This is a genomic window from Micromonospora xinjiangensis (genome assembly GCF_056150165.1).
In genome coordinates this window covers 1-55,576 of sequence record NZ_JAXCFO010000013.1, presented here as the reverse complement: position 1 = coordinate 55,576, position 55,576 = coordinate 1, and the positions used below count along the sequence as shown (strand labels likewise).

Annotated in this window: 61 protein-coding genes and 1 riboswitch (1 of these 62 cut by a window edge); of the genes, 37 read left to right on the top strand and 24 right to left on the bottom strand. The window is 73.3% G+C overall.

Annotated elements, in window-relative coordinates; all coding sequences use genetic code 11:
* The 3 genes from SM573_RS29445 to SM573_RS29435 all read left to right on the top strand — a co-directional run.
* Window positions 1–1,160 carry the 3' portion of a ComEC/Rec2 family competence protein gene (locus SM573_RS29445; RefSeq protein WP_474617552.1) on the top strand. Its footprint begins 1,192 nt before the window's first position, so only the last 1,160 of its 2,352 coding nucleotides appear in the window; its start codon lies off the left edge, out of view; the stop codon is at window positions 1,158–1,160.
* Between the two features lie 157 nt (window positions 1,161–1,317).
* A complete protein-coding gene (gene holA, locus SM573_RS29440; protein ID WP_474614565.1) occupies window positions 1,318–2,298 on the top strand; it encodes a DNA polymerase III subunit delta in 981 nt (326 codons plus the stop codon).
* Window positions 2,295–2,741 (top strand): hypothetical protein, encoded by a 447-nt coding sequence (locus SM573_RS29435; protein ID WP_474614564.1) that lies wholly within the window; start codon window positions 2,295–2,297, stop codon window positions 2,739–2,741. The genes holA and SM573_RS29435 overlap by 4 nt, the downstream gene beginning before the upstream one ends.
* A gap of 361 nt (window positions 2,742–3,102) precedes the next feature.
* Here SM573_RS29435 and rpsT read toward each other — a convergent pair whose 3' ends face one another.
* Both rpsT and SM573_RS29425 read right to left on the bottom strand, forming a co-directional pair.
* Window positions 3,103–3,369 carry a 30S ribosomal protein S20 gene (rpsT, locus tag SM573_RS29430; protein ID WP_474614563.1) on the bottom strand — a complete coding sequence of 89 codons (267 nt, stop codon included), beginning with the start codon at window positions 3,367–3,369 and terminating at the stop codon, window positions 3,103–3,105.
* Between the two features lie 225 nt (window positions 3,370–3,594).
* A complete protein-coding gene (locus SM573_RS29425; RefSeq protein ID WP_474614562.1) occupies window positions 3,595–4,590 on the bottom strand; it encodes a phosphotransferase family protein in 996 nt (331 codons plus the stop codon).
* A gap of 65 nt (window positions 4,591–4,655) precedes the next feature.
* Between SM573_RS29425 and SM573_RS29420 the strand changes: the two genes are divergently transcribed.
* The 8 genes from SM573_RS29420 (at window position 4,656) to SM573_RS29385 (ending at window position 12,318) form a co-directional block, all read left to right on the top strand.
* Window positions 4,656–5,198: a DUF4240 domain-containing protein gene (locus tag SM573_RS29420; protein ID WP_474614561.1), complete on the top strand. Its 543-nt coding sequence runs from the start codon at window positions 4,656–4,658 to the stop codon at window positions 5,196–5,198.
* A gap of 149 nt (window positions 5,199–5,347) precedes the next feature.
* Window positions 5,348–7,225 carry a translation elongation factor 4 gene (gene lepA, locus SM573_RS29415; RefSeq protein ID WP_474614560.1) on the top strand — a complete coding sequence of 626 codons (1,878 nt, stop codon included), beginning with the start codon at window positions 5,348–5,350 and terminating at the stop codon, window positions 7,223–7,225.
* A gap of 281 nt (window positions 7,226–7,506) precedes the next feature.
* Window positions 7,507–7,791: a GlsB/YeaQ/YmgE family stress response membrane protein gene (locus SM573_RS29410; protein ID WP_396707890.1), complete on the top strand. Its 285-nt coding sequence runs from the start codon at window positions 7,507–7,509 to the stop codon at window positions 7,789–7,791.
* 207 nt (window positions 7,792–7,998) lie between these two features.
* Window positions 7,999–8,286 carry a GlsB/YeaQ/YmgE family stress response membrane protein gene (locus SM573_RS29405; RefSeq protein ID WP_474614559.1) on the top strand — a complete coding sequence of 96 codons (288 nt, stop codon included), beginning with the start codon at window positions 7,999–8,001 and terminating at the stop codon, window positions 8,284–8,286.
* 218 nt (window positions 8,287–8,504) lie between these two features.
* Complete coding sequence (locus SM573_RS29400; protein WP_474614558.1) at window positions 8,505–9,794, top strand: sugar ABC transporter substrate-binding protein; 1,290 nt, start codon at window positions 8,505–8,507, stop codon at window positions 9,792–9,794.
* Window positions 9,791–10,777, top strand: a complete 987-nt coding sequence (locus SM573_RS29395; protein WP_474614557.1) for a carbohydrate ABC transporter permease — start codon at window positions 9,791–9,793, stop codon at window positions 10,775–10,777. The genes SM573_RS29400 and SM573_RS29395 overlap by 4 nt, the downstream gene beginning before the upstream one ends.
* Window positions 10,774–11,604, top strand: a complete 831-nt coding sequence (locus tag SM573_RS29390) for a carbohydrate ABC transporter permease (protein ID WP_474614556.1) — start codon at window positions 10,774–10,776, stop codon at window positions 11,602–11,604. The genes SM573_RS29395 and SM573_RS29390 overlap by 4 nt, the downstream gene beginning before the upstream one ends.
* A gap of 78 nt (window positions 11,605–11,682) precedes the next feature.
* Window positions 11,683–12,318, top strand: coding sequence for an MOSC domain-containing protein (locus tag SM573_RS29385; protein ID WP_474614555.1), 636 nt, complete (start codon window positions 11,683–11,685; stop codon window positions 12,316–12,318).
* Between the two features lie 4 nt (window positions 12,319–12,322).
* On the opposite strand, the gene SM573_RS29380 is transcribed toward SM573_RS29385, so the two are convergent.
* The 3 genes from SM573_RS29380 to SM573_RS29370 all read right to left on the bottom strand — a co-directional run bounded on the left by SM573_RS29380 (window position 12,323) and on the right by SM573_RS29370 (window position 15,495).
* Window positions 12,323–13,246 (bottom strand): hypothetical protein, encoded by a 924-nt coding sequence (locus SM573_RS29380; RefSeq protein WP_474617529.1) that lies wholly within the window; start codon window positions 13,244–13,246, stop codon window positions 12,323–12,325.
* Between the two features lie 273 nt (window positions 13,247–13,519).
* Complete coding sequence (locus SM573_RS29375; protein ID WP_474614553.1) at window positions 13,520–14,455, bottom strand: phytanoyl-CoA dioxygenase family protein; 936 nt, start codon at window positions 14,453–14,455, stop codon at window positions 13,520–13,522.
* Window positions 14,456–14,628: 173 nt separating this feature from the next.
* Window positions 14,629–15,495, bottom strand: coding sequence for a hypothetical protein (locus tag SM573_RS29370; protein WP_474614552.1), 867 nt, complete (start codon window positions 15,493–15,495; stop codon window positions 14,629–14,631).
* A 389-nt stretch (window positions 15,496–15,884) separates the two neighbouring features.
* On the opposite strand from SM573_RS29370, the gene SM573_RS29365 reads away from it, so the two are divergent.
* Window positions 15,885–16,649, top strand: coding sequence for an SDR family NAD(P)-dependent oxidoreductase (locus SM573_RS29365; RefSeq protein ID WP_474614551.1), 765 nt, complete (start codon window positions 15,885–15,887; stop codon window positions 16,647–16,649).
* 78 nt (window positions 16,650–16,727) lie between these two features.
* Here SM573_RS29365 and SM573_RS29360 read toward each other — a convergent pair whose 3' ends face one another.
* Complete coding sequence (locus tag SM573_RS29360; protein WP_474617528.1) at window positions 16,728–17,531, bottom strand: enoyl-CoA hydratase-related protein; 804 nt, start codon at window positions 17,529–17,531, stop codon at window positions 16,728–16,730.
* Window positions 17,532–17,550: 19 nt separating this feature from the next.
* Here SM573_RS29360 and hemW point away from each other — a divergent pair, with 19 nt between their 5' ends.
* The gene (gene hemW, locus SM573_RS29355) at window positions 17,551–18,774 is read left to right on the top strand and encodes a radical SAM family heme chaperone HemW (protein ID WP_474617551.1); all 1,224 of its coding nucleotides are present in this window, start codon (window positions 17,551–17,553) and stop codon (window positions 18,772–18,774) included.
* Window positions 18,775–18,882: 108 nt separating this feature from the next.
* Here hemW and SM573_RS29350 read toward each other — a convergent pair whose 3' ends face one another.
* The gene (locus SM573_RS29350; RefSeq protein ID WP_474614549.1) at window positions 18,883–19,530 is read right to left on the bottom strand and encodes a DUF4870 domain-containing protein; all 648 of its coding nucleotides are present in this window, start codon (window positions 19,528–19,530) and stop codon (window positions 18,883–18,885) included.
* A gap of 249 nt (window positions 19,531–19,779) precedes the next feature.
* Between SM573_RS29350 and hrcA the strand changes: the two genes are divergently transcribed.
* From hrcA to SM573_RS29335, 3 genes are all read left to right on the top strand, one after another.
* The gene (gene hrcA, locus SM573_RS29345; protein WP_474614548.1) at window positions 19,780–20,802 is read left to right on the top strand and encodes a heat-inducible transcriptional repressor HrcA; all 1,023 of its coding nucleotides are present in this window, start codon (window positions 19,780–19,782) and stop codon (window positions 20,800–20,802) included.
* Between the two features lie 70 nt (window positions 20,803–20,872).
* Entirely contained in the window at window positions 20,873–22,018 is a 1,146-nt protein-coding gene (gene dnaJ, locus SM573_RS29340; protein WP_474614547.1) for a molecular chaperone DnaJ, read from the top strand.
* Between the two features lie 103 nt (window positions 22,019–22,121).
* Window positions 22,122–22,856, top strand: a complete 735-nt coding sequence (locus tag SM573_RS29335) for a 16S rRNA (uracil(1498)-N(3))-methyltransferase (protein WP_474617527.1) — start codon at window positions 22,122–22,124, stop codon at window positions 22,854–22,856.
* A gap of 24 nt (window positions 22,857–22,880) precedes the next feature.
* Here SM573_RS29335 and SM573_RS29330 read toward each other — a convergent pair whose 3' ends face one another.
* Window positions 22,881–23,642 carry an SDR family NAD(P)-dependent oxidoreductase gene (locus SM573_RS29330; protein ID WP_474614545.1) on the bottom strand — a complete coding sequence of 254 codons (762 nt, stop codon included), beginning with the start codon at window positions 23,640–23,642 and terminating at the stop codon, window positions 22,881–22,883.
* Between the two features lie 167 nt (window positions 23,643–23,809).
* On the opposite strand from SM573_RS29330, the gene SM573_RS29325 reads away from it, so the two are divergent.
* From SM573_RS29325 to SM573_RS29290, 8 genes are all read left to right on the top strand, one after another.
* Entirely contained in the window at window positions 23,810–24,169 is a 360-nt protein-coding gene (locus tag SM573_RS29325) for a histidine triad nucleotide-binding protein (RefSeq protein WP_474614544.1), read from the top strand.
* Window positions 24,170–24,195: 26 nt separating this feature from the next.
* Complete coding sequence (locus SM573_RS29320; protein ID WP_474617550.1) at window positions 24,196–25,542, top strand: serine hydrolase domain-containing protein; 1,347 nt, start codon at window positions 24,196–24,198, stop codon at window positions 25,540–25,542.
* Window positions 25,543–25,766: 224 nt separating this feature from the next.
* Entirely contained in the window at window positions 25,767–26,828 is a 1,062-nt protein-coding gene (locus tag SM573_RS29315; RefSeq protein ID WP_474614543.1) for a PhoH family protein, read from the top strand.
* A gap of 15 nt (window positions 26,829–26,843) precedes the next feature.
* Window positions 26,844–27,311: an rRNA maturation RNase YbeY gene (gene ybeY / locus SM573_RS29310; RefSeq protein ID WP_474614542.1), complete on the top strand. Its 468-nt coding sequence runs from the start codon at window positions 26,844–26,846 to the stop codon at window positions 27,309–27,311.
* Window positions 27,293–28,708: a hemolysin family protein gene (locus SM573_RS29305; RefSeq protein ID WP_474614635.1), complete on the top strand. Its 1,416-nt coding sequence runs from the start codon at window positions 27,293–27,295 to the stop codon at window positions 28,706–28,708. The genes ybeY and SM573_RS29305 overlap by 19 nt, the downstream gene beginning before the upstream one ends.
* Window positions 28,701–29,087, top strand: a complete 387-nt coding sequence (locus tag SM573_RS29300) for a cytidine deaminase (RefSeq protein ID WP_474617526.1) — start codon at window positions 28,701–28,703, stop codon at window positions 29,085–29,087. The genes SM573_RS29305 and SM573_RS29300 overlap by 8 nt, the downstream gene beginning before the upstream one ends.
* A 55-nt stretch (window positions 29,088–29,142) precedes the next feature.
* Window positions 29,143–30,051, top strand: a complete 909-nt coding sequence (gene era / locus SM573_RS29295) for a GTPase Era (RefSeq protein ID WP_474614540.1) — start codon at window positions 29,143–29,145, stop codon at window positions 30,049–30,051.
* Between the two features lie 216 nt (window positions 30,052–30,267).
* A complete protein-coding gene (locus SM573_RS29290; protein WP_474614539.1) occupies window positions 30,268–31,374 on the top strand; it encodes an acyltransferase family protein in 1,107 nt (368 codons plus the stop codon).
* Here SM573_RS29290 and SM573_RS29285 read toward each other — a convergent pair.
* Entirely contained in the window at window positions 31,355–32,203 is an 849-nt protein-coding gene (locus SM573_RS29285) for a DUF4097 family beta strand repeat-containing protein (RefSeq protein ID WP_474614538.1), read from the bottom strand. The genes SM573_RS29290 and SM573_RS29285 overlap by 20 nt on opposite strands.
* 102 nt (window positions 32,204–32,305) lie before the next feature.
* Here SM573_RS29285 and recO point away from each other — a divergent pair, with 102 nt between their 5' ends.
* From recO to SM573_RS29265, 4 genes are all read left to right on the top strand, one after another.
* Window positions 32,306–33,106: a DNA repair protein RecO gene (gene recO / locus SM573_RS29280; protein ID WP_474614537.1), complete on the top strand. Its 801-nt coding sequence runs from the start codon at window positions 32,306–32,308 to the stop codon at window positions 33,104–33,106.
* A gap of 41 nt (window positions 33,107–33,147) precedes the next feature.
* Window positions 33,148–33,924, top strand: coding sequence for an isoprenyl transferase (locus SM573_RS29275; protein WP_474617549.1), 777 nt, complete (start codon window positions 33,148–33,150; stop codon window positions 33,922–33,924).
* A gap of 79 nt (window positions 33,925–34,003) precedes the next feature.
* Window positions 34,004–34,189 (top strand): hypothetical protein, encoded by a 186-nt coding sequence (locus SM573_RS29270; protein ID WP_474614536.1) that lies wholly within the window; start codon window positions 34,004–34,006, stop codon window positions 34,187–34,189.
* Between the two features lie 137 nt (window positions 34,190–34,326).
* Entirely contained in the window at window positions 34,327–34,557 is a 231-nt protein-coding gene (locus SM573_RS29265; protein WP_474614535.1) for a thioredoxin reductase, read from the top strand.
* A gap of 3 nt (window positions 34,558–34,560) precedes the next feature.
* On the opposite strand, the gene gndA is transcribed toward SM573_RS29265, so the two are convergent.
* Both gndA and SM573_RS29255 read right to left on the bottom strand, forming a co-directional pair.
* The gene (gene gndA / locus SM573_RS29260) at window positions 34,561–36,003 is read right to left on the bottom strand and encodes an NADP-dependent phosphogluconate dehydrogenase (RefSeq protein ID WP_474617525.1); all 1,443 of its coding nucleotides are present in this window, start codon (window positions 36,001–36,003) and stop codon (window positions 34,561–34,563) included.
* Window positions 36,004–36,115: 112 nt separating this feature from the next.
* Window positions 36,116–36,412: an MTH1187 family thiamine-binding protein gene (locus SM573_RS29255; protein WP_474614533.1), complete on the bottom strand. Its 297-nt coding sequence runs from the start codon at window positions 36,410–36,412 to the stop codon at window positions 36,116–36,118.
* Window positions 36,413–36,729: 317 nt separating this feature from the next.
* Between SM573_RS29255 and SM573_RS29250 the strand changes: the two genes are divergently transcribed.
* A complete protein-coding gene (locus SM573_RS29250; RefSeq protein WP_474617524.1) occupies window positions 36,730–37,017 on the top strand; it encodes a hypothetical protein in 288 nt (95 codons plus the stop codon).
* 54 nt (window positions 37,018–37,071) lie between these two features.
* Here the strand turns inward: SM573_RS29250 and SM573_RS29245 are convergent, their stop codons facing one another.
* From SM573_RS29245 to SM573_RS29225, 5 genes are all read right to left on the bottom strand, one after another.
* Window positions 37,072–37,584, bottom strand: coding sequence for a hypothetical protein (locus tag SM573_RS29245; protein ID WP_474617523.1), 513 nt, complete (start codon window positions 37,582–37,584; stop codon window positions 37,072–37,074).
* A complete protein-coding gene (locus tag SM573_RS29240) occupies window positions 37,581–39,272 on the bottom strand; it encodes a PHP domain-containing protein (protein WP_474617522.1) in 1,692 nt (563 codons plus the stop codon). The genes SM573_RS29245 and SM573_RS29240 overlap by 4 nt, the downstream gene beginning before the upstream one ends.
* Before the next feature lie 134 nt (window positions 39,273–39,406).
* On the bottom strand, window positions 39,407–40,207 hold the full coding sequence (locus SM573_RS29235; RefSeq protein WP_474614529.1) for an energy-coupling factor transporter transmembrane component T family protein: 801 nt from the start codon (window positions 40,205–40,207) through the stop codon (window positions 39,407–39,409).
* On the bottom strand, window positions 40,204–41,670 hold the full coding sequence (locus SM573_RS29230; RefSeq protein WP_474617521.1) for an ABC transporter ATP-binding protein: 1,467 nt from the start codon (window positions 41,668–41,670) through the stop codon (window positions 40,204–40,206). The genes SM573_RS29235 and SM573_RS29230 overlap by 4 nt, the downstream gene beginning before the upstream one ends.
* Window positions 41,671–41,768: 98 nt before the next feature.
* On the bottom strand, window positions 41,769–42,359 hold the full coding sequence (locus SM573_RS29225) for an ECF transporter S component (protein WP_474614527.1): 591 nt from the start codon (window positions 42,357–42,359) through the stop codon (window positions 41,769–41,771).
* 75 nt (window positions 42,360–42,434) lie between these two features.
* A riboswitch (TPP riboswitch) is annotated at window positions 42,435–42,539 on the bottom strand.
* A gap of 73 nt (window positions 42,540–42,612) precedes the next feature.
* On the opposite strand from SM573_RS29225, the gene SM573_RS29220 reads away from it, so the two are divergent.
* From SM573_RS29220 to SM573_RS29205, 4 genes are all read left to right on the top strand, one after another.
* A complete protein-coding gene (locus tag SM573_RS29220; RefSeq protein ID WP_474617520.1) occupies window positions 42,613–43,443 on the top strand; it encodes an alpha/beta fold hydrolase in 831 nt (276 codons plus the stop codon).
* 67 nt (window positions 43,444–43,510) lie between these two features.
* A complete protein-coding gene (locus SM573_RS29215) occupies window positions 43,511–44,260 on the top strand; it encodes a sugar isomerase domain-containing protein (protein WP_474617519.1) in 750 nt (249 codons plus the stop codon).
* Window positions 44,261–44,374: 114 nt separating this feature from the next.
* Window positions 44,375–44,878 carry a DUF6328 family protein gene (locus SM573_RS29210; protein WP_474614524.1) on the top strand — a complete coding sequence of 168 codons (504 nt, stop codon included), beginning with the start codon at window positions 44,375–44,377 and terminating at the stop codon, window positions 44,876–44,878.
* A 139-nt stretch (window positions 44,879–45,017) separates the two neighbouring features.
* Window positions 45,018–47,030: an acyl-CoA dehydrogenase family protein gene (locus tag SM573_RS29205; RefSeq protein WP_474617518.1), complete on the top strand. Its 2,013-nt coding sequence runs from the start codon at window positions 45,018–45,020 to the stop codon at window positions 47,028–47,030.
* A 48-nt stretch (window positions 47,031–47,078) separates the two neighbouring features.
* On the opposite strand, the gene SM573_RS29200 is transcribed toward SM573_RS29205, so the two are convergent.
* The 8 genes from SM573_RS29200 to SM573_RS29165 are packed head-to-tail and all read right to left on the bottom strand — an operon-like array spanning window position 47,079 to window position 51,577.
* Window positions 47,079–47,246 (bottom strand): hypothetical protein, encoded by a 168-nt coding sequence (locus tag SM573_RS29200; protein WP_474614522.1) that lies wholly within the window; start codon window positions 47,244–47,246, stop codon window positions 47,079–47,081.
* Between the two features lie 9 nt (window positions 47,247–47,255).
* Window positions 47,256–47,861 (bottom strand): hypothetical protein, encoded by a 606-nt coding sequence (locus SM573_RS29195; RefSeq protein ID WP_474614521.1) that lies wholly within the window; start codon window positions 47,859–47,861, stop codon window positions 47,256–47,258.
* Between the two features lie 50 nt (window positions 47,862–47,911).
* Entirely contained in the window at window positions 47,912–48,310 is a 399-nt protein-coding gene (locus SM573_RS29190) for a Fur family transcriptional regulator (protein ID WP_474617517.1), read from the bottom strand.
* 28 nt (window positions 48,311–48,338) lie between these two features.
* Window positions 48,339–48,638: an ArsR/SmtB family transcription factor gene (locus tag SM573_RS29185; protein ID WP_474614519.1), complete on the bottom strand. Its 300-nt coding sequence runs from the start codon at window positions 48,636–48,638 to the stop codon at window positions 48,339–48,341.
* Between the two features lie 43 nt (window positions 48,639–48,681).
* A complete protein-coding gene (locus SM573_RS29180; RefSeq protein WP_474614518.1) occupies window positions 48,682–49,548 on the bottom strand; it encodes a metal ABC transporter permease in 867 nt (288 codons plus the stop codon).
* 2 nt (window positions 49,549–49,550) lie between these two features.
* Window positions 49,551–50,312, bottom strand: a complete 762-nt coding sequence (locus SM573_RS29175; RefSeq protein WP_474614517.1) for a metal ABC transporter ATP-binding protein — start codon at window positions 50,310–50,312, stop codon at window positions 49,551–49,553.
* The gene (locus SM573_RS29170) at window positions 50,309–51,265 is read right to left on the bottom strand and encodes a metal ABC transporter substrate-binding protein (RefSeq protein ID WP_474614516.1); all 957 of its coding nucleotides are present in this window, start codon (window positions 51,263–51,265) and stop codon (window positions 50,309–50,311) included. Before SM573_RS29170 ends, SM573_RS29175 begins: the two co-directional genes overlap by 4 nt.
* A gap of 54 nt (window positions 51,266–51,319) precedes the next feature.
* Window positions 51,320–51,577 (bottom strand): DUF6703 family protein, encoded by a 258-nt coding sequence (locus tag SM573_RS29165; RefSeq protein WP_474614515.1) that lies wholly within the window; start codon window positions 51,575–51,577, stop codon window positions 51,320–51,322.
* 26 nt (window positions 51,578–51,603) lie between these two features.
* On the opposite strand from SM573_RS29165, the gene SM573_RS29160 reads away from it, so the two are divergent.
* From SM573_RS29160 to dusB, 4 genes are all read left to right on the top strand, one after another.
* Entirely contained in the window at window positions 51,604–51,945 is a 342-nt protein-coding gene (locus tag SM573_RS29160) for an antibiotic biosynthesis monooxygenase family protein (protein ID WP_474614514.1), read from the top strand.
* A gap of 24 nt (window positions 51,946–51,969) precedes the next feature.
* Window positions 51,970–52,539 carry a hypothetical protein gene (locus tag SM573_RS29155; protein ID WP_474614513.1) on the top strand — a complete coding sequence of 190 codons (570 nt, stop codon included), beginning with the start codon at window positions 51,970–51,972 and terminating at the stop codon, window positions 52,537–52,539.
* Between the two features lie 116 nt (window positions 52,540–52,655).
* Window positions 52,656–54,035 (top strand): glycine--tRNA ligase, encoded by a 1,380-nt coding sequence (locus SM573_RS29150; protein ID WP_474614512.1) that lies wholly within the window; start codon window positions 52,656–52,658, stop codon window positions 54,033–54,035.
* 62 nt (window positions 54,036–54,097) lie between these two features.
* Window positions 54,098–55,270 carry a tRNA dihydrouridine synthase DusB gene (gene dusB, locus SM573_RS29145; protein WP_474614511.1) on the top strand — a complete coding sequence of 391 codons (1,173 nt, stop codon included), beginning with the start codon at window positions 54,098–54,100 and terminating at the stop codon, window positions 55,268–55,270.
* Window positions 55,271–55,576: the final 306 nt, after the last annotated feature.

Here is a 55,576-nt window from a genome sequence, read left to right as displayed (position 1 = left end):
TCTCCGGCACGGTCAGTCTGGTCGCCGTGCCGGCGAACCTGTTGGCGGTACCGGCCATCGCACCGGCGACCGTGCTCGGCGTCGTCGCGGCCACGGTGTCGCCGCTCTGGCCGGCCGGCGCCGAGTTCGCGGCATGGCTGGCGAGCTGGCCCGCGTGGTGGCTGGTGCTGGTCGCCCGGCACGGCGCCCGGCTACCCGCCGGCACGCTGCCCTGGCCGGGCGGGGTGTGGGGTGCCCTCCTGCTGGCGGTGCTGACCGTGGCGCTGCTGCTCGCCGTCCGCCGGCCGGTGGTGCGCCGGCTGGTGGCGGTGGTGACCGTCGCGGTGGTGCTGGGTGGGCTGCCCGTACGGCTGGTGGCCCGGGGCTGGCCGCCGCCGGGGTGGGTGGTCGTGGCGTGTGCGGTCGGCCAGGGCGACGCCGTGGTGCTGCCGATCACCGCCGGCCGGGCCCTCGTGGTCGACGCCGGCCCGGAGCCGGCGGCCGTGGACGGCTGCCTGCGCAGGCTCGGGGTCCGCGAGGTGCCGCTGTTCGTGGTCAGCCACTACCACGCCGATCACGTGGGCGGGGTCGAGGGCGTGTTCCGCGGGCGCCGGGTGGCGGCCGTGCTCACCCCCGCCTGGCCGGAACCGGAGGGTGGGCAGGACCTGGTGCTCGGGGCGGCCGCCGCCGGGCGGGCCCGGCTGGTCACCGGCTCGGCCGGGTGGGCGTACCGGGCGGGCGCGTTGGAGCTCGTGGTGCTCGGGCCGCCGTACCCGCTGCGCGGCACGCGCTCGGATCCGAACAACAACTCACTGGTGCTGCGCGCGACGGTGGCGGGGGTGCGCGTCCTGCTCCCCGGTGACGCCGAGTCCGAGGAGCAGCGCGCCCTGCTGGACCGGTCGCCCCCGGGCGCCCTGCGCGCCGAGGTCCTGAAGGTCGCCCACCACGGCTCGGCCTATCAGGATCCGGCGTTCCTCGACGCGGTCCATCCGTCCGTCGCGCTGGTGCCGGTGGGCGTCGGCAACACCTACGGGCATCCGCATCCGGCGCTGCTCGCCCGGCTCGCCCGTGCCGGGGTGCGGGTGTTGCGGACCGACCGGGACGGCGACGTGGCGGCGGTCCGGGTGGACAGCGGTCTCGCCGTGGTGGCGCGGGGCACGCCGCCGGGCCGGCAGCCGTGAGACAGGGAGTGTGACGTCGACGCCGCGGAATCCCGACGCGGCGGTCTTGCTGGGGTAGATGGCGGATTGACATAAATGTCTGGATTTGCACTGAGTGCAGGCTCCGCCGCCTGGGCGGCCGGTGAGCAGGCACGATCCCGCTGCGGGGCGTGCGAATATGGGCGACGTGACCCCCGCCAGCCTCGCCCCCATTCTGCTCGTCCTCGGCGACGAGGAGCTGCTCGCCACGCGCGCCGTGACCGAAGCCGTCGCGAAAGCGCGCAGCGTCGACCCCGATGTGGACGTCCGCGAATACCAGGCCGGCGCGCTCACCCCCGGCGAGGTCGCCGAGATGCTCAGCCCGTCGCTGTTCGGTGGCCGTCGGCTGCTGGTGCTGCGCTCCGGTCAGGACGCCCGCAAGGACCTGGTCGCGGCCCTGCTGGCGTACGCGAAGAATCCCGACCCGGACGTGCAGCTCGTCGTGCTGCACCTGGGCGCGGCCAAGGGCAAGGCGTTCGCCGAGGGGCTGAAGGCGGCCGGGGCGACGGTCGTGCCGGCGGTGAAGCTGAAGGGCCACCGGGACCGGGTGGCGTTCGTGCGCGACGAGATCCGCCGGGGCGGTGGGAAGTGCACGGAGGACGCCGCGGAGGCGTTGATCGCGGCGGTCGGCAACGACCTGCGGGAGCTGGCCGCGGCCTGCTCCCAGTTGATCGCCGACACCGACGGGCGGATCGGCGCCGACACCGTGGCCCGGTACTACCGCGGGCGGGTGGAGGTGAGCGGCTTCACCGTCGCCGACGCCACCATGGTCGGCGACGTCCCGGCCGCGCTGGAGGCGCTGCGCTGGGCGCTGCACGTCGGGGTCGACCCGGTCCCGATCGCCGACGCGCTCGCCGACGGCGTCCGGACGGTTGCCCGGGTCGCGTCCGCCGGCCGGGGCAGCCCCTACCAGCTCGCGAGCAGCCTCGGGATGCCGGCGTGGAAGATCGAGCGGGCGCAGCGGCAGGGCCGCGGGTGGACGCCGGACGGTCTCGCGCTGGCCATGCAGGCCGCCGCCGAGTGCAACGCGGCCGTCAAGGGCGGTTCGGACGACCGGGCGTACGCGCTGGAGCGGGCCGTCTTCTCGATGGCGGCCGCCCGGCAGGGCGGCGCCCGGTGAGCGGATCGGCCCGTACGGCGTGGGCCACGCTCCGGGCCGACGAGGAGCAGCACCGCCCGCTCTACGCGCGGGTGCTCGGGCTGCGGTTCGTCAACCCGGGCGGGGTGCTCTGCTTCCTCTTCTTCGAGGGCGCGATCTCGCTGGCGGTGCTGCTCGCCCTCGCCGAGCTGGTCAGTTGGTGGGCGGTGCTGGTCCTGCCGGCCGTCGTGGCCGTCATGGTCAAGCTCAACGACGTGGTGGCGGCGGTCGTGGTCCGGTCCGCGGCGCTCGTGCCCGAGCAGGAGCGCGACCGGTTCCGCCGGCAGATGGAGCCGGTGGTCGGGCGCGCGCGCGTGGAGTGGATCAGGCACAGCGTGGCCGGCGTCGTCGTCTCGGCCGAGCCGATCGACCCCGCCCGACCGGACGCCGCGCACGCCGGCGGCGACACCGACGCCCCGCGCTGAACGCCCCTGCGTCTCCTCCCTGTCGGCCGTGCCGGTGGCGTGCCCTCAGCGTGGCGCTGGACAACCCGTCGCCTCCGGGCTCGGCCGTGCCGGTGGCGTGCCCTCAGGGTGGCGCTGGACGTCCGGCCGGCTCCATGCTCGCCTGCCGGGAGTGCGCCCCCAGCGCGGCGCTGGACGTCCGTCTGCCCGGGCCGACGGTGCCGGACCGCGCGCCCGAGCGGCCGCCGGTGGCGGGGGAGAACCGGCTACTCCGCCGGCCCGGGAACGACCCGGGGCGCACCGGGATCAGGGCCCGGAAAGCAGACAGCCGGAAGCCCCCGGGCGTCCCGGGGGCTTCCGGCGAGGTCTGGCGTCGCCTGGGTCAGGCGGAGAACGACGCGACGCGCTTGGCGATCGCGGACTTGCGGTTCGCGGCCTGGTTGGCGTGGATCACGCCCTTGCTGACCGCCTTGTCGAGCTTGCGGGAGGCGTCCCGCATGAGGGCGGTGGCCTGCTCGACGTCGCCGGTCTCGGCGGCCTCGTGGAACTTGCGGATGGCGGTCTTCAGCGACGACTTGACCGACTTGTTACGCAGCCGGCGCTTCTCGTTCTGCCGGTTGCGCTTGATCTGGGACTTGATGTTCGCCACGCGACAGCCTCGTCTTGATAGCTCGGGTTGGTCAGCTTCTCCGCACGACGAGCATGCGTCATCGCCGCGCGAAGAGCCAGGTTACCAGGTCGGCCGGGACGAGCCAAAACGGCACCCGCGTGAGGGTGGGGCACGGGACGTGCCGCTGCCCACCGCCGTCGAGCACCGCCTCGGCCCGCGCTCCGGGCCCGAGGGCCTGCCCGGCAGGTCCGGCACCCTCGATCGTCACGCCCAGCCCTGGCGGTCGGCCAGCCAGGCCAGGGCCTGTTCGCCGCTCCACCGTTGGTGCCGGCGGATGTGCGGCGAGGCGGTGGGCGGCGTCGCCGCCGCGGTGGTGAGGAAGTACCCGGCCAGCGCGGCCAGGGTCACGTCGAGGGCGTCCGCGGGCGCGTCCGCGACCACCGGGTGCGCGCCGAACAGCCGGTCGGCGTCCAGCCCGCTGGCGTACCCCGTGATCAGAAGGCCGGCGAGGTCGAACCACGCCGGGCCGTGGCACGACCAGGCCCAGTCGCAGAACCACGCGCCGCCGTCCCGGCCGATCAGCACGTTGTCCAGCCGCAGGTCGCCGTGGATCAGCCCGGTGGCGGTCGCGGCGTAGTCAGGCAGGCGGGACTCCAGCGCGACCAGGTCGGGCAACCGGTCCCGCACCGGCCCGGGCAGGGGCGGCGGCGGCTCGCGACCGGCGGCGACCTCCTCCCACCACAGGATGTCGTCGCGGGCCAGGTCGGCGAGGTGCGGCAGCCCGAGGGCGACCAGGTCGGCCGGTGGGCGGGCCAACGCGGCGGCGACCTCGGCGTACCCGGCGAGGGTGGCGGACAACTCGGCCGGCTCCCAGGGCAGGCGGGGGGTCCGGCCGTCGATCGCCTCCTGACCCACCGCGAACCAGCCCGCCACGTCCAACCACCAGCGGGGGCGGGGCGCCGGCAGGCCGGCGGGCAGCCGGTCGAGGATCGCGAACTCCCGCGCGTACCAGTCGACGAGCTGCGGCTGGCCGGCGGTGGGCGCGGCCTTCACGAAGACCCTCGCCCCGTCGGCGGCCTCGACGACGCCGGCGAAACCGCGGGTGAAGCCCGCGCCGGCGACTCGTACCGTGGTGACCGGAGCGGCCAGCCGGTCGGCCACCGCCGCCCGCAACTCGGCGGGCAGGTCCGACCAGTCGGGTCGCTGCGCCGTCGCGTCGTACGGGACCGGGGGCGGCGACATCGCTGGCACGCGCTCCATGCTGCCGCCTCGCCGGCCGCCTGGCGATTCGGCGCGACGTGTCCGGTCTGGAAGACTGCCAGCCCATGAGGACCGACGACTTCTGGCAGTTGATCGATCGGGCCCGGGCCGGCGGCGGGGGAGAGGCCCAGGCGGTGGCCGCCCGGGCGGTGGCGCTGCTGGCCGAGCGCGAGCCGGCCGACATCGTCGGCTACGCGCGTCACCAGCGGCGGGTGCTGGCCGCCTCCCGCAAGGTCGATCTCTGGGCCGCCGCCTACCTGATCAACGGGGGTGCGTCCGACGACGGATTCGAGTACTTCCGGGGCTGGCTCATGACGCAGGGCCGGGCGGTCTTCGCCCGGGCGGTCGCCGACCCGGACTCGCTCGCCGAGCTGCCGCAGATCCGGTCGGCGGCGCTCACCGGCGAGGAGTTCGAGTCGGAGGACATGCTCACGGTGCCCGTGGAGGCGTACCGCAGGGCGACCGCGACGGACCTGCCGGCCGACACCGATCCCGACCCGGTAGCGGGCCCCGGCCTGGACGACTTCTGGGACTTCGACGACGAGGAGGAGGCGCGCCGACGGCTGCCGCGCCTCGCCGCGCTCTTCGTCGAGCCACCCGCGGAGTGACGGGCGCGGCGTCCGGCCGCCGGGGGAGCGGGACGCTCTTCGTCGAGCCGCCGGAGGAGTGATCCGACCGCGCCCCGAGCGGCGTGGGAGCATAGAGGGGGCCGGCTCCGCGCCGGCCTGCTCACGTCAGCCGACCAGAACGGACAGCTGTGCCACCGACGCTCGATTCCGGCGCGAACGCTCCTGGTGCCACCGACCCGGCCCGCATCAGGAACTTCTGCATCATCGCCCACATCGACCACGGGAAGTCGACCCTGGCCGACCGGATGCTGCAGCTCACCGGCGTGGTCGACCCGCGGCAGATGCGCGCCCAGTATCTCGACCGGATGGACATCGAGCGTGAGCGCGGCATCACGATCAAGAGTCAGGCCGTCCGCATGCCGTGGACGATCCGCGAGGGTGAGCGGGCCGGCGAGTCGGCCGTGCTCAACATGATCGACACCCCGGGTCACGTCGACTTCACCTACGAGGTGTCCCGGTCGCTGGCCGCCTGCGAGGGCGCGATCCTGCTCGTCGACGCGGCCCAGGGCATCGAGGCGCAGACCCTCGCGAACCTCTACCTGGCGCTCGAGAACGACCTGCACATCATCCCGGTGCTCAACAAGATCGACCTGCCGGCGGCGCAGCCCGAGAAGTACGCCGAGGAGTTGGCCCACCTGATCGGCGGCGACCCCGCCGACTGCATCAAGGTCTCCGGCAAGACCGGCGAGGGCGTGCCCCACCTGCTCGACGAGATCGTCCGGCAGTTCCAGCCGCCGGTCGGCGACGCCGACGCGCCCGCCCGGGCCATGATCTTCGACTCGGTCTACGACGTCTACCGGGGTGTGGTCACGTACGTCCGGGTGGTCGACGGGCGGATCAGCGCCCGCGACCGGATCAAGATGATGTCCACCGGGGCGACCCACGAGCTGCTGGAGATCGGCGTCATCTCCCCGGAGATGGTGAAGGCCGACGCCCTCGGGGTCGGCGAGGTGGGCTACCTGATCACCGGCGTGAAGGACGTGCGCCAGTCGCGGGTCGGCGACACGGTCACCATCAACGCCAATCCGGCGACGGACGCGCTCGGCGGCTACAAGGACCCGAAGCCGATGGTCTACTCCGGCCTCTACCCGATCGACGGGTCCGACTACCCCAACCTGCGTGACGCGTTGGACAAGCTCAAGCTCAACGACGCCGCGCTGACGTACGAGCCGGAGACCTCCGGCGCGCTCGGGTTCGGGTTCCGCTGCGGCTTCCTCGGCCTGCTGCACCTGGAGATCATCCGAGAGCGGCTGGAGCGGGAGTTCAACCTCGACCTCATCTCCACCGCGCCGAACGTGGTCTACCGCGCCGTCCAGGAGGACGGCCGGGAGATCGTGGTGACCAACCCCAGCGAGTACCCGACCGGCAAGATCGCCGAGGTGTACGAGCCGACGGTGCGGGCCACCGTGCTGACGCCGAACGACTACGTCGGTGCGGTGATGGAGCTGTGCCAGGGGCGGCGCGGCAACCTGCTGGGCATGGACTACCTCTCCGCGGACCGGGTGGAGCTGCGCTACACGCTGCCCCTCGCGGAGATCATCTTCGACTTCTTCGACCAGCTCAAGAGCCGCACCAAGGGCTACGCCTCGCTCGACTACGAGCCCTCCGGCGAGCAGTCGTCCGACCTGGTCAAGGTGGACATCCTGCTGCACGGCGAGCCGGTCGACGCGTTCAGCGCCATCGTGCACAAGGACAAGGCGTACAACTACGGCGTCTCGATCGCCGCGAAGCTGCGCAACCTGATCCCGCGGCAGCAGTTCGAGGTGCCGATCCAGGCGGCGATCGGCAGCCGCGTGATCGCCCGGGAGACCATCCGCGCGATCCGTAAGGATGTGCTCGCGAAGTGCTACGGCGGTGACATCAGCCGTAAGCGCAAGCTGCTGGAGAAGCAGAAGGAGGGCAAGAAGCGGATGAAGATGGTGGGCCGGGTGGAGGTCCCGCAGGAGGCCTTCATCGCCGCGCTCTCCTCCGACTCCGCGGAGGGCAAGCCCGCCGGAAAGAAGTAGCCCACGGCGTACGACGGCCGGCACCCCACGCGGGGTGCCGGCCGTCGGCGTTCTCCCCATGGCCGGAACTATTTTCCGGCCCGCCGGTGGTCCCGTGAAGGCGTCGACACCGCGTCCGACCTGGGTGGACGGTGCTCCGGCGGCGGTCCGGGCGTGGACGCGCATTGACGCGAGCCGACGTTCTGTTCGCCGTCCGGTTTGGTTTTTCGGTGCCTCGGGAACTTAGCGGCCACGACAGGAAGCACACACAACGTGTGAAACATTCTTGAAGGAGGGCGACCGTGGAGCTGACCGTTTGGGGCATCATCACCGCGCTCATCGTTGGTCTGATCGTCGGGGCGCTGGGCCGTCTGGTCGTCCCGGGCCGGCAGGACATGCCGATGTGGCTGCACATGCTGATCGGTGTGGGTGCCGCGCTGCTCGGCACGGTGCTCGCGCGGGCGTTGGGCATCGCGACGGAGACCGCTGGTGTGGACTGGGGTGAGCTGCTGGTCCAGGTGGTGCTGGCCGCCATCGCGGTGGCGCTGGTCGCCGGCGTGGGTCGTCGCCGCAGCGTCACTCGGTAACGACCAGGCCGGCGTACGACCGGCAAGCAGCACCGCGACGGGCGTCCGGCCGCACCGGCCGGGCGCCCGTCGCCGTCTGCCCGGCTCGCCCGCGATCCCGGCGATCCGCGACCGCTGTCCCGGAAAGTCGGTTTGGTGCGCGGCGTGATCGGGAACGTTTCCGTCACGACAGCACACGACGCGTGACACGTTCTAAGGAGGGCGACCGTGGAGCTGACCGTTTGGGGCATCATCACCGCGCTCATCGTTGGTCTGATCGTCGGGGCGCTGGGCCGTCTGGTCGTCCCGGGCCGGCAGGACATGCCGATGTGGCTGCACATGCTGATCGGTGTGGGTGCCGCGCTGCTCGGCACGGTGCTCGCGCGGGCGTTGGGCATCGCGACGGAGACCGCTGGTGTGGACTGGGGTGAGCTGCTGGTCCAGGTGGTGCTGGCCGCCATCGCGGTGGCGCTGGTCGCCGGCGTGGGTCGTCGCCGCAGCGTCACCTACCGGTAATTCGCACGTCGACGCACGAAGGGGCGCGCGACCGAGTGGTCACGCGCCCCTTCGTCTCGGTACGGCCCGATTCGCCCCGGCCTCGGGCCTCCCCTGGGGCGTCGACCTGCGGTACCGTCGCGTCGCCCACCGTCGACCGCCCACTGTCGTAAAGGATTTTTTCCTACTAAGGTGCGGCGGAGAAGGTTAGTGCCAGGCGGCGCGAGGGGAGATGTGGCGTGAACAGGTGGAAGCGGCTGGCCCCGGTCACCGCCGTGGTGGCTTCGGCCGCGATGGTGCTGACCGGCTGCGGCGGTTCCGGTGACGACGAGACGGCCGACACCAGCAAGCTGACGGTCTGGATGATGGGTGAGGGCGGCGAGGCCCAGACCGCGTTCCTCGACGGTGTCGAGGCCGAGTTCCGGCAGAAGCACCCGGACACCGACGTGGTGGTGCAGTACATCCCGTGGCTGGAGGCGCCGAAGAAGTTCCAGGCCGCCCTGGCCGGCGGTGAGGGGCCGGACGTCACCGAGCTGGGCAACACCGAGACGCAGGGCTGGGCGCAGCAGGAGGCCCTCGCGGACCTGAGTGACCGGATGGGCGACTGGGCCGACGGCAAGGACATCCTGCCCGACCTGATCAAGAACGCGCAGCTCGACGGCAAGCAGTACGGCGTGCCGTGGTACGCCGGTGTGCGCGGCATCTACTACCGCACCGACTGGTTCGCCGAGGCCGGTGTGCAGCCGCCGACCACCTGGGACGAACTGGTGACCGTCGCCAAGGCCGTACAGGCCAAGAAGCCGAACACCTACGGCATCGCCGTGCCCGGCAACTCCGAGCTGCCCTTCTACTCGTTCCTCTGGGGTGCGGGCGCCGAGATCGCCACCGACCAGAACGGCACCTGGAAGTCCGGCTACACCACTCCCGAGGCGCAGCGGGCGGTCAAGTTCTGGACTGACCTGGTGACCGTGCACAAGGTCGCGCCGCCCGCCGCGGCCGGCTGGAACGAGATCGACGCCCGGACGCAGTTCGCCACCGGCAAGGCGGCGATGGCGTTCGCCGGCAGCTGGCAGCAGGGCGCCATCAAGAAGGACAACCCGGAGATCGAGAAGGTGTGGGGCACGTTCCCGATCCCCGGGCCGGACGGCAAGCCCGCGCCGGCGTTCGCCGGTGGTTCGGACATCGCCATCTGGCGCGACAGTGAGCGGCAGGACCTCGCCTGGGACTACCTGACGGTGCTGCTGAACAAGAAGAACGCCCAGACCTTCGCCGACAGCCTCGGCTTCTTTCCCGTCTACCGGGACCTGGTTGGCGGCGACAAGTACGCCGGTGACAAGATCATGTCGGCGTTCGCGACCACGATGCAGAACACGAAGGTCACGCCGCTCACCCCGAAGTGGGTGGAGGTCAGCCGCACGAAGACGGTGACCCAGGCGATGAACAGCTCGGTCATGAAGGGTCAGAAGACGGTCGAGAAGGCTACCGCCGACGCGGCCGCGGAGATGGAAAGCATCCTCAACGCCAAGTGACCACGCTGACCGACGCGCCGGAGACGTCCGCCGCGCGGGAGACCCCCGCGCGGCGGCGTCGCCCGGTCGACCGCCTGCCGTACCTGCTGCTCCTGCCCTGCCTGATCGTCGTCGGCGTGCTGCTGCTCTGGCCGCTCGGCCAGGTGGTGGCCATGTCGTTCTACCGGCTCAACAACGTGCGACAGTTGCGCGGGGATCGGGAGTGGCCGTGGGTCGGGCTCGACAACTACGCCCAGATCCTGGGTGACCCGTTCTTCCTCACGGTGCTGCGCAACACCGTGCTGTTCGCGGTGGCCAACGTGGTGCTCACCATGATCCTGGGCACGCTCGTCGGCCTGCTGCTCAACCGGCTCGGCCGGAAGATGGCGACCTTCGTGGCCAGCTGCGTGATGCTCGCCTGGGCCACCCCGGCGCTGACCGGCACGATCGTCTGGAAGTGGATCTTCGACGACACCAGCGGGCTGGTCACCTGGTTGTTCAACGCGCTGCCGGACGGGATGTCGCAGGCGCTCTTCGGGCGTAGCGACTGGACCGGGTACGGCTGGTTCAACTCCCCGCTGCTCTTCTTCTCGATCCTGACCCTCGTGGTGGTCTGGCACTCGTTCCCGTTCATCGCGGTGAGCGTCCTGGCCGGGCTGAAGAGCGTGCCGAGCGAGCTGCACGAGGCGGCCCGGGTCGACGGCGCGGGCCCCTGGCGGGTGTTCTGGCGGATCACCTTCCCGCTGCTGCGCCCCGTCTTCGGGATCCTGATCGTGCTCTCCACGATCTGGGACTTCAAGGTCTTCACCCAGCAGTTCGTGCTGGCCGGCGGCACCCAGGACCGGCCGACGTTCATGCTCTCCATCTACTCGTACGCGGAGGCCTTCTCGCCGCCGCCGAAGTACGGCCTGGGCGCGGCGATCGCGGTGATCCTCACGCTGATCCTGCTCGTGGTCACCGGCTTCTACGTACGGATGGTGCTCAAGCAGGAGGACGAGTCGTGAAGAAGGTCGCCCTCAACGGCGCCGGGCTGCTGGTGGCGCTCTTCGCGGCCTTCCCGGTCTACTGGATGATCGCCACCTCGCTGAAGCCCAGCCGGGACATCTTCTCGGCCACCCCGCAGCCCGTGCCGACCCATCCCACGCTGACGCACTACCGGGAGATCCTGACCGGCAACCTGATCCCCGGGGTCAGCTTCGCCGACTTCTTCCTCAACAGCGCGCTGGTCGCCGTCTCCACGGTGGTGCTCAGCGGCCTGGTCGCGCTGCTGGCCGCCACCGCCGTGGCCCGGTTCCGGTTCCGGCTGCGGACCAGCTTCCTGATCATGCTGCTCGTGGTGCAGATGATCCCGCTGGAGGCCCTGGTCATCCCGCTCTTCCTGATGATCCAGCGGCTCGGGCTCTACAACACGCTGCCCAGCCTGATCCTCACCTACCTGGGCTTCTCGCTGCCGTTCGCCATCTGGATGCTGCGCGGGTTCGTGGCGGCCGTGCCGAAGGAGCTGGAGGAGGCGGCGGCGATCGACGGGGCGAGCCGGGCGCAGACCTTCCGGCGGATCCTCTTCCCGCTGGTCGCCCCCGGGCTGGTGGCGACCAGCATCTTCTCCTTCATCACGGCCTGGAACGAGCTGATCTTCGCGCTCACCTTCATCAACGACCAGGACCGCTACACCCTGCCGGTGGCGATGACCTTCTTCTTCGGACGCGACGACACCGCCTGGGGTCCGGTCATGGCCGCGTCCACCCTGTTCACGCTGCCAGTGATCATCTTCTTCCTGCTGGTGCAGCGACGGATGGTCTCCGGGCTGGTCGCGGGAGCGGTCAAGGGCTGACCCCGCGCGGCCCGCGGGGGCGGCGGCGTGATCTTCGTCGTGCCCGGCGCCGGGCCGGCTGCGGCTAGGCTGGCCGCCATGACGGGCAGGGTGGTATCGGTGAACCTCGGTGTGGTCACCGAGGCGACGTGGGCCGGCGACGCGAGTGGGCGCAGTGGCATCGACAAGCGCCCCGTGGAGGGGCCGGTGCCGGTGCGTACGGACGGCGTGGCGGGTGACTTCATCGGCGAGCGGGCCGTCCACGGCGGCCCCGACCAGGCGGTCTACGCGTACGCGGCCGAGGACGCCGGCTGGTGGGCGGGCGAGCTGGGGCGCGAGATCGGGCCGGGTGGCTTCGGGGAGAACCTGACCACCTCGGCCGTGGACGTGACCGGGGCGGTGATCGGCGAGCGGTGGCTGATCGGCTCCGCCCTGCTCCAGGTGACCAAGCCCCGTACCCCCTGCACCACGTTCGCCGGCTTCTGGGGCGTACCGGATCTGATCAAGCGCTTCACCGTCCGGGCGCTGCCCGGCGCGTACCTGCGGGTGCTGCGCGAGGGCGAGGTCGGCGCGGGCGACCCGGTCCAGGTGGTCGAGCGGCCCGCGCACGGGGTGACCATCGGGGAGGTGTTCCGGGCGCTGAACCTGGAGCCGGAGCTGCTGCCCCGCCTGCTGGACGCACCCGACCTGCCGGACCGGCTCCGCGAGAAGGCGCGTCGCCGGCTGGGGATCTGAGCGGTCAACGCAGCAGGACGTTCGCGATGTGGGCGGTCGTGCCGCCCCACGCCGCGAAGGTGAGCTGCCCGCAGCCGACGTTCTCGGTCTCGGCGAACCGGCCGGCGGGTATCCCGTCCACCGTCACCGAGTGGGTCGATCCGCGCACCGAGACCACGACGTGGCGGGTCCGACGCAGGTCGGCGACCGGGTACGAGCCCCCACCCATCCCGCCGACGCCCGGCGTCGGCAGCGACGAGAACTTGGCGACGAAGGAATCGCCGGAGTCCAGGTAGAACAGGACCGCGTCACCGCTCGCCTGGTCGTTGTCGAGGCCGCCACGGGCAAGCACGGCCAGCCCGTAGTAGTCCACGGTGCCGGCGTCGAGCCGTACGTCGAACTCGATCGTGCCGTCACAGGTCACGTGGTCCTTCAGGTAGACGCCCCACTGGCTCTCGTTGCTGTCCGGCGTGTCGATCCGCAGGGCCGCCCCCTCGGCGACCAGGCTGAAGGGCCCGTGGGTGCCGCCGAAGCGCCGGAAGTCGGCGGCGGCGACGTACGGCGACCGGGGGGTGGGCTTCACCTGAGCGGGCCGCGGGCCCGCGCTCGTCGACCGGGGGGCGCTCGACCGGGTCGCTCCCGCCGAGGACGCGCCCGGCGCCGGCGCGGTCCCGGTGCCGCTCCCGGTCGGACTGGCGGATTTCTTCGGCCCGGCCGCGGTCGGGACGTTGGCCGGCACGCTCACCGAAGGGGTGGGCGGCCCCGCCGTCGTCCCCTCGGTCGGCAGCCGGCCCTCCAGGAACGTGACGCCGGACGCCGCCACGAGGAGCAGCGCGAAGATCCCGACCACCCAGCGCCCGGTCAACCGTTGCGGTGGTTTGATCCAGTTGCCGACGACACCGAGCGCCACTCCGAGCACCAGCAACGTGAGTGCGATGCCGTCCTTCATGCGGCACAGGGTACGGACGGCCGGGCCGGATCCCGCTCAACTGTCGGTCAACCGTCGGCGCGATCTCCGTGGGCGCCCCGGCGCGATCCCGTCCGCGTCTCCCGGCGCGATCCCGTCCGCGTCTCCCGGCGTGATCGCCGTCGGCGTCTCCGGGCGCGGTCGAGGCCGTCGGGCGGCGGCGGTCGGAGCGGGGCGCCGCGAGGGGGTAACCGGCCCGGACGGCGAAGGGCCCCCGCCTCGCGCGTGGCGACGGCGGGGGCCCTTCGTCCGTGCTCAGCGGAGCCAGGGGATGTTGCGGTCGAGCAGACCGCGCTCCTTGAGCTCCTTGCGCAGCGGGATCTCGTCGTCGATGTAGCCGTCCCAGTTGATGCCCCAGTAGTTCGCGGTGTGCGTGCCCTCACCGCAGAGCTGGCGCTGCACCGGCGTGCGGTTGGCCCACCACTCGCCGTCCTTGTCGATGTGCAGCTCGTCGAGCGGGCGGATCCACCGGTAGGTGTAGCCGATGAAGAGCATCTTGCGGGTGATGTTCGACAGGTTCGTCGACCGGGAGTGCCACTGGCGGCGGTCGAAGATGAACGCGTCGCCCGGGTTGGCGGTGATCTCCACCGTGCCCTCCGGGTCGGGGTTGTGCACCGTCAGGTCGTCCGGCCGCGGCAGCGAGTTCCACAGGTGGCTGCCCGGGATGACCTTGGTGGCGCCCCGGCCGGTCTCCGACAGGTCGGAGAGCACGTACGCGACCTTGAGTGAGAACATCGGCCGCGGGACGTTCGGGTCCATGGTCTCCGGGTCGGAGTTCTGGCGGTACCCGTCCTGGTGCCAGCCCCAGTACGGCTTCTCCGGCTCGAGCGCCGGCGGGGTCACGTCCAGGTGGTTGTGGTGCGTGTAGATGTTCCACCCGGCCAGGCCCCACATGTACGGGAAGGCGATGGGGTGGGTGAGCAGGTCGCCGAAGAGCTCGTCCCGCTCGAGGAAGCCGAGCAGGTGCAGGGTGCCGTCCTTGGTGGTGTTGCCCTTGGCCTTCTCCTCGGCGTAGACGCGGTCGACCGCCTCTTCGAGCGCCGCCCGGTGGTCCTCCGTCAGGACATTGCGCAGCAGCAGGAAGCCCTGCTCGTGGAACTCCTTGCGGTCTACGTCACTGATCGGTTCGTAACCGGTCCGGCCGCCGTAGTCGAACGCCACGTCGTACCCCTCCCCATGAGGCGAAACCATTTCTGGCACAGGCCGCCGATGGTAACGCGGCCGACCGGGGGCGGGGGAGGGCGCTGACGGCACCTTGACCATGGGCAGCGGCACCGATGCGAACGGTTACGAAAATTGCGGCAAAAAGCGTGACTGCGCCAGTTTGTCCGATTGTGCGATTACCGGCGGTAAGGAAATCCGGGTCAGGAATCCTCGGCGAAGACCTCGGCGACCACCCGGTCCCCCGCCTGCCGCTCCCCGGGGACGGCCGTCCAGGTCCCCTCGCGGGCGGTCCACTCCAGCCCCTCGAAGCGGACCCGCTTCACCCCGTGGTCCTGCGCGTGGGAGACGAGCCAGTGCGCGTACCGCCAGCCGTTGCGCGGGTCGCTCGCGGCCAGGGTGAGCCCGGTCAGCTCGGCGGGGTCGGCGCTGCCGGCAACCCCCCAGTCCAGCTCCAGGCTGCGGGTCAGCGCGGCCGCCGCCTCCGCGCCGCGCATCACCGGGGTGCGCCCGACCGAGCAGGCCACCGCCCCGGTCACGTCGCCGAGCAGCGCCCGGGTCAGCACCGACGACTCGTCGGCCCACTTCTGGTACGCCTCGGGGAAGGCGGAGCGCTGCACGCGCTGGGCGGCGTCGGTGATCCGCATCTTCTCCCAGCCCCGCACCTTCTTCAGCGCCGAGTAGAACCGCTTCGCCGCGTACCGCGGGTTGCTGATCTGTTTCGGGGTGCCCCAGCCCTGGCTGGGGCGCTGCTGGAACAGGCCGATCGAGTCCCGGTCACCGTCGGGGAGGTTGCGCAGGCCGGACTCCTGATAGGCGGTCGCGAGCGCGACCACGACGCCGCGTTCCGGCATCTCCAGCTGAGCGCCGATCGCCGCGATCGTGGCCGCGTTGGCCATCTGCTCGGCGTCCAACGTCACGCGGCCGTCCGCCTGGACGGTGCAGCTCCGGCCGGCCAGGGGGAGCCGCAGGTCGCCGCCGATCCGCTGGACGAGGACCAGGACACCCACCACGGCGAGCAGGACGAGCGCCACGCCGCCGGCCACTACCGCCCGAGTTCGCACCCACACCCCCTGTTCGACAGCTCGACAAGCGTACGTCCCCCGTCGGCCCTCCCGGGGCGTCCGACCGGTTCCGACGGCCCGGCCGGGGGCAGCGTTCCCGCCCCGGCTGCGGTCTCACCTGCCCGGAGGCCCGGGTGTCCGGTGCCGCGCGGTGACGAGGGCGTACCTGCCGCGAGATCCAGCGGTCTCTGGCAGAGCACCGTACGTGCCCGCGCGCGGCCTGTCACGAGCGTCACGACGCGGACGCCCGCCCGGACGGAATCGATTGACCTGTCAAGGACTTGAATTGACATGTCAATTAGGGAGCTCACCCCCTTCAGGCGGGCTCCCACGGCGTAGCCCGGACGGCCGTGCACAGGGCCGTCACGGGCAGCCCCGAACCGAGGAGGATTGCCATGGGAACGCTGGACGGCAAGGTCGTGCTCATCACCGGCACCGGTGGGGGCCTGGGACGGGTAGCGTCGCTGGCCTTCGCGCGGGAGGGCGCGAAGGTCGTCGGGGCCGACATCCAGGTCGCGGGCAACGACGAGACCGTCGAACTCGTCCGCCGGGCTGGCGGCGAGATGACCGGGATCGCGCCCGTCGACCTCACCGACCCGGAGCAGGTGCGCCGCTTCGTCGAGGACGCCGCGGCGGTGTACGGCGGCCTCGACGTGGTCTACAACAACGCGGCGGCGCTCCGCTTCGGCCCGATGCCGGACTTCTCCGTGGAGGACTGGCGGGCGACCATCGTGGGCGAACTGGACATCCCGTTCTACGTGTCCAAGTACGCGTGGCCGCACCTGGTCCGTCGAGGTGGCGGCGTCATCATCAGCGCCGCGTCCATGGCCGGCATGATCGCCGGTGAGGTCCCCCCGATGGTGGCGCACGCCGCCGCCAACGCGGGCATCATCGGCATGACCCGGCAGCTGGCGCTGGAGGGTGCACGTCACGGGATCCGCGCGGTGGCGGTCAGCCCCGGGCCGATCCTGACCCCGGCCAGCGAGCGCGACCTCGGCGACAACCAGGAGGCGCGGGACGCCATCACCGCGAAGACCCTCGTGAAGCGGTTCGCCCGACCCGAGGAGGTCGCCGAACTGGTGGTCTTCCTCGCCTCGGACCGGGCGGCGTACATCACCGGGGCGAACTACCCGGTCGACGGCGGCGCGACCGCGTGGTGACGGTCGCGGCGGTCGGGACGCCCCTGCCACCGGGGGCGTCCCGACGCGTCGTGCGCCCCGGCGACGGGGGCACGACGCTCAGCCCCGAGGCGGCGAGGGGTCGGCCACCGGCACCCACCGGGCCGGGCGCTTCTCCCGGAACGCCAGCACGCCCTCCCGTCCCTCCTCGGAGAGGAAGTAGCCGGTCGACAGGGCGCCCAGCTCGGCGATCTCGGCGCGCAGGTCCGTGGCGGCGGGTCGGCGCAGCAGCTCCTTGGCCCCGGCCAGCGCGCCCGGCGCACCCCGTACCAACGATCCGCAGTACCGCCCGACCGCGGCGTCCAGCTCGGCGGCGGGCACCGCGGCGGTGACCAGGCCGATCTCGGCGGCCCGCCGGCCGTCGAAGGTGTCCCCGGTCAGGTACAGCTCGGCCGCCGCCCGCGGGTGCAGGCGCGGCAGCACGGTCGCCGAGATCACCGCGGGGATCACCCCGATCCGCACCTCGGTGAACGCGAAGGTCGCCTCCTCGGCGCAGACGGCCAGGTCGGCCGCGGCGATGAGCCCCAGGCCGCCGGCGCGGGCCGGGCCGGCGACCCGGGCCACCACCGGCTTCGGGCACTCCCAGACGGCGGCGAGCACGTCGCCCAGCATGCCGGCCGGCACCGTCCCGCCGGCGTACGCGGCGGCCGTCTCCTTGAGGTCCGCCCCGGAGCAGAAGACCGGGCCGGCGTGGTCGAGCACGATCACCCGGACCGCGTCGTCCGCGACGGCGGCCGCCAGGCCGGCGAGCAGCTGCGTCATCAGCGGGGTGGAGAGCGCGTTGCGGTTGTGCGGGCTGTCCAGGGTGAGGGTGGTCACCCCGTGGGCCGTGGCGACCCGCACGAGCGCGTCGGGAGAGGTCATGCCGGGCACACTAGTGGCCATGCCCGGCGTCCTTCCAGAAGGCGAACCCGTCCCGGCCGACGGCTCGCTGCCCGCCACCGCCACCCGCGAGGTCGGCGCGCGCGGGTTCGGCGTGTACGTCCACGTGCCGTTCTGCGCGAGCCGCTGCGGCTACTGCGACTTCAACACCTACACCGCGGCCGAGCTGGGCGGGGGCGCCACCCGGGAGGCGTACGCGGACACCGTCCTGGCCGAGCTGCGGCTCGCCGGCCGGGTGCTCGGGGACACCCCGCCCCGGCGCGTCGACACCGTCTTCGTGGGCGGCGGCACCCCGACCCTGCTCCCCACCGACGACCTGGCCCGGATCCTGGACGCCGTCGACCGCACCTGGGGGCTCGCGCCGGACGCCGAGGTGACCACGGAGGCCAACCCGGAGTCGGTCACGCCCGAGTCGCTCAAGGCGCTGCGGGCCGCCGGCTACACCCGGATCTCGCTGGGCATGCAGTCCGCCTCGCCCGGCGTGCTGGCGATCCTGGACCGGAAGCACAGCGCCGGCCGGGCCACCGCGGCCGCCGCGGAGGCCCGCGACGCCGGGTTCGACCACGTGAACCTCGACCTGATCTACGGCACGCCGGGGGAGCGCGCCGAGGACTTCGCCCGCTCGCTGGACGAGGTGGTCGCCGCCGGGGTCGACCACGTCAGCGCGTACGCCCTCATCGTGGAGGACGGCACCCGGCTCGCCGCCCGGATGCGCCGCGGCGAGCTGCCGTACCCCGACGACGACGTGGCGGCGGACCGCTACCTGGCCGCGGAGGCGGCCCTCACGGCGGCCGGGCTCTCCTGGTACGAGGTGTCCAACTGGGCCCGTACGCCGGCGGCCCGCTGCCGGCACAACCTGCTCTACTGGTCCGGCGGCGACTGGTGGGGGCTCGGGCCGGGGGCGCACAGCCACGTCGGCGGGGTGCGGTGGTGGAACGTGAAGCACCCCTCGGCGTACGCCCAGCGGCTCGCCGAGGGGCGGTCGCCCGGCCTCGCCCGGGAGATCCTCGGCCCCGACGAGGTCCACATGGAGGATGTGATGCTGCGGCTGCGCCTCGCCACGGGCCTGCCGCTGGAGGTGTTGGACGCCGCCGGGCGGGCGGGGGCGGAGCGGGCGCTCGCGGACGGCCTGCTGGCCCCGGCCGAGTACGCGGCCGGCCGCGCCGTGCTCACCCTGCGCGGCCGGCTGCTCGCCGACGCCGTCGTGCGGGACCTGCTGCCCTGAGCGGCGGTCGGGCGAGCGCCGGCCCGGCGTGACCGTCCCGGCCGGCGCGGGCGGCCCGGCCGCGGTGCGTGACCGTCCGGGCGGCCGGGGGAGCGGCCGACCGGCGGATCACTTGACGATGGTCACCGACATCGGGTAGCGGTAGAGGACGCCCTCGTTGGCCTTGATCCCGGCGATGATCCCGAAGATCAGCGGCACCAGCCACACGAGCATCGGGACGAAGAACAGCAGGCCGCAGGTGATGAGGGTGAGCACCCAGCCCGCCACGCTGGCGAGTGCCCAGGTGATCTGGAAGTTCAGCGCCGCCACGGCGTGGGCCCGCACGGTGGGTGACTGGTTGCCCCGGGTCATCATCGCGATGAGCGGCGCGACCCAGCCGAGGAGGCCGCCGCCGACGATCACGCCGACCGGGCCGCCGAAGTGGGCGACGAGCGCCCACGTCTTGTCCTCGTTGTTGGCGTAGCCGGCCGGTGGGCCGTAGCCACCCCCGGCCGGGTAGCCGACGCCGGGCGGCGGGTAGCCCCCGGGCGGAGGGTAGCCACCCGGTGGCGGGTAGCCACCCGACGGAGGTGGACCACCGGCGGGCGGGGGATAGCCACCGGGCGGGGGATAGCCACCCGCGCCCGGTGCCCCGGACAGTGGTGCGGTGGGCGGCTCGTCCGAGGCGGGCGGGCCGGGTGCTGCCGGCGGCGGGGGCGGATCCGACGGGCGGTCGCCGGGGTCACCCGCGCCGGGAGGGCGAGGTGGTTCAGTCATGGACGTCACGGTAGGGGGCGGCCACAACGGCGCGCCAGAGCCGGTGCGCCGGGGCCGTCCGCCCGAACGGCCGCGCGAATCTCCGCCGGCCGCCCGCCGTGACGTGGGCGGGGCCGCACCGGAGGTCCGTCGTTGATCATCGCGTCGGCGGGCCTGCCGACGTAGACTGGCACTCGCTACAGTCGAGTGCCAGGAACGCCGCCCGCGGTGCCGAGCGCCGGGGGCCGATGCGCGTAGGAGGTGGGGAGGATGGGTCTCGACGACCGCAAGCTCGCCGTGCTCCGCGCCATCGTCGAGGACTACGTCGCCACGCAGGAGCCGGTCGGCAGCCGCGCGCTGGTCGAGCGGCACCAGCTCGGGGTCTCCCCGGCGACGGTCCGCAACGACATGGCGGTCCTGGAGGAGGAGGGCTACATCCGGCAGCCGCACACCAGCGCCGGCCGGGTGCCCACCGACCGTGGCTACCGGCTCTTCGTGGACCGGCTGTCCCGGGTGAAGCCGCTCAGCCCGGCCGAGCGGCGGGCGATCGAGCGCTTCCTCGTCGGCGCGGTCGACCTGGACGACGTGGTGCACCGCACGGTGCGCCTGCTGGCCCAGCTGACCCGGCAGGTCGCCGTCGTGCAGTACCCGAGCCTCGCCCGCTCGTCGGTACGGCACCTGGAGCTGGTGCCGATCTCCACCACCCGGCTGATGCTGGTCATGATCGCCGACACCGGTCGGGTCGAGCAGCGGCTGGTGGAGATGCCCGCGCCGATCCCCGCCGACGACGTCACCGACCTGCGGCGGCTCGTCAACGAGAAGCTGGTCGGCACCCGCCTGTCCGAGACGCCGCCGCTGGTGCAGGCGCTGGTCGACGAGGCCACCCCCGACCGGCGCGCGGCCATGGCGACCCTCTCCAGCGTGCTGCTCGAGACGCTGGTCGAGCGGCACGAGGAGCGGATCGCGCTGGCCGGCACGGCCAACCTGACCCGCGGCGGCCTGCTCGACTTCCAGGGCACGCTGCGGCCGATCCTCGAGGCGCTCGAGGAGGAGGTCGTGCTGCTGAAGCTGATCGGCGAGGTGGAGCCGAGCACCATGCGGGTCCGCATCGGCGACGAGAACGAGATCGACAACCTCCGCGCCGCCTCGGTGGTCAGCACCGGTTACGGCCCCGGCTCGACGATCGTCGGTGGCCTGGGGGTGCTGGGCCCGACCCGGATGGACTACCCCGGCACCATCGCCACGGTGCGAGCCGTGGCACGCTACGTGGGCGATCTGCTGGCCCAGAACTAGGCAGTAACCGTCCGACCGGTTCTGGTCGGCGGCCGGCGCAACGCGAACGAACATGAGGACACGGAACGCAGTGGCCAGGGACTACTACGGCATTCTCGGCGTGAGCCGGGACGCCTCCGACGACGAGATCAAGCGTGCCTACCGCAAGCTGGCGCGCCAGTTCCACCCGGACGTCAATCCGGACCCGGAGGCCCAGGAGAAGTTCAAGGACATCAACGCCGCGTACGAGGTCCTCTCGGACGACCGGAAACGGCAGATCGTCGACCTCGGCGGCGACCCGCTCGCGCCGGGCGGCGGGGGCGCCGGTGGCCCGGGCGGGCCCGGTGGGGCCGGCCCGTTCGTCGGGTTCCAGGACATCATGGACGCCTTCTTCGGCGGCGCCACGGGTGCGTCGCGCGGGCCGCGCCCGCGTACGCGGCCCGGCGCCGACGCGATCCTGCGCCTGGAACTGGACCTGCACGAGACCGCGTTCGGCGTCGAGGCCCCCATCACCGTCGACACGGCGGTGCTCTGCACCACCTGTTCCGGCGCGGGCACCGCGGCCGGCACCCACCTCGCCACCTGTGAGGCGTGCGGCGGTCGGGGCGAGGTGCAGTCGGTGCAGCGCACCTTCCTCGGCCAGGTCGTCTCCGCCCGGCCCTGCACCGTCTGCCAGGGCTACGGCACCACCATCCCGCACCCCTGCCCGACCTGCGCCGGTGACGGCCGGGTGCGTACCCGCCGCTCGCTGACCGTGAAGATCCCGGCCGGTGTCGAGGACGGGATGCGGATCCGCCTCGCCCAGCAGGGTGAGGTCGGCCCCGGTGGCGGCACCGCCGGCGACCTCTACGTGGAGATCCACGAGCGCCCGCACGACGTGTACTCCCGCAAGGGTGACGACCTGCACTGCCGCGTCACCGTGCCGATGACCGCCGCGGCCCTCGGCACCCGGCTGACCATCAAGACGCTGGACAGCGAGGAGACCGTGGACGTCAAGCCCGGCACCCAGCCGGGCAGCACGCTGCGGCTGCGCGCCCGGGGCGTCCCGCACCTGCGCGGCACCGGCCGCGGCGACCTCTACGTCCACCTCGACGTGCGGACGCCCACCAAGCTCGACAGCGACCAGGAGCGGATGCTGCGCGAGTTCGCCAAGACGCGGGGCGAGGAGGTCGCCGAGCTGACCAAGCAGGGCGGCTTCTTCTCCCGGATGCGCGACGCGTTCAACGGTCACGCCTGAGCCAACCGGGCGAAGGCCCGCTCCGGCTGCCACCCCAACGGCGCGACGGCCATCAGCCCCCGGCTGCCCGTCCCGGCGCCGCCGGGACGGCTAGCCTGTGATCGTGTCCGCTCCGCTCTTCCTGGTCGAGTCGCTGCCCACCGCCGACACGCTGACCCTCGGTGGCCCGGAGGGGCACCACGCGGCCACCGTGCAACGGCTGCGGGTGGGCGAGGACCTGGTGCTCGCCGACGGTCGCGGCGGCACGGCCACCGCCGTGGTCACGGCCGTCGGCCGGGGCAGCCTGGAGCTGGAGCTGACCTCCCGGGGGTACGTCGACGCGGACGTGCCCCGGCTGGTGGTGGTGCAGGGCATCGCCAAGGGTGACCGGGGCGAGCTGGCCGTGCAGGCGATGACCGAGGTCGGGGTGGACGAGATCGTGCCCTGGGCGGCGTCCCGCTCGGTGGCGCAGTGGCGCGGTGAGCGGGGCGTACGGGCCCGGGAGAAGTGGGTGGCCACGGCCCGGGAGGCGGCCAAGCAGGCCCGCCGGCCGTGGTTGCCGGTGGTGGCGGGCTCGCCCGACGAGTCGACCGATCGGGTGGCCCGCCGCATCGCGGGGGCACCCGCCGCGTTCGTGCTGCACGAGGAGGCCGACGACCGGCTCACCACCGTCGAGCTGCCCGACACGGGTGAGATCGTGCTGGTGGTCGGCCCCGAGGGCGGCATCGCGCCGGCCGAGCTGGACGCGTTCACCGCGGCGGGTGCGCGCCCGGTACGCCTCGGCCCGTCCGTCCTGCGCACCTCCACGGCCGGCGTGGCCGCCCTGGCCGTCCTCGCCACCCGCCTCTCCCGCTGGTAACCCCCCCCGGCGCGGGGGTGCGGGTCAGCTGCGGAGGTAGGAGGCGCCGTTCAGGTCGATGATGGTGCCGGAGGCCCACTCCGCCTCGGGGGAGGCGAGCCAGTGCACGGCCGCCGCGATCTCCTCGGGGCGGGCGATCCGGTTGAACGGGCTCTGCGCCCGAACGCCGGCGCCCCGCTCGGCCTTCAGGTGCTCGTTGGTCATGTCGGTCTCGACGAAGCCCGGCGCGACCATGGCGACCGCGATGCCGTACGGGGCCAGCGCCACGGCGAGGGACTGCCCCATCGCGTTGAGCCCCGCCTTGCTCGCCCCGTACGCCGGGTTGGCGGGCTCGCCCCGGAACGCGCCGCGGGAGGAGACGTTGACGATCCGGCCGCCCCGGTCACGCATGTGCTGGGCGGCGCACCAGGCGGCGTTCGCGGCGCCGAACAGGTTGGTGTCCAGCACCTCGCGCCAGCGCTGCCGCCACTGCTCGTAGCTGCTCTCGAAGACCGGGTGCGGCGGGTCGGCGGGCCCGAAGACGCCCGCGTTGTTCACCAGCACGTCCAACCCGCCGAGCAGGTCGGCCGCCTCGTCCACCATCGCCTTGACCGCGTCGGGGTCGGCCAGGTCGGCCCGTACCACCACGTGCCCTTCGCCGGGAAGCGCGGCGCGCAGCTCCTCGGCCAGCGCCGCGGAGTCCCGGTGGTGGATGGCCACCCGGTCGCCGCCGGCCGCGAAGGCCCTCACCACCGCCCGCCCGATGCCGCGCGAGCCCCCCGTCACCAGTACCGCCCGTGAAGTCACGCGCGCCATCCTGCCGCACCTGAGCGGAGCCTCCGGAAGGGACCCGTCCCGTCGGGGGGCACGGTCACCACCGGGTCGTGGCCCGGCACGGCCACCACCGGCTCGGCGCGTCGTCGGAGCCGGTCCGTCCCGGCGCGGTGGCCCGGGCCCTTCCTTACACTGCCCGGATGGGATCCGACTGCCTGTTCTGCCGCATCGTCGCCGGGGAGATCCCGGCCACCGTCGTCCGGGAGACGCCCACCACGCTCGCCTTCCGTGACATCGACCCGAAGGCGCCCGTACACGTGCTGGTGATTCCCAAGGAGCACTACGCGGACGTCGCGACGCTCGCCCAGGGCGACCCGGTGCTGGCCGGGGAGGTACTCGCCACGGCCGCCGCCGTGGCCGAGGACGAGGGGCTGCTCGGCGACGGGTTCCGGCTGATGTTCAACACCGGGGCGTACGGCGGCCAGGAAGTCTTCCACGCGCACGCGCACCTGCTCGGCGGCGCGCCGCTCGGCCCGATGCTGGCCCGGAACGTCGCGTGAGCGAGACCGCGCCCCGGCTGGAGCGGATGGTGCGCCGAGTGCAGGCGCACGCGCGGATCCCCGCCGTGTCGGTGGCCCTGCACCGGGCCGACCGGCCGATGTGGACCTGCGCCGTCGGCGGCACCGGCAACGACAGCCCGCTGGGGCCGGAGACCCGGTTCCGGATCGGCTCCGTCACCAAGACCTTCACGGCGGTCCTGACGCTCCAGTGCCGCGATGACGGCCTGCTCGACCTGGACGACCCGATCGGCCGGCACCTGGACCTGCCGGCGCAGGGTGAGTTGACCGTGCGGCGGCTGCTGTCGCACACCGCGGGCCTGCAACGGGAGCCGTACGGCGACGTCTGGGACACGCTGCGGGCGCCGGACACCGAGCGGCTCCTCGCCGACCTGGCCCGGGCCGAGCGGGTGCTCCCGTCCGGTCGCCGCTACCACTACTCGAACCTGGGCATGGCGCTGCTCGGGGAGCTGGTCGCGCGGCTGCGGGGTGGCACGTGGGCCGAGGTGCTCGCCGAGCGGGTGCTGGCGCCGCTGGGGCTCACGGCCACCGGCGCCACCCCGGGGCCGACCGCGGCGACCGGCTTCCTGGTCGACGCGTACTCCGACGAGGCGCACCCGGAGCCGCCGACCGACTTCGGCGCGGTCGGTCCGGCCGCCCAGCTCTGGAGCACCGCCGGGGACATGGCCCGCTGGGCCGCCTTCCTGGCCGACCCGGCGGCGATGGACCCGGCCGGCGGGGTGCTCGCCCCGGCGACCCTCGACGAGATGCGCTGGCCGGTGACGCCGACCGACGAGACCCTCTGGACCGGCGGCTTCGGGCTGGGCCTGATCCTGGTGCCGCAGGGCGACCGGGTGGTGCACGTGGGGCACGACGGCGCGATGCCGGGTTTCCTGGCCGGTGTCTACGGCCGGCGGGGCGGGGAGGGCACGCCGGGCGCGATGGGCTGTGCCGTGCTGGTCTCATCCGGCACCGCCGCCGAGGCCCTCGACCTGCCGCACCGGCTCCTCGCCGCGGCGGTCGAGCACGACCCGGCGGAGATCGTGCCGTGGCGGCCCGGGCCACCCGCGCCCGCCGAGCTGCGGGGCCTGCTCGGCCGCTGGTGGGGTGAGGGCTTCGAGTACGTCTTCTCCTGGCACGACGGGTCGCTGCGGGCCCGTGGCGCCGACGACCCGCCCGGCAAGCCTCAGGCCGTCTTCGCGCCGGTGCCCGACCGGCCGGACGTGTTCCGCACGGTCTCCGGGCGGGAGGTCGGCGAGCTGCTGCGGCTGACCCGGGACGAGCGCGGCGCGGTGGTGCGGATGCACTGGGCGACCTACCGGTTCACCCGCCACCAGGAGACCTTCGACCGGTACGACTTCCGCGCGGGGGCGTGACCGGCTAGGGCGCGGGCGGGGCCGGTGCTCCGCCCGCGCCGCCCGGGAGCGGTGTCACCTTCGTCCTGGTCCTTCCGCTGCCTGCGGGCAGCCCCGGGGCGGGGGAAATGCACGAGGTGCCGCCGGTGTTGAACCGATACGATGGGTGGAACGTCCGCACGCCGCGCCAGCAGGGCCGGCGCCGAAATCGAGAGCAGGTGGCACAGGGCCCCTCGGCCCGATCTATGACCGGCACCCCACCTCCCGGCCCGCCCCAGGTGCAGACCCGGATCACCGTTTCCGATCCGAAGATCATGGTCAACCTGCTCGGCGCGGGCGACGAGATCCTGCGACTCGTCGAACGCTCGGTCAACAGTGACGTGCACGTCCGGGGTAACGAGATCACGATCTCGGGTGCGCCCGCGGACAACGCCCTCGCCGAGCGTCTCTTCACCGAGCTGCTCGAACTCATCGAGAAAGGCGAGACCCTGACCACTGACGCCGTACGGCGTACGGTCGGCATGCTCGAGCAGGGCAGCGCCGAGCGCCCCGCCGATGTTCTGACGCTCAACATCCTCTCCCGGCGCGGGCGCACCATCCGCCCCAAGACCCTCGGGCAGAAGCGGTACGTCGACGCCATCGACTCGCACACCATCGTCTTCGGTATCGGCCCCGCCGGCACCGGCAAGACCTACCTGGCGATGGCGAAGGCCGTCCAGGCGCTCCAGGCCAAGCAGGTCAACCGGATCATCCTCACCCGGCCGGCCGTCGAGGCGGGGGAGCGGCTGGGCTTCCTGCCCGGCACGCTCAACGAGAAGATCGACCCCTACCTGCGCCCGCTCTACGACGCGCTGCACGACATGCTCGACCCCGACTCGATCCCGAAGCTCATGGCGGCGGGCACGATCGAGGTCGCCCCGCTGGCCTACATGCGCGGCCGGACGCTCAACGACGCGTTCATCATCCTCGACGAGGCGCAGAACACCACGCCCGAGCAGATGAAGATGTTCCTCACCCGGCTCGGCTTCGGCTCCAAGATCGTCGTGACGGGTGACGTGACCCAGGTCGACCTGCCCGGCGGCACGACCAGCGGCCTGCGCGTGGTCCGGGAGATCCTGGCCGGCGTCGAGGACGTGCACTTCGCCCAGATGTCCAGCTCCGACGTGGTCCGGCACCGGCTGGTCGGCGAGATCGTCGACGCGTACGCCCGCTGGGACGCCGAGCGGGAGAACCAACAGGCGCAGAGCGTGCACGCCGTACCGGGGCGGGCCGCCCAGGGCGGCGGCCGATCCGGCCGGCGCCGCTAGATCAAGGGAAACCAGTTGTCCATCGAGATCGCCAACGAGTCGGGTGTCGAGGTCGACACCGACGCCGTTCTCGCCGTCGCCCGGCACGCCCTCGACGAGATGGGGGTCAACCCCCTCGCCGAGCTCTCCGTGCTGCTCGTCGACGTCGACTACATGACCGAGCTCAACCACCGCTGGATGGGGGGCGACGGGCCGACCGACGTGCTCGCCTTCCCCATGGACGAGGGCAGCGTCGACCACGGCCCGGGCGAGAACGCCCCGGCCGGCGGCGAACCCGCCCTCCTCGGTGACATCGTGCTCTGCCCGGAGGTGGCGGCCAAGCAGGCGGCCACCGCCGGCCACTCCGCCGCCGACGAGCTGCACCTGCTCACCGTGCACGGGGTGCTGCACCTGCTCGGTTACGACCACGCGGAGCCGGAGGAGGAGCGGGAGATGTTCGCGCTCCAGGCCCGACTGCTGGCCAGCTGGCGGTCGAGCCGGTAACGGTGATGTCCATACAGGCCTCCACAGCCGGCGCGACCGCCGGCCTGCCGGACCTGCAACTGATCGTCTTCGCCGCCGGCCTGGTGGTGCTCGCCGGGTTGATCGCGATGACCGAGGCGGCACTCGCCGCGGTCTCGCCCGCCCGGGCCGCCGAGCTGGCCCGTGACGGGGCGCGTGGCGCGCGGACGCTACAGGCGGTCGCCGGCGACGTGGTCCGGCATCTCAACCTGCTCCTGCTGCTGCGGCTGCTCGCCGAGCTGACCGCCACCACGCTGGTGGCTCTCGTCGCGGTCGACACCTTCGGCGCGGGCTGGCGGGCGGCGCTCGTCACCGCCGGCACGATGACCGTCGTCAGCTTCGTGGTGGTCGGGGTGGCCCCGCGCACCCTCGGCCGGCAGCACGCCTACGCGGTCGGCCGGGCGGTGGCCCCGCTGGTCCGGTGGCTGGGGCGCGCGCTCAACCCGCTCGCGTCGCTGCTGATCCTGATCGGCAACGCCGTGACGCCGGGCCGTGGCTTCCGCGAGGGCCCGTTCGCGACCCAGGTCGAGCTGCGCGAGCTGGTCGACCTGGCCGAGCAGCGCGGTGTGGTGGAGCACGGCGAGCGGCAGATGATCCACTCGGTCTTCGCGCTCGGCGACACCATCGCCCGGGAGGTGATGGTGCCCCGCACGGAGATGGTGTGGATAGAGGAGGGCAAGACGCTCTCCCAGGCACTGGCGCTCTTCCTGCGCTCCGGCTTCTCCCGGATCCCCGTGATCGGCGAGAACGTCGACGACGTGCTCGGCGTGCTCTACCTCAAGGACCTGATCCGCCGCGTCCGTGGCGGCGACCCGTCGGCGGAGCAGCTCCCGGTCTCGGAGCTGATGCGCCCGGCCACCTTCGTGCCGGAGTCCAAGCCCGTCGACGACCTGCTCTCCGAGATGCAGGCGGCCCGCAACCACCTGGTCATCGTCGTCGACGAGTACGGCGGCACGGGCGGCCTGGTCACGATCGAGGACATCCTCGAGGAGATCGTCGGCGAGATCACCGACGAGTACGATGTCGAGCGCCCACCGGTCGAGCGGTTGGAGGACGGGTCGGTGCGGGTCACCGCCCGGCTCCCCGTGGAGGACCTGGGCGAGCTGTTCGACACCGAGCTGCCCACCGACGAGGTGGAGACGGTCGGTGGTCTGCTGGCCCAGTCGCTGGGTCGGGTGCCGATCCCGGGGGCCCGGGTCGAGGTGGCCGGCCTGCGCCTGGTCGCCGAGGGCACCACCGGCCGGCGCAACCGGATCGACACCGTGCTCGTGAGCCGGGTCGAGCCGACCGACCAGCAGGAGAGCCCGGGGCGCGGCGAGACCGCCGAGCCGCGGGGCAACCACAACCGAGTCGAGGAGAGGCAACCCGCCGATGCCTGAGTCGCCCGCCGTGCCCGCCGCCCGGCCCACCCCGTCCGCGCCGGTCGGCCTGAGCGCCGAGGACGCCAAGTTGGTCGTCCTGGCCCGGGGCGCCCGTGGTCGGGTCGGTGCCGTGGAGGGTGCGGCCGTCCGCGACCAGGACGGCCGGACGTACGCCGCCGCGAGCGTCGCGCTGCCCTCGCTGGCGCTCACCGCGCTCCAGCTGGCGGTCGCCTCGGCGGTTGCCGCGGGCGCGACCCGGCTGGAGGCGGCCGTGGTGGTGACCGAGGCGTCGACGCTGGACGGCGCGGGGCACGCCGCCGTCCGCGACCTCGCCGCCGACGCGCCCATCCACGTCGCCGCGCCGGACGGCACCGTCCTCGGCACGGTGGTCGAGTGAACGGGCACGGCGCCGGGGCGACGCGCACGCCGGTGCGGCGGGGCGGGGTGGTGGCGTGAGCGCTACCGTCCGTGACCCCGAGGAGCGTCCCTACCGGGCCGGCTTCGCCTGCTTCGTCGGGCGGCCGAACGCCGGCAAGTCGACGCTGACCAACGCGATCGTCGGTCAGAAGATCGCCATCACCTCGAACAAGCCGCAGACGACCCGGCACGTCATCCGGGCGGTCCTGCACCGGCCGGAGTCGCAGCTCGTCCTCGTCGACACCCCGGGTCTGCACCGTCCCCGTACGCTGCTCGGCGAGCGCCTCAACGACCTGGTCCGCCAGACCTGGAGCGAGGTCGACGTGATCGGGCTCTGCATCCCGGCGGACGAGCCGATCGGGCGGGGCGACCGGTTCATCAGCGGTGAGCTGGCCGAGCTGAAGGCCACCGTGCTGGCCGTCGTCACGAAGACCGACCTGGTCGACCGGCAGCGCCTCGCCGAGCAGCTGCTCGCGGTGGGCGAGCTGGGCGAGTTCGCCGCCGTGGTGCCGGTGAGCGCGGTGTCGGGTCACCAGGTCGACACCCTGGTCGACGTGATGACCGGTTACCTGCCGGTCTCCCCGCAGCTCTACCCGGACGACATGCTCACCGACGACCCCGAGCAGGTGCTCGTCGCCGAGCTGATCCGGGAGGCGGCGCTGGAGGGGGTCCGCGACGAGTTGCCGCACTCCATCGCCGTGGTCGTGGAGGAGATGATCCCCGAGGGGCAACTCATGCGGATCTTCGCCGACGTGTACGTCGAGCGGCCCAGCCAGAAGGCGATCGTGATCGGCCACCGGGGCAGCCGCCTCAAGCAGGTCGGCACCGCCGCCCGTCACCAGATCGAGGAGCTGCTCGGCACCCGCGTCTTCCTCGACCTGCACGTCCGGGTGGCGAAGGACTGGCAGCGCGACCCGAAGCAGCTGCGCAAGCTCGGCTTCTGACCGCCCCGTCGTCGATCAGCCGTACGGCTCCTGCCGTACGGCTGATCTGCATCGGTCAAACGGATGGCCGACTCGTCGGCCGTAGGGGGTAGCGACTGATCCGACTCGGTCGGATGTATGGGGATTTTCACCTCCGAGTGGGCCGTGCGCCCGTTTGCCGGCGGCGCGGCGGAGGGTAGGAGACATCCGCCGCGCCCCCGACACAGATGCAGGCTGATGCGAAACAGATACCTGGACCTGCTCCGCTTCCTGGCCATCGTCCGAGTCGTCGTCTACCACGTGACCGGCCTCGCCTCGCTGACCCTGGTGTTTCCCGCGATGTCGGTGATGTTCGCGCTGGCCGGGTCCCTGATGGCCGCCTCCCTGGACCGGTCCGGGTCGTCGGCGGTGCTTCGTCGCCTGCGTCGCCTGCTGCCGTCGCTGTGGGTGCTCGCGGCGATCTTCGTGCCGGCGATGCTGCTCAGCGGGATGCCGCTCACGCCGCGCGTGCTGCTCTGGTTCTTCCCGGTCTCCGACCCGCCCGCCAACTACTGGGGGGCGTTGGCGCTGAGCCCGATCTGGTACCTGCGGGACTACCTGTGGTTCGTGCTGGCCTCACCGATCGCGCTCTGGCTGTTCCGCCGGGCCCCGCTGCCCACCCTCCTCGCCCCGTACGCCCTGCTCGTGGCGATCGAGTCGGGGATCTGGTCGACGGCGCCCGGGCCCGTCCGGGAGTTCGGCCTCTACTTCGGCGCGTGGCTGCTCGGCTTCGCCCACCACGCGGGGATGCTGCGCCGGCTCGCCAACCGGGTGCTCGTGCCCGCGGTCCTGGTGTTCGCCGCCGCCGGTGGGGCATGGATCTTCACCCACCCCGGCCCGCGCGGCTTCGACCTCAACGACAACCACCTCGGCAACGCCCTCTGGTCGGCGGCGTTCATCCTGGTCGTGCTCGGCCGGGGACCGGCGGGCGCGGCGTGGGTCGACCGGTTCGCGCCGTTCGGGCGGGCGGTGACCGTGGTGAACCGGCGCGCGCTGACGGTGTATCTCTGGCACATGCCGTTCGTGGTGGCGCTCACCCCGCTGTTCGACGGGGTGGGCTGGTCGCACGAGGACCCGCGCGGTCTCGCCATCCGGGTGGTGCTGGTCTTCGCCCTGGTCGGCGTGGTGACGCTGGCCGTGGGCTGGGTGGAGGATCTCGCCGCACGGCGGCGGCCGGAGCTGGTGCCGGGTGGTCGACGGGACGCGACGCGCGCCGGGGCACCGACGTCGACCGGGGACCGGCTGCCGGCGCAGCGGACCGCGCCGGAGGTGGCGAAGCCGGCGGTCAGCGCTGGGCGACCCTGACGTTGCCGCTGCTGGTGCTCACGTCGAGCACCAGCGCCGCGCTCGGGACGTCCGCGACCGAGACGTCCTCGTCGCCCGAGCCGGCCCGGGCGTGCACCTGGTAGGGGCCCGGGGGGACGAGCACGTCGACGTCCCCGCTGGTGGCGTGCACCCGGGCCGAGACGGCCTTCTCGGTCTCCACGTTGACGTTGCCGGACCTGGCCTCGGCATCCACCTGGCCCTGCAGCCGGCGGGCCGAGATGTCGCCGGAGGAGGTGCGCAGGCTGACCGGCCCGGTCGCCTCGGACACCTCGATGTCGCCGGAGTCGCACTCCACGCGGACGGGGCCGGTGGTGCCGGTCAGCCGGGCGCTGCCCGAGTGCAGCCGCAGCTCCACCGTGCCGACGCGGCTCAACTCGACGTCGCCGGACCCGCTCTCGCCCTGCACGTTGACGCCCTGTGGGGCGGTCACCTCGTAGGAGACGCTGCACCGGGAGCCGCAGTCCGTGTCGAGCACCAGCTCGTTGCCCTTGATCTCGTACTTCGCGTCCGGCTGGGCGCCCTGGTAGCGCACGATCCGTTTGATCTGCACCTCGTCGGCGGTGCCGGTCGCCCGCACCACGACGTCACCCGAGCCGGACTCGACCCGGATCGTCGTGATGCGCACCGACTCCGTGTTCTCGAAGTCCAGCCGTCGGTACGACAGGTTGTCGCACCCGGTGAGGAGAATGAGCGTGGCGGCGGCGCCCAGCGCGACCGGGCCGACGGCACGACGCCGGGCCGGGCCCGCGATCGGGGGGCGGCGGTCGGTGCGGGAGCGGTCGCCGCGGGCGGCGGAGAGCACGATCATGAGGGGCACGTTACGGCCGGAGCCGTCCGAGCCGCATCGGGGATTGTCCGCGTCCGCACCCCGAACCGACCCTGATTTCGCACCCCGAGGGAGAATGGCCCGATGGCCGGGTACCGCCGACAGCTCTACCGTGACGACGCGGTGGTGCTGCGCGTGCAGAAGCTCGGCGAGTCCGACCGGATCATCACGCTGCTCACCCGCCGGCACGGCCGCATCCGCGCCGTGGCCCGGGGCGTGCGGCGCACCACCAGCAGGTTCGGTGCCCGCCTGGAGCCGTTCGGGCACGTCGACCTCCAGCTCGCCGGTGACCCCAAGGGCAACCACGGCAGCTCGCTGCACACGGTGAGCCAGGTCGAGGGCATCGACCTCTACGGCAAGCGGTTCCTCGGCGACTACCCGCGTTACACCGCGGCCAGCGCGATCGCCGAGACCGCCGAGCGGCTCACCCCGGTCGAGCGGGAGCCGTCGCTGCGGCTGTTCCAGCTCACCCTCGGCGCCCTGCGCGCGCTCGCCGAGGGCGGTCACGACACCACCCTGGTGCTCGACGCGTACCTGCTGCGGGGGATGGCCCTGGCCGGTTGGGCGCCGGCCCTGACGGCGTGCGCCGTCTGCGGCACACCCGGGCGGCACCGCGCCTTCTCCGTGCCGGCCGGGGGAGTGGTCTGCCCGGACTGCCGGCCGCCCGGCGCGGCCCACCCGGCGCCGGCCACCGTCGACCTGATGTCCGCGCTGCACCACGGCGACTGGCGGGTCGCCGACGCCGCCGAGGCCGGTGTACGCCGGGAGTGCAGCGGCCTGGTGGCAGCGCACCTGCAGTGGCACATGGAGCGCGCGCTACGCTCGCTGCCGCTGGTAGACCGTGGTGCTCCGGCGCCCGGCACCGATGGCGCGAGCAGGGAGTAGAGCAGGTGATCCGTACCACGAGGGCCGGCCGGCGCGAGCCGGTGCCACCCACCCCGCACCCGTCGGGTGCCCGCCCGCCGGCGCTGCCCCGGGAGGCGCTGCCCCGGCACGTCGCGGTGGTGATGGACGGCAACGGCCGGTGGGCCAAGGAGCGCGGGCTGCCCCGCACCAAGGGCCACGAGGCGGGGGAGTTCTCCCTCTTCGACACCATCGAGGGCGCCATCGAGCTGGGCGTTCCCTACCTGTCGGCGTACGCCTTCTCCACGGAGAACTGGCGGCGCTCGCCGGACGAGGTCCGCTTCCTCATGGGCTTCAACCGCGACGTGATCCGCCGCCGCCGCGACCAGCTGGTCGACCTCGGCGTCAGGGTGGTCTGGTCGGGCCGGGCCGGACGGCTCTGGAAGAGCGTCATCTCCGAGCTCCAGACGGCCGAGGAGATGTCCCGGGGCAACTCGACGCTGACCCTGCAGTTCTGCGTCAACTACGGCGGGCAGGCCGAGATCGGCGACGCCGCGGCGGCGATCGCCCGCGACGTGGCGGCCGGACGCCTGGACCCGGCCAAGGTCAACGAGAAGACCGTGGCGAAGTACCTCTACCACCCCGAGGTCCCGGAGGTGGACCTGTTCCTGCGCCCGTCGGGCGAGCAGCGGACGTCCAACTTCCTGCTCTGGCAGAGTGCGTACGCCGAGCTGGTCTTCCTCGACACGCTGTGGCCCGACTTCGACCGCCGGCACCTGTGGTACGCCTGCGAGCTGTACGCGCAGCGCGACCGGCGCTTCGGCGGCGCCCTGCCCAACCCGGTCGCCCCGCCGGCCTGAGAACGGCCGCCGGACGACTACCTGGCCGTCACGCTGGGTATCACCCTCCGCAGGAGCCACTGACGGAGGTGAAACCCACATGATCCAGAAGCGCATCGCCCAGTGGGCGCTCATGGCGGTCGCCGTGCCGCTGGCCGCTGCCGGCGCGCGCCGGCTGAGCCACGCGGTGGAGGCCCGTCGCGGTCCCTCCGGATTGAGCCGCCTGCTCGCCAAGGGCGCCGACATGCTGCGCCCCCAGAAGGCCAAGCGCCGCCGCCTCTGGTGACGCCCGCCGCCGTGCCCGCTCCACCGCTGTCGAGGGTGGGGCGGGCGCGGCGTTGGCGGGGTGGGGCGGTGCGCGGCGGCCTACGATCCAGGGAGCGGGGCGTGTCGCGGGGGTGCGCCCGCGACACGGGGGTGGGCATGCGGGATCTCCGGTACGAGATGACAGCCGCGCTGGCCGACGCGGGCCTCGTCGACGCCGCGCAGCGGGAACGGGTCGCGGAGGTCTGCGCCGCGGTGGCCGAGCGCCACTGCGCGGAGCTGGGTCACACGCCCGCCGTCCGCTCGGGCGAGATCGGCGAGCTGGCCCACGGCGAGCCCGCGGCCGGTTGGGCCCCGACCCCGGCCGAGGAGACCCAGCGGGCGTGGTGAGGCTCAGGCCTCCACTTCGGAGCGGTCGCCGGCCCAGACCGTGTGGAACGTGCCGTCCCGGTCGACCCGCTGGTAGGTGTGGGCGCCGAAGTTGTCCCGCAGACCCTGGATGAGCGCGGCCGGCAGGCGCTCCGCGCGCAGCGCGTCGAAGTACGCGAGCGACGAGGAGAACGCCGGCGTCGGCACCCCGGCGCGGGCCGCGTCGGCCACCACCCGCCGCCAGCTCGGCACACCAGCGCTCACGGCGTCGGCGAAGTAGGGCGCCACGAGCAGCGTCGGCAGGTCCGGCTGCCCGTCGTACGCCTCGCGGATGCGGTCCAGGAAGCGGGCCCGGATGATGCAGCCGCCCCGCCAGATGGTCGCGGTGCCGCCCAGGTCGATGTTCCAGTCGTACTCCCGGCTGCCCGCGCGGATGTGGTCGAAGCCCTGCGCGTAGGCCACGATCTTCGAGGCGAGCAGCGCCCGGCGGACGTCCTCGATGAACGCCGAACGGTCGTCCACCTGCCATGTCGCGCCGCCGCCCGAGAAGGCCCGGCGGGCCGCCTCGCGCTGGTCGGCGTGGCCGGAGAGCGAGCGGGCGAACGTCGCCTCGGCGATGCCGGTGATCGGGATGCCGAGGTCGAGCGCGCTCTGCACCGTCCACCGGCCGGTGCCCTTCTGCTCCGCCCGGTCCAGCACGATGTCGACGAACGGTCGGCCGGTGGTCGCGTCGGCGTGCGCCAGCACGTCCGCGGTGATCTCGATGAGGAAGGACTCCAGCTCGCCATCGTTCCAGCCGCGGAAGATCTCCGCGATCTCCGCGGGCTCCGCGCCCAGACCGGCCCGCAGCAGGTTGTACGCCTCGGCGATGAGCTGCATGTCGGCGTACTCGATGCCGTTGTGCACCATCTTCACGAAGTGGCCGGCGCCGTCCGGGCCGATGTGCCGGCAGCAGGGCACGCCGTCCACCTGGGCGGCGATCTTCTCGAAGATCGGGCCCAGCTTGCGGTAGGACTCCTCGGAGCCGCCGGGCATGATGCTCGGCCCGTGCAGCGCGCCCTCCTCGCCGCCGGAGACGCCGGTGCCGACGAAGTGCAGCCCGTGCTCACGCAGCGCCTCCTCCCGGCGCCGGGTGTCGGCGAAGTGCGCGTTGCCGCAGTCCACCACGATGTCGCCCGGCTCCAGCAGCGGGACCAGCTCGTCGATGACGGCATCGGTCGGCGCGCCCGCCTTCACCATGACGATCACCGCGCGGGGGCGTTCCAGCGAGGCGACGAAGTCGGCCAGCGACTCGGCGGGGACGAACGTCCCCTCGCCGCCGTGCTCCGCGACCAGCCGCCGGGTGCGCTCCGGCGAGCGGTTGTGCACCGCCACGGCGAATCCGTTGCGAGCCAGGTTGCGGGCCAGGTTGCGGCCCATGACCGCCAGCCCGGTAACCCCGATCTGCGCCCTCGCCTGCTCAGCCATCCGCGCCGCCACCTTTCGCTGTCGCCGTTCGCGTCTCGAACCTAACCCCGCCGCGGCCGTCGCGCGCCAGTGATCGACATCGCGTCACCGTCGGTGTGGGTGGCGGCTGCGCTCAGCGCTCGGCGAGCCGCGCCTCGACGCGGGCGACCTTGCCGGTGAGGGCGTCCGTGACCCCGGGCCGGACGTCGGCCTTGAGCACCACGCTGACCCGCGGCGCCTGCGCGGCCACCGCGTCGACGGCCCGCTTCACCACCGCCATCACCTCGTCCCACTCGCCCTCGACGGTGGTGAACATGGCGTCGGTCCGGTTCGGCAGGCCGGACTCGCGGACCACCCGGACCGCCTCGGCGACCAGGTCGCCCACCGAGTCGCCGACGCCGAGCGGGGTGATCGAGAACGCGATCAGCATGGGCCGATCGTAAATGGGATGCGCGCGCGCCCGGGCGTCGGTTAGCGTGCCGTCATGCGCTGATGACGCCCCACCTCCGAGCCGGCCCGCCGCCCCGAGCGGCCGCGCGGTCCGTGCGCTCCCGGGCGTCCGCATTCCCACCCTCCGCCGTCGCCGGCGGTGCTCGTCGTGGTCGGTCGATCCCGGGACGAGTCCCTGTCCGTTCCGACCGTGGCTGTTCGCCAGCCCGGTTCCCGTCCAGCCGTGACCGGTCGGTTCCGGCGCCGGACACCCGGCGTCGCCGAGACCTCGGCCGGTTCGCGGGAGAGGAGGCCCGGATGCCTGCCAAGCGCGATGCGAAGAAGTCCCGCACGACCCGTCCCACCCGGAAGATCGAGGATGCGATTCCGACCGACCTCGGTCGGTTGTCCGCCGTGCCGCGGCTGCCGCTCGGTGCGCCGTCTCCGGGCGACCACCCGGTCGTGCCGGCCCTGCCGGACGGCGGGGCGGCGTTCCGGTCGGTTCCGCCGAAAGCCGGTCCGCCGGCCGCGAAGGGGCGCTCCGGCGGCGGCCGGAGCAGCCAGACCGCGGGTCAGCCCCGCCGGTACGCCTTCCGCCGCAGCTGACCGCCGGGTGAGCGCGGGCGCGGTCCGCCATCCGGCTCGGACCGCGCCCGGTGCTCAGTGGTCGGCGCAGCAGGGCGTCGGGTCGGGCACCTCGAACGGGGCGAGGCCCCCGCCGTGGTGCGGCATGGCCACCAGCACCAGCTCACCGTCGCGCCACTCGGGGCGGACGAAGTCGCGGGTGTCCAGCGGCACCTCGGGTCCGGCCTCCGCCGAGCCGAGCACCACCACGCGCGCGATCGCGCTCGCGGCGAGCAGCTCGCCGACGGTGAGCGTCCCGACCAGCCGGTCCACGCCCGGATAGCGCACGGCCCGGCCGGACCGGCGGGCCTCGTGTGCGGCCGCCGCCCGGGCCGCGGCCTCGCGCAGCTCCGGTGGGGTGGTGGGCAGGTCGGCCAACCGCCCGGTGGCCGCCGGCACCCCCAGGCTGAGCGCCACGTGCGGGTACGGCGCGGCGACCAGGTGGGTGCAGGCCACCAGATCCGGCAGGCCGAGCGGCACGACGTGCGCGGCCAGCCAGTGCTCCGCCTCCCGGACGGTCCGGTGGCCCAGGCTGAGGCCGAGGATCACTGCGGCAGGACCCAGATGGGGTTGGCGTAGAACCACAGGTCCTCCCACGGGTCCGCGGCGCCGGTGACGTCCAGCGCCGGGCCGAACGGGTCGACCGCCGCGCCCATGAGGCCGGGCTGGCTGCGCTTGCCGTCGGTGCCCCGGATGCGCAGGTAGAACGGCTCGTCCACCCGGCCGAAGGCGTGGGTGAACGAGACCCGGCCGGTGCCCTTGGCCACCTCGAAGGACTTCACCACCCTCGTGTTCGGGGCGGTGAAGGCGTCCCTGTCGGCGACCGGACCGGTCACCCGGCCGGCGATCACGTCGACCCGCGCGAGGACGGGCACGAACTGCGACCAGTTCGGGATGTCGGCCAGGTCGATGTCGATCGTCACCTCCACGCGCGTGCCGCGCTTGACCCGCAGCACGCCACCGAGCGGCGTACCGGAGTTGCGGCGGCGGTCGCCGGCCACCCGGGCGCGGACGTCGAGCGCCTTGATCAGCCCACCGTGGTCCACCCAGACCCGGCCAGCCCGCAGACCGTCCATGACGGCGCGGTAGCTGAACGCGCTCGCACCCACGTGCGTACGGCTGTACTGGCCCGGCCAGTAGTCGCCGGCCGTGGTGAGCAGCGGCCCGTACACCGGGTCGTCGTGCCTGCCGTTGCGGTCGAAGTCGCCGTCGGGCCCCCGCTGGGCGGTGTCCAGGTAGTTGACGTGCGAGTCGGAGTTGGCGCTGATCCACCACGCCCGGCCCTCGGCGAGGAGGCTGTCCCAGAGGCCGCCGACGGTGGAGGTCATCCAGTCGAAGCCGCCCCAGGTGCGGTAGCTCTCCAGCGGGTAGCCGGGGAACGACGCGGCGGACGGGTTGTTGTCGTAGTAGCCGCGGTTGCGCCCGCCGCCCGGCAGGCCGGCGGCCTGGTGACCGGGGGCGCCCTCCATGCCGATCGCCACGGTCGGGTCGGCGTCCCGCCAGGCGCGGATCTCGTGCGGCGAGTCGATGCCGCGGCGGGCCGGGTGGTTCGCGAGGAAGAGCGCGCCCTCGACCCGGCGCCGGCGCACCGCCTCGCCGAGGAACTTGATGCCGGCGATGGCGAGCGCCTCGTTGGCCGGGGTGGAGTCGCCCGCGTTCCTGACGCTGCCGTCGAAGGCGTTCTCGAACTCCTTGAGGACGGCGACCTCGTTGCGTCCCGGGTGGACGAAGACGGTGGCGTGCTCGGCGGCGGGGATGTTCCACTCCAGGCCCTGGTAGATCAGCAGGTCCTTGAGCTGGCCGCGGGCGGCGACGATGTCCGGGTTCACCTTCTCCACGCCGATCTTGGCGTGCGCGGCGCTGCCGTGGTCGGTCACGACCATCCAGTCCAGCCCGTACGCCCGGGCGTGGCGAGCCTGGTCGACCACCCGGTACATCGCGTCCGAGCTGTACTGGGTGTGGATGTGGTGGTCACCGGCCAGCCACTGGAACTCGCCGGTGCGGCCGTGGTCGCCGCCGGGCCCGTGGTCGTGGTCCCCCGCGAAGGCCGGGGTGCCGCTGGCCAGCACGGTGGTGGCCGCGCCGGCGCCCAGCAGGCCGGCGCTGCGCAGGAAGCCGCGCCGGCTGAGGTCGGCGGGCGCGAGTTCCGCGTCCGGGACGCCGAGGTCCAGCGCCGGGGGTACGTCGCCGCCGGCTGCCGAGTCGTGATCGTGATGGTGCGCGTGGCCGTGGCCCATGTGCTGCTCCAGTCTGATCAGGAGAGTTGTCCGCCGGACAATCTCGTCCCGCCAGGGGAACAGCGCGTGTCCCGCGCGAGGCGCACATGCGAACATGCGCCTCCGAGCATGTCTGCGTCGCGGGCCGCGCCGACTCAACCGACCAGGGGGCGGAAGGTGCCGAGGAGCACGCTCACGGTCAGCGCGGCGGCGGCCAGGGCCACCGCGCCCGCCACCAGGAGGGTGTCGCCGGTGGTGAACCGTTGCCGGCGGGCGACCGTACGCGCAGTGCCGGAGTCGAAGCCCCGCGCGTCCATGGCGACCGCGAGCCGGGTGCCCCGGCGGATCGCGCCCACCAGCAGGGCGAACGCGGTCGAGACGAAGAGCCGGAGCTTCGCCACCGGGTTGCGCCCGGCGTCGACGCCGCGTGCCCGGCGGGCCATGCTCAGTGCCTGCCACTCCTGCCCGAGCAGCGGCACCAGCCGGAACGCCGCCAGCGCGCCGATCGCGAACCGGGCGGGCGCCTTCGCGTTCTGGATCAGCGCGTCGGCCAGGTCGGTCGGGTCGGTGGTGGCGAACACGATCACGCCGGGCAGCGCCACCGCGAACATCCGCAGCACGAGGCCGAGCGCGGTGAGCAGCACGCCCGAGGTGACCACGACCGGGCCGGCCTCGACCAGCACCCGCCCGGAGCGCTCGGCCGCGAAGAGCACGAGGGTGACGACGATGCCGAGGGCGCTCGCCAGCAACGGCCAGGCCCGGCGGGCCAGCACCCGGTAGCGCACACCGAAGAGCGGCAGCAGGGCCAACTCGACGGCGATGGCGATCGCCGGTGCCACCGGGTCGAGCGTGGCGACCAGGACGAACGAGAAGAGCAGCGCGGCGGCCAGCTTCGCCACCGGGTTGCGCCGGGCCAGGGGCGCTCCCGGCACCGCGACCGGTTCGAGGCTGATCACGGCTGCTCCCCGGGGTTGGCCGGCGGTGCGGCGTCCTCGGGGCCCCGCCGTGGTCGTGCCAGGGTGACCTGCCGGTCGGCCAGCGCGGCGACGAACTCCGCGTCGTGGGTGACGGTGACCACGCCGTGCCCGGCGTCGCGCAGGCCGGCGAAGAGGTCCACCAGCTCCAGCCACGTGCGCCGGTCCTGGCCGAACGTGGGCTCGTCGCAGACCAGCAGCCGGGGGGCGGTGGCCAGGGCGGTCGCGACACTGAGCCGCCGCGCCTCGCCGCCGGAGAGGGTGTACGGGTTGGCGGCGGCGAGCGTGGTCAGCCGCAGCCGGTCGAGCAGGTCGGCCACGGTGGAGCGCACCTCCGCCTCGGGGCGGCCGGTCCGGCGTGGTCCGAGGGCCAGCTCGTCGAAGACGGTGGTGGTGACGAACTGGTGCTCGGGGTCCTGGAAGACCGAGCCGATCCGGGTGGCCAGGGCCGGGGCGCGCCAACGGTGCGGTGCGGTGCGGGCGTCCCGGCCGGCCAGGTCCGGGCTCGCCGTCACCCGGCCGGTGCCGGGCCTGAGCAGCCCGCCGAGCAGCAGGGCCAGGGTGGACTTCCCGGCCCCGTTCGGGCCGAGCACGGCGAGCGCCTCGCCGGCGCGTACGTTCAGGTCGGTGGCGGCCAGGCGGGGCGGGAGGCCGAGCCGGTCGGCGGTGAGCAACAGGGGACCGGGGGCGGTGGCGGCGCGGCGCGGCGCCACCGTGCGGCCCGGCACCCACACCCCCTCGGCGGCGAGCGCGTCGCCGTGCGTCTCGAAGACCCCCGCGGGGCTGCCGTCGGCGCGGACGCCGCCACCGGGCTCCAGCACGACCACCCGGTCGACCAGCGGCAACGCCTCGGCCACCCGGTGCTCGACGAGGATGAGCGTGGTGTCGGCGTCCAGCGCGGCGGCGACGGCCGAGCGGACCAGCGCGGCGCCGGCCGGGTCCAGGTTGGCGGTCGGCTCGTCGAGCAGCAGCAGGCCCGGCCGCAGGGCGAGCGCCCCGGCCAGGGCGAGCCGCTGCTGCTCGCCGCCGGAGAGCGCGGCGGTGGGCCGGTCGCGGTGGTACGGGAAGCCGACCCGGCGCAGCGCCTCGTCGACCCGGGACCAGATCTCGTCGCCCGGCACGCCCCGGTTCTCCAGCCCGAACGCGACGTCGTCGCCGCAGCGGGCCATCACCAGTTGGCTCTCCGGGTCCTGGAAGACGACGCCGACCCGCTCCCGCCCCTTGCGGGGGTCGAGTCCGTCGATCTCGACGGTGCCCTCCTGCTCCCCGGAGTCCTCCGGCAGCAGCCCGGCGAGCGCGGCCAGCAGAGTGCTCTTGCCGGCGCCGGAGGGGCCGAGCAGCAGCACCCGCTCGCCGCTCTCGATCCGCAGGTCCACGCCGCGTACCGCCCAGCGCTTGCGCCCGGCGTGCCGCCACCCGAACCCCCGCAACGTCACCGCGCTCATGACACACCTCCTCCCGGCCTGGGCCGCATGATCAAGAGGTTTGCGTCAGGGTCGCGGCCCTCGTTGACGCAAACCTCCTGATCAACGGGGGCGGAGGGTCAGATGGCGGTGCGTTGGCGGCCGGCGGGGAAGCGGTCCAGGACGCCGGTGTTCGCCAGGGCACGGGTCAGCGCCCAGCCACCGACGCCGGCCACCACCGTGGCGCTCACCACGGTCAGCAGCGCGTACGGGATCCGGTAGCTGGTCAGGTCCGTCTCGACGTTCCAGTAGACGAAGTCGAAGATCGCCGCGCTGATGCCGGTGAGCGCCCCGGCCAGCAGGGCCGCCGGCAGCCGGAACGAGCGGTAGCGGAACGCCGCGAAGGCCAGCTCGGCGCCCACGCCCTGCATCAGGCCCTGGACGATCGTGATGCTCGCCCACTGGCTGCCCAGCAGGGCGGAGAGGATCGCGGCCACCGTCTCGCAGTAGAGGGCGGCGCCGGGCTTGCGGATGACCAGGCCACCCAGCACGGCCGGGACGAGCCACACCCCGTAGATCAGCGTCTGCGCCGGCGGGAAGAAGGCGAAGGCGGCGTCCGTGGCACTCCAGACCAGGTTCCAGGCCCAGAAGATGACGCCGAAGGCGACGGCGATCACGGACGCGACGACGATGTCGATCGTCCGCCAACGGTTGCTGTCGGTGGTTGCCATGTGATCACTCCCAGTTCGACCAGAGGAACCAGGAGAAGACGCACGCCGCGCCCGGTGTCACCGGACGGCGGCGCGGCTGGAGGTCGACCGAACTCCCTGCGCTGGCATTACCCAGATCAGGTTCGAGGGTCTGCGGGCGTGCCCGCACTCTCAGCGCTGTGCGCTCCCCTGTCGGATGTGAAGTTGGTACGCATGACGCTAGCACCGCCGGCGGGGACAGGCGATGCCGCCCGACCTGGGTAGGCTGCCGATCATGCGCATCGACGCCCGGGGTCTGGAGTTCGCGGTACGCGCCGGCGGCCCGGCGGGCGGTGCGCCCGCACTGTTGCTGCACGGTTTCCCGCAGCACGGCGGGGAGTGGGACGAGGTGACGCCGGTCCTGCACGCGGCCGGGCTGCGCACGTACGCGCCGGACCAGCGCGGCTACTCGCCCGGTGCCCGACCGACCGAGGTCGGGGCCTACCGGCTGCCGGAGCTGGTGGCCGACGCGGTGGCGCTGCTCGACGCGCTGGACGTGGAGGCGGCACACCTCGTCGGCCACGACTGGGGTGCGGTGGTCGCCTGGGCGGTGGCCGCGGCCCACCCCCGTCGGGTCCGTACGCTCACCGCGGTCTCGGTGCCGCACCCGGCCGCCATGGCGCACGCGCTCGCGCACGACCCGCGGCAGAAGCTGCGCTCGTCGTACATGGCCCTGTTCCGCCAGCCGGGCAAGGCCGAGACGGTGCTGCTCGCGATGCGCGCGGTGGCGCTGCGCCGGCTGCTCTCCGGGGTGGGCGACGCCACCCGGGTGGCGTCGTACGCGGAGCCGATGCGGGAGCCGGGCGCCCTGACCGGGGCGCTGAACTGGTACCGGGCGATGTCGGGCGCCGACCTGCGCGCGGTCGGGCCGGTGAGCGTGCCCACCACCTTCGTCTGGAGCGACCGGGACAGCGCGATCGGGCGCGCCGCCGCCGAGGCGTGCGCCGGGCACGTCACTGGCGACTACCGCTTCGTGGAGCTGGCCGGTGTGAGCCACTGGATCCCGGACGAGGCGCCGGGGGCGCTGGCCGAGGCGATCCTGGCCCGGGTCGGTGGGACGGCCTGAGCGGCGGGGGACAGGCGGCCGGCCGCGCACGGGTCGGCCGGACGACGAGCACGGGACGGAGGAGCGAATGACGCTGAGCGCCGAGAGCTACCTGACGGTGGTGACCGAGACGATGAACCGGGTGGCCACGAGCCAGCGCGCGGCGGTGACCCGCGCCGCCGACCTGATCGCCGAGGCGGTACGCGCCGACGGGGTGGTGCACGCCTTCGGCACCGGCCACTCCGAGGCGCTGGCGATGGAGATCGCCGGCCGGGCCGGCGGGCTGGTTCCCACCAACCGGATCGCCCTTCGCGACCTGGTGCTGGTCGGCGGCGCGCCGGCCGACGTGCTCGGTCCGAAGCTCGAACGCGAGCCCGAGGTGGCGCACCGTCTCTACGAGCTGGCCCCGGTCCGCCCGCAGGACGTCTTCGTGCTCGCCTCCAACTCCGGTGTGAACGGCGCGATGGTGGAGTTCGCGTCGATCGTGAAGAAGCACGGGCACGCCCTGATCGCCATCACCTCGGCCCAGCACTCCGGCCAGATGACGTCCCGGCACCCGTCCGGGCGCAAGCTCGCCGACTTCGCCGACGTGGTGCTCGACAACGGCGCCCCGTACGGTGACGCCACGCTGCCGCTGCCGGGCGGCGGCGCCGTCGGCGCGGTCTCCTCGATCACGGCGGCCCTGCTCGCGCAGCAGATCACCGTCGAGGTGGTGGCCCGACTGCTCGCCGCGGGGGAGCGGCCCCCGGTCTACCTCTCGGCGAACATCGCGGGCGGCGACGAGCACAACAACGCGCTCGAGGCCCGGTACGCCGGGCGCATCCGTCGCGGCGCCTGACCGCGGGCGCCCGACCCCGTCGTGAGTCGGTTTCACGCGACGGGTGATCGGGCATTGGCGTTGCTGCCGGCGGCCGGGACCCGCCGGCAGTAGCGTTCGGAGCGGAGGTAGCGCGTGTCCAAGGAGACCGAGAAGCAACGCTGGCAGCGCAACTTCGCCGATCTGCTCCAGGAACTGCGGGTGGCGCAGACCGGGGTGCAGATCCTCTTCGCCTTCCTGCTGACGCTGCCGTTCAGCAACGGCTTCACCCGGACGACCGCCTTCCAGAAGGACGTCTACGTCGTGGCGCTGCTGTCCGCGGCGGCCGCCACCGCGCTGATCATCTCGCCGGTGGCGTTCCACCGGGCGCTGTTCCGGCAAGGCCGCAAGCCGGAGCTGGTCCGGTTCGCCCACAAGATGGCCAGCGGTGGGTTGGCCTTCATGCTGGTCTCGATGGTCAGCGCGGTGCTGCTGATCACCGACTTCGTCCTGGACCGCCCGATCGCGTTCCTGCTGAGCGCGCTCACCGGCGTCTGGTTCCTGACGTTCTGGGCGCTGCTGCCGTTCGCGCGACGCAACTGGGGCGACGACGACATCGACGACGAGGACGACGACCCCCGTACGCTCACCGGCGACTGACTCCCGCCCGAACCGGTCCACGATCCGACGATCGCCGAAACTCGATCTTCACCGAGAGCTACCCCTGGGTAACACCCGGGGGTAGCGTGGCGTTTGTCGAGCACGTTGACGCAGCGGACCGAGGTTCGAGGGGGCAGCCGTGACCACGACGCAGAACAGCCGACCCGCGCCGGACGAGTCCGGCGGCGTTCCGGAGCGACCCGACACCGGCGGCGGCGTCGCCGCCCCGCTGCCGACGGAGGCGGGGCACGTCTCCGAGAAGGAGGCCCGCCAGGTCGCCGAGGCGGCCCGGGAGTCCACCTGGGACCGTCCCAGCTTCGGCAAGGAACTCTTCCTCGGCCGGTTCCGGCTCGACCTGATCGACCCGTGGCCACGGTCCGACGCCGACGAGGACGCCCGGGCCGAGGAGTTCCTCACCCGGCTGCGGGACTACCTGGTCACCGAGGTGGACGGCGAGGCGATCGAGCGGGACGCGCGCATCCCCGACGAGGTGTTCCACGGGCTGGCCCGCCTCGGCGCGTTCGGGATGAAGATCGACCGCGGGTACGGCGGCCTGGGGCTCAGCAACCTCCAGTACTGCCGGGCCCTGATGCTCGCCGGTTCGGTCAGCCCGGCGATCGGCGCGCTGCTCTCCGCCCACCAGTCCATCGGTGTGCCGCAGCCGCTGAAGATGTTCGGCACCGCCGAGCAGAAGCAGCGCTTCCTGCCCCGGCTGGCCGCCGGTGAGGTCTCCGCGTTCCTGCTCACCGAGCCGGACGTGGGCTCCGACCCCGCGCGGCTGGCCACCACCGCCGAGCCGACCGAGGACGGCACCGGCTACCGGCTCAACGGGGTGAAGCTCTGGGCGACGAACGGCACGGTGGCCACCCTGCTGGTGGTGATGGCGCGGGTGCCGGCGGCCGAGGGGCGGCGCGGCGGGATCACCGCGTTCGTCGTCGACGGTGACGCGGACGGCATCACGATCGAGCGGCGCAACGCCTTCCTCGGCCTGCGCGGCCTGGAGAACAGCCTCACCCGCTTCCACGACGTCTTCGTCCCGAAGGAGAACGTCATCGGCGGCGAGGGCAAGGGGCTCAAGATCGCCCTCACCACGCTCAACACCGGCCGGCTGTCGCTGCCGGCGATGTGCGTCGGCGCCGGCAAGTGGTCGCTGAACGTGGCCCGGCAGTGGGCCGCCGAACGGGTGCAGTGGGGCCGGCCGGTCGGCGAGCACGAGGCGGTGGCGCAGAAGCTCGCCTTCATGGCCGCCACCACCTACGGCATGGAGACCATGCTGGAGATCTGCTGCCGGCTCGCCGACGACGACCGCAACGACATCCGGATCGAGGCCGCGCTGGTGAAGCTCTACGCCAGCGAGATGGCCTGGCGGATCGCCGACGACCTCATCCAGATCCGTGGCGGCCGCGGCTACGAGACGGCCGAGTCGCTGGCCGCTCGCGGCGAGCGTCCGGCCGCGGTCGAGCAGATCCTGCGGGACCTGCGGATCAACCGGATCTTCGAGGGCTCGACCGAGATCATGCACCTGCTGATCGCCCGTGAGGCGGTCGACGCGCACCTCTCGGTGGCCGGGGACATCATCGACCCCGACGCGGGCCTGGGCCGCAAGGCGCGGGCGGGGGCACGGGCCGGCGTCTTCTACGCGAAGTGGCTGCCCACGCTCGCGGTCGGCCCGGGTCAGAGCCCCACGGCGTACGCCCGGTTCGGGCCGCTCGCGGGCCACCTGCGGCAGGTGGAGCGCGCCTCGCGCAAGCTCGCCCGGTCGACGTTCTACGCCATGTCGCGCTGGCAGGGCCGGATGGAGCGCAAGCAGGCGTTCCTGGGGCGCGTGGTGGACATCGGCGCGGAGCTGTTCGCGATGGCGGCGGTCTGCGTCCGGGCGTACGCCGAACGGGACACCCGGCCGGAGAACGTCGAGCTGGTCGATCTCTTCTGCCGCCAGGCGCGGGTGCGGGTCGACGCGCTCTTCACGGCCCTCTGGGAGAACACCGACTCGGTCGACGTCGCGGCGGCCAAGCGGATCCTCGCCGGCCGTTACGCCGATCTCGAGTCCGGCGTGATCACCCCGCCCACCGACCTGCCGTGGGTGGCCCCGTGGTCCACCGGGCCGTCCACCGCCCCGGACGTGCGCCGCCGGATCCCGCCACCGCAGTAGCCCCGTCCGGTCCGTCGCGGGCCGCCGCCGGCCGAGGGGTCGGCGGCGTCAGCGGGCGACGGCCCAGGCCAGCACCGCCGCGAGGATCAGCCCGTTGAGCGCCGCCAGGCCGAGGTAGGCCCCGGGCGGGATACGGCGTCCCTTGCGGACGTAGCTGACGAGGACGGCGGCGTAGCCGAGCAGCAGGACGGCGACGACGAGCAGGAAGTAGAACACCCGACGACCTTAGCGGTCGTCTCGCAGACCGAGTCGGCGCAGCTCCAGCGCGGCGAGGGCGTCGACGGCGGCGTCGTCGCCACGCCGCCACGCCTGCGCCACGTCGGGCGCGATGCGGGTGAGCCGGTCCAGCGGCTGGGTGGCGAGCGCGCGCAGGGCGAGCAGGTCGCGTCCGGCGGGGGCCGCGGCCAGCTTCGCCGCCGACCCGGCGCGGCGCATCCACCGCACCCGCAGCGGCAGCCAGCCGACGAGGACGAGACCGAGCGGGAAGATCAGCACGGCCACGGTGAGCGCGAGGGCCAGCTGGTCGACGAGCTGCTGCTGGTCGCGGCCGGCGTCCGCGAGGGCCCGGGCCGCGCCCGCGGCCCGTTCGAAGGGCGCGGTCAGCTCGTCGCCGACCAGCGGCACGCGGCCCACCTTGCCGCCGGCCTCGGCCAGGTTGTCGGCGAGTCCGCCGCCGGCCCCCTCCAGCTTCTGTCCCGGCACGGCGAGCTTCTGCACCAGGTCGTGCAGCCACAGCGCGCCGCGGACCGCGGCGTACACCCAGACGACGACGAGCAGGTCGGTGAGGAACTGGCGGACGGCGGTCGGGAAGCGATCGGCGTAGATCTTCACGCCGGACAGCGTGCCACGGACGGCGTCCGCGGGCACCCCGCGAGACGGCCTCAGCCGGCGCAGGCCGGGCAGGTGCCGAAGATCTCCAGGGTGTGGCTGACGTCGGCGTAGCCGTGCTGGGCAGCCACCCGCTCGGCCCAGGTCTCCACCGCCGGCCCGGCCACCTCGACAGTCCGCCCGCAGCACCGGCAGACCAGGTGGTGGTGGTGCCCCTCGCTGCACCGGCGGTAGAGGTGCTCGCCGCCCGGCGGGCGCATCACGTCGATCTCGCCGGCGTCGGCCAGCCCCTGGAGCGTCCGGTAGACCGTGGTGAGGCCGACCCGCTCACCGCGAGCGCGCAGCATCGCGTGCAGGTCCTGGGCGCTGTGGAAGCCCTCGACCTCGCCCAGCAGGGAACTGACCGCGCTGCGCTGGCGGGTGTTGCGCAGGGTGGCGCTGCTCTCGCTCACGGCCTACCACCTCCAACCCGTCGCTGATTCATGATCCCTCGCCGGCGTGGCTGACCGCGTCCGCCACGATGTGCGCCACGTGCTCGTCGACCAGCGAGTAGGCGATCTCCCGGCCCCGGCGCGAGCCGCGCACCACACCGGCGCCGCGCAGCACCCGCAGGTGCTGGGAGACCAGCGGCTGCGCCACGCCGAGCTTCTCCACCAGCTCGTGCACGCACCGGTCGCCCGCCGCGAGCTCGCTCACGATGGCCAGCCGGATCGGAGCCGACAGGGCACGCAGGAGTTCGCTCGCACCCTCGAAGCCGTCGTAGCCGGATCCACCGTTCACCCCGTAACGGTAACCAATTCCGCCGGCCGTCCGCTGATCACGGTTACTGGAGCACCACCTCGTGCGGTTCGGCGGCCGGCTGCGCCGCGGGTACGCGCCGGCGGCGCAGCACGCGCCAGCCCGCCGCGGCCAGCGCGACCACCAGGAACGAGGCGATCGCCATCAGCACCACCGAGGCGCCGGGGGCGGTGTCGGCGGTCGCCGCCACCCACACGCCCGACCCGGCGGCGAAGAGGCCGAGCGCCATCGCCGCCGCCATGGTGGCGCGGAACCCGCGGGCGACCTGCTGGGCGGCGGCCACCGGCACCACCATCAGCGCGCTGATCAGCAGCACGCCGACCGCCCGCATGGCGATGGTCACGGTGACCGCGGTGGTGACCGCGATCAGCATGTTGAGCGTGCGGACCGGCAGGCCGGAGACGCGGGCGTACTCCTCGTCGTGGCTCACCGCGAAGAGCGCCGGCCGCAGCGCGACCATGGCCACCAGGATCACCGCGCCGAGCACCACGATGGTGGTCAGGTCGGCCGACGAGATGGTGATGAGCGACCCGAACAGGTACGCCATGAGGTTGGCCGGGGTGCTGTCGGAGAGCCCGACCAGCGTCACGCCGCCGGCGATGCCGCCGTAGAAGAGCAGCGCCAGCGCCAGGTCGCCGGAGGTCCGGCCACGGGAGCGGACCAGCTCGACGGCGATCGCGCCGAGGCTCGCCACGATCACCGCGACGAGCACCGGCGACCGGTTGAGCAGCAGACCGGCGCCCACGCCGGTCAGCGCCACGTGCCCGATCCCGTCACCGATCAGCGCCAGCCGGCGCTGCACCAGGTAGATGCCGAGCGCCGGGGCGGCGAGGCCGATGACCAGCGCCGCGATCAGCGCGCGCTGCATGTAGGGGTACTGGAAGAGTTCCATGGTCAGTTGCTCCAGAGCCCGACGGGCTCGTCGGGACAGTGCGGATGCACGTGGTCGTGGCCGGGCTCGGCGTGGTGGCCGGCCGGCTCCGGCACCGGGCCGTCGTGGCAGATCCCACCGGCGTGGACGACGACCGCCCGGTCGATGAGCGGACGCAGCGGGCCGAGTTCGTGCGCCACGAGCAGCACCGTCCCGCCGCCGGCGACGAACTCGCGCAGCGCTCCGGCGAACGCGTCCTGACTGGCGGCGTCCACCCCGGCGGTCGGCTCGTCGAGCACCAGCAGCTCCGGCCGGCCGGCGAGCGCGCGGGCGATGAGGGTGCGCTGCTGCTGCCCGCCGGAGAGGGTGGCGACCGGGTCGCCGGCCCGGTCGGCGAGCCCGACGGCGCGCAGCGCCTCGTCGACCGCGGCCCGGTCGGCCGCGCCCGGCGGGCGGAGGAAACCCCGGCGGGCCAGCCGGCCGGAGGCCACGACCTCCCGCACGGTGGCCGGTACGCCGCCGGCGGCACCCAGCCGCTGCGGCACGTACCCGACCCGTTCCCACCGCCGGAACCGGCGCAGCGGGCTGCCGAAGAGGGTGACCGACCCGGCGGTCAGCGGCACCAGCCCGAGCACCGCCCGGATCAGCGTGGACTTGCCGGAGCCGTTGGCGCCGAGCACCGCGACGACCTCGCCGGCGGTCACGGTGAGGGACACGTCACGGAGCACGGGGCGGCCGTCGTAGCCGACCGCCCCGTGCTCGACGGTGATCACCGGGGTGTTCACGAGCAGCTCAGCGCCGTACGAAGTGTCTGCAGGTTGGTGCGCATCACTGAAAGGTAGTCCGCCTCGCCCCCGTCGGCCGACAACCCCTCGATCGGGTCGAGCACGGCCGTCCGCGCACCGACCTCGTCGGCGATGGTCTCGGCGACCTTCGGGCTGACCAGCGTCTCGAAGAAGATCGTGGTGGCCTTGTGCTCCCGCGCCTCCTCGGCCACCTCGGCCAGCCGCTGCGGCGACGGCTCGGTCTCCGGGGCGAGGCCGGTGATGCCGACCTGCTCCAGCTGGTAGCGCTGCGCCAGGTAACCGAAGGCGGTGTGGCTGGTCACAATCTCCCGGCGCTCGCAGGTCTGGAGGCCGGCGCTGAACTCGGCGTCCAGCTTCTCCAGGTCGCCGCGCAGGCTCGTGGCCCGGGCCGTGAAGTCGGCGGCCCGGTCCGGGTCGGCCTTGCCCAGCCGCTCGGCCAGCCGGTCGGCGACGGTCGCGAGCCGGGTCGGGTCGAGCCACAGGTGCGGGTCCTTGCCGCCGGTCTCCTCGTGCTCGGCCGGCTCTTCCGCACCCTCGTGCTCGTGGCCCCCGGCGGCGGCGTCCAGCAGCGGCTCGACGGTCGAGACGTCGAAGGCCCGGTCGTTCGCGTTCTGCGCGACCGCCTCGTCCACCGCCGGCTGGAAGCCCTTGAGGTAGACGACCAGCTCGGCCTCACTGATGTCGCCGACCTGGCCCGGGTTGAGCTCCAGGTCGTGCGGCTCGGCACCGGGCTTGACGAGGTTGGTGACCCGGACGGCGTCGCCGCCGACCCGCTCGGCGACGAACTGGAGGGGGTAGAAGGCGGCCACCACGTCGACCCGCTGCGGGTCGGCGCCGGCCGGGCCGTCGGCGGAGCAGGCGGCGGCGCCGCCCAGGGCGAGCAGCGCGGTGGTGGCGGCGGCCAGGGCGCGCGAAGCGGAGCGGTTGTTCATGCCGTCAACTGTCCGCCGAAACGATAATGATTGTCAAAAACGCATGAGTGCATGTCACAGCAGCTTGGCCAGGGCGACCGCCACCAGCAGCGTCAGCATCAGCAGCCGGATCATGCGGGTCTGCGGCGCCTGCACCGGCCAGGTCCGGGCCATCAGCGCGATCAGGGCCGCGGCGAGCGCGAGCAGCAGCAGCCCGCCGACCACGCCCGGTGCGAAGAGCGCGACCAGCACCAGCAACAGGGTGACCAGGAACACCGCCGTCGGGTTCACCCGGGCCAGACGGCTCAGCAGGGGGCTCTGCGTACGCTGCATCCCACAGACTCTACGAGGAGGAGCCCGTGCTGGTGACCAACCGGTTCGTGGTCGACGTCGATGTCGCCGACGAGTTCACCGAGCGGGCGCACGCCGCCCTGACCGCGCTGGCCGCCCGGCCCGGCTACCTCCGGGGCCAGCTAGCCCGGGCGCTCGACGACCCGCGGCACTGGTGCCTGGTCACCGAGTGGGAGTCGGTCGGCGCGTACCGGCGGGCGCTCGGCGGCTTCGACGTCAAGGTCAGCGCCGTTCCGCTGCTCGCGCAGTCCGTCGACGAGCCGTCCGCGTACGAGGCGCTCGCCACCGCGGCCCCCGGCGGGGCGGTGGTCGTGAACGCCAGTGATCGGGCCGCTGGTCCTTACCGCTGAGCCCGCGGGCACTAGATTGATCGTATGAGCGCTCCCGGACCGGCAGCCCCACCGCCGCACACCGCGCCGCCCGGGCCGCCCGGTGGACATCCCCCCGCCGTGCCCGGTCCGCCGTCGGAGCCGCCCGCCCCGCCGCCCGGCCCCGGGGTGTCGCCGCCGTTCGCCGCCCCGCCCACCGAGGGGCGACGCGCCCGGCTCTGGCTGGGCCTCGGCGTCGGCGCGCTCGCCGTGGTGCTCTGCTGCGGAGGCGGCGGAGCCGCGGTGGTCGGCCTGGCCGTGAGCGGGGTGCAGGCGGTCCGCGAGCAGGGCCGGACGGTCTCCACCGACTACTACCAGGCGCTGGTGGACCGGAACTACGGCGAGGCGTACGACCAGCTCTGCGACGACGCCCAGCGCCGTGAGTCGCGCGCGGAGTTCGAGCGCCGGGTGGCCGCGGAGCCCCAGGTGACCGCCTACCGGGTCGGTGAGGTGGACACCACCAACCTGACCGTGCCGGTGGACGTGACGCTCGAGGGCGGTCGCCGCGAACGGCAGCAGGTCACCCTCGGCCAGGACCAGCAGACCGGCGGCATGGAGGTCTGCGGGGTCAGCTGACGGCGACCCGAGTATTCTGCTGGGCTCGGGGCTCCAGCGTCGTTACCGTTGTCCCGAACTGCTCTTCTCCGTCCCCGTCACGTCCCCGCCGACCGCCAGCCGGCGTAGGAGGAAACATGCCAGTCGACCGTATCGACGCCGTCGTCAGCCTCGCCAAGCGCCGAGGCTTCGTCTTCCCCTCCAGCGAGATCTACGGGGGCACCCGGTCGGCGTGGGACTACGGTCCGCTCGGCGTGGAACTCAAGGAGAACGTCCGCCGGCAGTGGTGGCGGACGATGGTCCAGCAGCGCGACGACGTCGTCGGCCTGGACTCGGCCGTGATCCTGGCCCGTAAGGTCTGGGAGGCCTCCGGCCACATCGCCGAGTTCGTCGACCCGCTCACCGAGTGCCAGTCGTGCCACAAGCGGTTCCGCGCGGACCACCTGGAGGAGGCCTACGAGGCCAAGCACGGCAAGCCGCTGACCTCGCTGACCGAGCTGAACTGCCCCAACTGCGGCAACAAGGGCACCTTCACCGAGCCGAAGATGTTCAACGGCCTGATGAAGACCTACCTCGGCCCGGTGGAGAGCGACGAGGGCCTGCACTACCTGCGCCCGGAGACCGCCCAGGGCATCTTCGTGAACTACAAGAACGTGGAGACGGTGGCCCGCAAGAAGCCGCCGTTCGGCATCGCGCAGACGGGCAAGTCGTTCCGCAACGAGATCACCCCGGGCAACTTCATCTTCCGTACGCGCGAGTTCGAGCAGATGGAGATGGAGTTCTTCGTCGAGCCGGGCACGGACGAGCAGTGGCACGAGTACTGGCTCCAGGAGCGCTGGAACTGGTACCTCGACCTCGGCCTGTCGGAGGAGAACCTGCGCTTCTACGAGCACCCGAAGGAGAAGCTGTCGCACTACTCGAAGCGGACGGTCGACATCGAGTACCGCTTCCAGTTCGGCGGCAGCGAGTTCGCCGAGCTGGAGGGCATCGCCAACCGCACCGACTTCGACCTCTCCACGCACAGCAAGCACTCGGGCGTCGACCTGTCGTACTTCGACCAGAGCAAGGGCGAGCGCTGGATCCCGTACGTCATCGAGCCGGCGGCCGGTCTCACCCGCGCGGTGCTGGCCTTCCTGCTGGAGGCGTACGACGAGGACGAGGCGCCGAACACCAAGGGCGGCGTGGACAAGCGCACGGTCATGCGGTTCGACCCCCGGCTGGCGCCGGTGAAGGTCGCGGTGCTGCCGCTGTCGCGTAACGAGGCGCTGTCCCCGAAGGCCAAGGACCTGGCGGCCACGCTGCGCAAGCGCTGGGTGGTCGAGTTCGACGACTCGCAGGCGATCGGCCGCCGCTACCGCCGCCAGGACGAGATCGGCACCCCGTTCTGCGTGACGGTCGACTTCGACACCCTCGACGACAACGCGGTGACGGTGCGGAACCGGGACACCATGGCCCAGGAGCGGGTCTCCCTGGACCAGGTGGAGCGCTACCTGATCGAGCGCCTGCCCGGCTGCTGACCCGGGGTACGGGGCTCCGGCGGCGCGCGAGAGCGCCGCTCGGGGCCCCGTACACTTGTGCGGTGACCGCTCCGACCCTGCCCCGACTGCGCCCGCTCACGCTCGGGCGGCACCAGGTGTGGCCGCCGGTCGTGCTCGCGCCGATGGCCGGGATCACCAACGTCGGCTTCCGGCAGCTCTGCCGGGAGCAGGGCGGCGGCATCTACGTCTGCGAGATGATCACCACGGTCGCGCTCGTCGAGCGGAACCCCAAGACGCTGCGGATGATCGCCTTCGGTGAGGACGAGCAGCCGCGCAGTCTCCAGCTCTACGGCACCGACCCGGAGACGACGGCGGCGGCCGTCCGGATCGTCATCGAGCGGGACCTCGCCGATCACATCGACCTGAACTTCGGCTGCCCGGTGCCCAAGGTGACCCGCAAGGGCGGCGGGGCCGCGCTGCCGTGGCGGCGCCGGCTCTTCGCCCGGCTCGTCAAGGCAGCGGTGGACGCCGCCGCGCCCGCCGGGGTGCCGGTCACGGTCAAGATGCGCAAGGGCATCGACGACGACCACCTGACGTACGTCGAGGCCGGGCTCGCCGCCCAGGACGCGGGCGTCGCCGCGGTCGCCCTGCACGGTCGGACGGCCGCGCAGCGCTACTCGGGCACCGCCGACTGGGACGCCATCGCCACCCTCAAGCAGGCGCTGGACGTGCCGGTGCTGGGCAACGGCGACATCTGGGAGGCGGACGACGCCCTGCGGATGGTGGCGCACACCGGCGTCGACGGCGTGGTGGTCGGCCGAGGCTGCCTGGGCCGTCCCTGGCTCTTCGCCGATCTGGAGGCCGCGTTCAACGGCCGCCCGGAGCGGCGGCTACCGACGCTCGGCGAGGTCGCGACGACCATGCGCCGCCACGCGGAGCTGCTGGTCGAGCAGTTCACGGCCGGTTCACGCACACCGGAGCGCGGCGAGCGGGACGGCTGCACCGACTTCCGCAAGCACGTCGCCTGGTACCTCAAGGGGTTCCCGGTCGGCGGTGAGCTGCGTCGTGAGCTGGCGATGATCGAGAGTCTGGCCCAGCTGGACGACCTGCTGGCCAAGCTCGACCCGACCGTGCCGTTCCCGCTGGAGACCCTGGGCCAGCCGCGCGGTCGCACGAACTCGCCCGGCAAGGTCTTCCTGCCGGACGGCTGGCTCGCCGACCGGGACGACGAGACCGTGCCCGAGGGCGCCGAGCTGGCCGACTCCGGCGGCTGACCGGCCCGCGCCCGGCTCCCGGCGGGCTCGCCCTCCGCGTCCGGCTCGCGGCGGCCGATCGGCCCGCGTTGGCTCCCGACCGCCGACCGGCACCGCGTCCGGCTCCCGACCGGCGACCGGCTCGTGCCCGGCTCCCGACGGCGACCGGCCCGCGTTGGCTCCCGACCGCCGACCGGGCGCCGGTCGTGGAGATGACGAAAAGGGAAAAGGGCCGGCCCCCGTTGGTGGGGGCCGGCCCTTTCGGTTGGTGTGTGTTGCTCGGGTCAGCTGGCCGAGTAGCCGCGGGTGGCGATCCAGTCGGCCAGG

Coding starts and splice junctions, on each gene's coding strand:
- hrcA (WP_474614548.1), top strand. CDS start 19,780: ATGGGTCTCGACGACCGCAAGCTCGCCGTGCTCCGCGCCATCGTCGAG.
- SM573_RS29350 (WP_474614549.1), bottom strand. CDS start 19,530: ATGACTGAACCACCTCGCCCTCCCGGCGCGGGTGACCCCGGCGACCGC.
- SM573_RS29375 (WP_474614553.1), bottom strand. CDS start 14,455: ATGGTTTCGCCTCATGGGGAGGGGTACGACGTGGCGTTCGACTACGGC.
- SM573_RS29420 (WP_474614561.1), top strand. CDS start 4,656: ATGAGGACCGACGACTTCTGGCAGTTGATCGATCGGGCCCGGGCCGGC.
- SM573_RS29365 (WP_474614551.1), top strand. CDS start 15,885: ATGGGAACGCTGGACGGCAAGGTCGTGCTCATCACCGGCACCGGTGGG.
- SM573_RS29380 (WP_474617529.1), bottom strand. CDS start 13,246: ATGAAGGACGGCATCGCACTCACGTTGCTGGTGCTCGGAGTGGCGCTC.
- hemW (WP_474617551.1), top strand. CDS start 17,551: ATGCCCGGCGTCCTTCCAGAAGGCGAACCCGTCCCGGCCGACGGCTCG.
- SM573_RS29150 (WP_474614512.1), top strand. CDS start 52,656: ATGCCAGTCGACCGTATCGACGCCGTCGTCAGCCTCGCCAAGCGCCGA.
- SM573_RS29385 (WP_474614555.1), top strand. CDS start 11,683: ATGACGGGCAGGGTGGTATCGGTGAACCTCGGTGTGGTCACCGAGGCG.
- SM573_RS29285 (WP_474614538.1), bottom strand. CDS start 32,203: ATGATCGTGCTCTCCGCCGCCCGCGGCGACCGCTCCCGCACCGACCGC.
- SM573_RS29215 (WP_474617519.1), top strand. CDS start 43,511: ATGACGCTGAGCGCCGAGAGCTACCTGACGGTGGTGACCGAGACGATG.
- SM573_RS29270 (WP_474614536.1), top strand. CDS start 34,004: ATGATCCAGAAGCGCATCGCCCAGTGGGCGCTCATGGCGGTCGCCGTG.
- SM573_RS29290 (WP_474614539.1), top strand. CDS start 30,268: ATGCGAAACAGATACCTGGACCTGCTCCGCTTCCTGGCCATCGTCCGA.
- SM573_RS29170 (WP_474614516.1), bottom strand. CDS start 51,265: ATGAACAACCGCTCCGCTTCGCGCGCCCTGGCCGCCGCCACCACCGCG.
- SM573_RS29360 (WP_474617528.1), bottom strand. CDS start 17,531: ATGACCTCTCCCGACGCGCTCGTGCGGGTCGCCACGGCCCACGGGGTG.
- SM573_RS29220 (WP_474617520.1), top strand. CDS start 42,613: ATGCGCATCGACGCCCGGGGTCTGGAGTTCGCGGTACGCGCCGGCGGC.
- SM573_RS29315 (WP_474614543.1), top strand. CDS start 25,767: ATGACCGGCACCCCACCTCCCGGCCCGCCCCAGGTGCAGACCCGGATC.
- SM573_RS29250 (WP_474617524.1), top strand. CDS start 36,730: ATGCCTGCCAAGCGCGATGCGAAGAAGTCCCGCACGACCCGTCCCACC.
- SM573_RS29240 (WP_474617522.1), bottom strand. CDS start 39,272: ATGGGCCACGGCCACGCGCACCATCACGATCACGACTCGGCAGCCGGC.
- SM573_RS29255 (WP_474614533.1), bottom strand. CDS start 36,412: ATGCTGATCGCGTTCTCGATCACCCCGCTCGGCGTCGGCGACTCGGTG.
- SM573_RS29155 (WP_474614513.1), top strand. CDS start 51,970: ATGAGCGCTCCCGGACCGGCAGCCCCACCGCCGCACACCGCGCCGCCC.
- SM573_RS29225 (WP_474614527.1), bottom strand. CDS start 42,359: ATGGCAACCACCGACAGCAACCGTTGGCGGACGATCGACATCGTCGTC.
- gndA (WP_474617525.1), bottom strand. CDS start 36,003: ATGGCTGAGCAGGCGAGGGCGCAGATCGGGGTTACCGGGCTGGCGGTC.
- SM573_RS29425 (WP_474614562.1), bottom strand. CDS start 4,590: ATGGAGCGCGTGCCAGCGATGTCGCCGCCCCCGGTCCCGTACGACGCG.
- SM573_RS29300 (WP_474617526.1), top strand. CDS start 28,701: ATGCCTGAGTCGCCCGCCGTGCCCGCCGCCCGGCCCACCCCGTCCGCG.
- SM573_RS29325 (WP_474614544.1), top strand. CDS start 23,810: ATGGGATCCGACTGCCTGTTCTGCCGCATCGTCGCCGGGGAGATCCCG.
- SM573_RS29320 (WP_474617550.1), top strand. CDS start 24,196: ATGGTGCGCCGAGTGCAGGCGCACGCGCGGATCCCCGCCGTGTCGGTG.
- holA (WP_474614565.1), top strand. CDS start 1,318: ATGGGCGACGTGACCCCCGCCAGCCTCGCCCCCATTCTGCTCGTCCTC.
- SM573_RS29165 (WP_474614515.1), bottom strand. CDS start 51,577: ATGCAGCGTACGCAGAGCCCCCTGCTGAGCCGTCTGGCCCGGGTGAAC.
- recO (WP_474614537.1), top strand. CDS start 32,306: ATGGCCGGGTACCGCCGACAGCTCTACCGTGACGACGCGGTGGTGCTG.
- SM573_RS29230 (WP_474617521.1), bottom strand. CDS start 41,670: ATGAGCGCGGTGACGTTGCGGGGGTTCGGGTGGCGGCACGCCGGGCGC.
- SM573_RS29180 (WP_474614518.1), bottom strand. CDS start 49,548: ATGGAACTCTTCCAGTACCCCTACATGCAGCGCGCGCTGATCGCGGCG.
- SM573_RS29265 (WP_474614535.1), top strand. CDS start 34,327: ATGCGGGATCTCCGGTACGAGATGACAGCCGCGCTGGCCGACGCGGGC.